This window comes from Hyphomonas sp. CACIAM 19H1, assembly GCF_003325995.1.
In the GTDB taxonomy this organism is placed as follows: Bacteria; Pseudomonadota; Alphaproteobacteria; order Caulobacterales; family Hyphomonadaceae; genus Hyphomonas; species Hyphomonas polymorpha.
Genome location: NZ_CP016437.1, coordinates 3378455 through 3435113, shown reverse-complemented (window position 1 = coordinate 3435113; position 56659 = coordinate 3378455). Strand labels below are relative to the sequence as shown.

Sequence of the window (56659 nt, the reverse complement as noted above, 5' to 3'; positions counted from 1 at the left end):
CGTATGGCGCGAAAACGCCGCCACGATTGTCTCGGCTGACGCTGACGCAACGTTTACAATCGGCAACAAGGCCGCGCGCGAAGCGGCGCGCGCCTCCAGCGCCGGGTCCTCCTGGAGATGGATCGCCTCCATTGCGGCAATCCTGTTTGCCATGGCTGCAGGCCTCGCCCTGATCGCGCGCTACATGCGCAAGCGCATCAACGGAAAATGAGGCTGCTCGCCCCTCTTCTGCATGCGGCCGCTGCCGGCGCGAGCTTCCTGCTCGTGGCTGGGCAGAGCGCTCAGGCCGCGCCCGATACCGGGCGGGAAGGGGTCTTCCCGATCGGTATTCCGGTTGCGGATATTTCTGAGCCCGCTCCGGCGGAAGCGGCGCCGCCGTCAGGTCCGGCGCAGGGGGATGTTCAGTTTGTCTGGACGCTCGGCGCGCAAGGGCGCTGGCAGGAAGCCGCTGCGCGCCTGCGCGCGCTGGAACGGCATCATGCCGGGTGGCAGGCGCCAGCGGATATTCTGGCCTATGTCGCCAATGGCCAGCGCGAATACGCAGTGCGGGAAGCTCTGGCGTCGGAAGACTGGGCGCGGGTTCTGAGCCTTCTGCCAGCCCCGGCAGAAAATAGGTGCGAGCGTCCCTTCGACCTCTGGGCCCGCGCGGATGCGGTGGAAGGTCTCGGGCGTCAAGATAGCCTGCGGGATTTCTATGTCCGGGTTCTGACGACCTGCGACAATCCTGAACTCGTCGCAGCGCTCGTCTCCCGCGCTTCCGGCGCGCTGGATAGCGAGGGCTTGTCCTCCCTCGTCCGGATGCCCGCTCTGGCCGGCAGCGAGCATCCGGAAATCGCGCGCGCTTATGCAGAGCTTGTCAGGGCAGACACCTGGCTGAGATTTCAGGCCGCCCAATCCGCCGGAGATATTGAGGCAGCAGGCGCGCTTGCGGGCGGGACCGGGGATGCGCCGCTTCTGGCGCAGGCCGGGTGGATGTTCCTTGAGCCAGATCCTGCCCGCGCCGCAGCTTTCTTCCGGGATGCCCTGGCGCGGGGCGCGGAAGCCGATGCGCGGCGCGGCCTGATACTCGCCGCGCTGGCGGCGGGAGACCATGCAGGCGCCCGTAGCGCCATCGCTGAAACGCCCAGCGCGGAGGGGTTCGACGGCCTCCTGGCGCGGGTTGACCTTGATGAGGCGCGCAGGCTGCGCCAGCAGGGAAATTGGTTGCGCGCCGCAGAGTTGGCTGGCCAGGCTGCGCGGCTTGATCCTGCGCTGGCGGGCGAGGCTCAGCTGATCGCTGGCGGCGCTCTGCTCGATGCCTCCGCCAAGGCTTACGATCTGGGCGACCTCGAAACGGCAGGCGCGCTTGCCCGGAAAGCCGCTGCCTATCCGCCGGTTCAGCGGGCCGCGCAGATGCGCAGCGCCTGGGTGGACCTCCAGTCAGGTGACGCAGAACTGGCGGCCGCGACGTTCAGCCGGCTCTATCTTGCCGCGCCCGATGATGAGTCTGCTGAAGGGTTTGCCCTTGCGGCCCAGAAGGCCGGTAAGCTGGACTCAGCCGCCGCCATCGCGAGGGCCGCCGGCGGCCCGCTGGGCGCAAAGGTGCAGGCCCAATATGCCTCCGCGGCCTTCTATCAGGGTGACTATCTGACGGCCCGCGCCCTGGCGCCCGATACCTATGAAACGCTCGAGGGCGTTGATCACACGCTCTACCGGCAAACGCTTTCCCTGCGCCAGCAGGATGGCGCGCGCGGCGAAAACAGAATGACGGGCTATGCGTCCACCACCTCCATGGAAGTCGTGCGCGGCGTAAGCCGCTATGAGGCAGGCGTCACGCTCTACAAGATTGATACCGGCGCCGATGCCGGCGCCGGCCGCGAGAATTTTGCGGCCCCCTATCTTGGCTGGAGCCGGGAAGGCGAAACGAGCCTCGCCGCGCGGATTGGCCTTTTGCCCGTAGGGGGCGGCGCTGATCCCACGCTCACCGGAGAAGCCGCCGCAACACGGCGCTTCGGGGCACATATGGGGGAGGCCCGCGTATTTGTCCGCCCAAGGACAGACAGCCTGCTCGCCTTTGCGGGGGGGGACGCCGCCTCTGGCGGGCAATCTGGCCGCGTTGTCGAGGCCGGCGCGCTTGTGCGTGGCAGGTTTGATGCCGGCGGCGGGCGCGCGGTGCAGGCAGATATCTCTGCCGCTCATCTGGAAGGGCGCGCCACCGTCAGCAACTCCATGATATCGGCAGGGCTTTCCGCGTCTCAGTCGATTGTCAAAGACGGGTTTGATTATCTGGTGACAGGCCCGTTCTATCAGTACCAGTCCTATGACCGGAACACGAACTTCTTCAGCGCCGGCCATGGCGGCTATTTCAGCCCGCAGCAGTTCCACCGGGCTGGCTGGTCGGTCAACGCGCGCACACAGCCCCTGAAAGACTGGATGCTCAAACTGGACGGCGCTGTCGCATTCGAATCCGTGCGTGAGGATACCGCCCCGCAATATCCCCTGCTTGCAGACCAGGGCATCCAGATCGGTGGCGGGAAAAGCTCGGGCGTTGCCGGCTCTCTCGATGTTGCCCTGGCGCGCAGGCTGGGCCGGGAAGTCATCGTGTCGGCAAATCTTTCCGCCACCGCCTCCAAGGCGTTTGAAGACCTGCGCGCAGGCATCGGTCTTGTCTGGGTGCCAGGCGGCCGCGCGGCGCTTGTCCCTTCAGACCTCGCAACTGATCCTTTCTCCCCCGGCTCCTGGATTCGCCCATGACCCCTGACATGACCTCACCCCCGGCAGGCCGAAAGCATAACGACCCTGTATTGGCGCGCGCGCTTCAGGGCATCGCTCTTTGCGGCGTCATTCTCGGCCTGATCCTCTATGTCTGGATTGCCGTTCAAAATGAAACCGGTGCCAGCCAGCGCAGGCTGGCAGATGCCGCCGCCGCCGGGCAGGTGGCTGCCGACGCCGAAATGGCGCGGATTGAGGCGGCTGCGGAGAGGACTGCGCCGCTGATTGCAGATGCCATGGGCGCGGATGTCTCCGCAGAGGACCTCCGCAAGGCGCAGGCCCAGGTTACAGACATGCTTTCGTCCACGCCGGTGCTGGCCGTTGCGGTGCTGGACGGCAAAGGCGGCGTGTTATCCGTATTCGGACCTATGCCGACGGATGCTGTGGGGGGCCTTGCGCCCCTGTCTTCCAGCCAGCGCGCCGGGCAGGAACTCCTGGGCCTGGACCTTGTGCCTGTGTCCCGGCTCCGCGCAGGCTTTTATCGTGAAGCCGAGCTTACCGGTGGCGGGCGGCTGCCGATGATTTTTGTGCTGCGTTCGGGCGCTTTCGGCGCGGCGCTGGATGCAGGTGCCTCGGCAGGCAGCGGCGGGCGCGCGGCGCTTTTCAACCTGGATGGAAAGGTCGTGCGCTCCAGTTCCGCGCCCGGCCGCGCCTTTACGCCGGCGGACGCGGCCCTCGCTGGCGCGGCGCTGGGCTGGCAACCCCTGCACAAGGATCAGGTTTCTGCGCCCGGCCGCCTGTCGGGCAGCACGGACGGCGCCTTCCTGGAAGCCCGCAGCGTGGCGGGTGGCCGGCTGCACATCGCATACCTTGGGGATGAGCCCTCGGTGCTGACCATTGTTGCTGCCCGCAAAACAGAATTCCTGGCGCTGTTCGGCGTCTCCATGCTCGCCCTCGTATTGGCGCTTTCCCTCATCCAGAATGAATGGCGCCGCGATGATGCGGAGAATGAGGACGCCTTCCTGGTTTTGGCCCAGGCAAGGGCAAGCTGCGATCTGCTGGATGCGGGGGTCATCGACTGGTCGCTCCGCGATGGCCGCATCGTCTATTCCGAAGGCTGGGCGGAGATGTTTGCCCGCGGCGTGAAGCCGGCCTCCGAAGAAGCGCATGACTGGATATCGCGCATTCACCCGCAGGATCAGGATGCGGCGCGGGAAACCTATCAGTCCATGCTCGATGGCAGGGTAAACGACATTGAACACCGCATCCGCATAAGGCTGCCTTCCGGCTTGTGGGTGCAGGTTCTCGAGCGGGGGCGGGCGGTGAGCGGCCTGGACGGGAAACCCGCGCGGATCGTGCTGGTTCAAACGCCGCAAGCGGCCGATGGCGCGGCCCTGAAAGAGACATTGAACGGGCTGGTCCAGTCAAAAGACTACGCTCTGGCAGGATAAGGGGGCCGGGGGAGCGGCAAGCGCCCCAAAAGATTGCCCAACTCTCTTTGCCTGCTGCAAGGTTACCTGATCGCCGGGCCGGGTTGAACCTTTTAGACTATTTGGAAACCCGGTTGTAGCATTTGGTATGTTTTGGTGGCGTCATGGAAAAGCGTGCAAAATTCCAAAGGCCCGAGATGCCAGACGAATATGTCGACCTTGAGTACGACCTGCACCGCGTCGAGGCGAGCCGTGGTGTCCTTGAAATGGCTGTGCGCCAGCTGCGCGCATTCGCCCTGTGCATTACTGCCAACAGGACGGAGGCGGACGAACTCGTCGAGGACACCCTGATGCTCTTCCTCGCGGAAGACCGGATCCTGCGAGAGTGCGACCGCTGTTTCGCTGAGCTTCTGGAAGTTTTCCGCCGGGTGCACTCCCGCGCCGCGCTGATGCCGGCTTCCCGCCCTGCGCCGGAACACCTGTATGCCGGCTATATGCAGCTTGCCTTGCCCGAGCGCGAGCTGGCCGCCCTCGTGATGGGCGGCGGAATAAGCGTCTCCACCGCAGCGGGCCTGCTGGGTATCTCCCCGGCACAGGCAGAGTGTATCCATGACGCCATCCGGTGTAAGCTCGGCGGCGCGAGTCTGCCGGAATGGCCCTTCATCGCCGGGGCAAGCGAATATTCCGGGAGCGGGACAGACGGTACCGGCTGACGCGCCTGCGCGCGCATAGGGGGAGCGAAGTGGCAGCGGAAGATGCCTTCTTTCGGGACCATCCCGATGCGATGCTGATAGCTGACCCGGCAGATCATCGCATTCTGGCGGTAAATCCTGCAGCGGAAACCGTTTACGGATGGACCGGGCGCGAACTCTGCGAGATGCGGCTCGAAGACCTCGAGGCGCGAGATCCGGAATCGCCCGCGACATCAGGCGATCAGCAAGTTTCAGCGGTCCGCACACACCGGCGCAAGGACCAGACCCTGTTCAGGGCCCGCATCCGGCAACGTGCCTTCCAATATGCCGGCCGCCCCGCCTTGCTCATCGTGCTGGAAGATCTCCAGGCGCTCTTTGCCTTACTGGAGGGGGCTGAGGGATCGCCCCTGGCCGCGCTCAATCGCGCGCAGGAACAGGAAGCCAATCTCAAGGTTGCCCAGCAGCTGCTGAAGATCGGCTTCTGGAAATACGACATATCGAACCGGAAACTCGTCTGGTCTCCCAGTGTTTATGAGATGGCCGGCATCACGCCTGAAGACTTTGACGGTTCGCTGGAAAAATATGTCGAGATACTCTTTTCCGATGACCGGGAGCAGGCCGCGTTATCCGTTCAGACGCTCAATGATCCTGATGTGAAGTTCCACGAGTTCGAGCGCCGCATCACCCGCAAGGACGGCAGCACGATCCATGTGAAGGGGATCGGCGTACGCACACAGACGGTTTCAGGAGATGTGGTTACCGGCGTTGTCCAGGATGTGACCGCCGAGCGGAACCGGCAGTCTGATCTGCGGCTGCTGGGCGCCTCCGTGGAGCGGCTCAATGATATCGTGGTTATCCTGCGCGTTGATCCGTCCGTTCCGGGAACAGATGCGCCGATTGTCTACATCAATGCCGCATTTGAGCGGATCACGGGCTATGCCCGGAGCCAGGTCGTCGGGCGGCCATTATCCTTCATCCTCTCCCGCGCCGAGCCGAAGATTGATCCCCGCGCGCTCGAGACCGCCATGAGCGCGGGCCGCTCGCTGCGGGTTGAGGTGTCCGGCCCTATCCATCCGGGCCGGCAGATTACCTGGGATGTCGAGTTTCTGCCCGTTGCCGATGCCTACGGAAAATACTCGCACTGGGCAGCTGTGGCGCGGGACATCACCGACCGCCGGGCCGCCGAGCGGCGCGCCGCCATCAACGAAGACCGGTTCCAGTTCGTCAGCCGCTCGACGGCCGATGTGGTGTGGGAATGGGATATCACTTCGAGTGCCTTCATATGGAGCGAGGCCTTCGACAAGATCGCGGGCGCGCCCGGCGCGTATCAGGAAACCGGCTTTGGCTCCTGGAGCCGGCGCGTGCATCCTGAAGACTGCGGCCGGGTGGTTACCAGCCTGATGGATGCTGCCGCCTCTCCGGATGCTGAAAGCTGGTCGGAAGAATACAGGTTTATCGGGGATGATGGCGGCGAGCGTGTCATTCTGGACCGGGGCTTCATCGTGCGGGACGAGGTGGGCAATGCGGCCCGCATGGTTGGTACAATGATCGATCTTACGGAGCGCCGTGCCAGCGAGCAGAGGTCGCGCGATTCCGAACGTCTGGAAGCGATCGGCCAGCTGACGGGGGGAGTGGCGCACGATTTCAACAATCTGCTCACGGTAATCCTTGGAAACAGCGATGTTCTCAGGGACAAGCTGGAGGATCCCGCCCAGCGCAGGATGGCGGACCTGATCCACCTGGCGGCAACCCGGGGGGGCCGATCTCACCAAACGGCTTCTGGCCTTTGCGCGCCGCCAGCCTCTGAAGCCCCAGAGAACCTGCCTCAATGAAAGGACCGGGTCGGTCCATGCTTTGCTCCGCGGCGCCCTCGACGCGCGCATCCGGATACGGCATTCCCCGGCGCCCGGTCTCTGGAGTGTTCAGGTGGATCCGGGGCAGTTCGATGTGGCCCTTCTCAATCTCGCCTTCAACGCGCGCGATGCCATGCCATCAGGCGGTACGCTGACGATTGAAACAGAGAACATCAAGGTACGCGGGCGATCGGGATCAACGCGGGAAGGCGTGCCGCCCGGAGACTATGTCTGTGTTACTGTTTCCGATACCGGCGCAGGCATGGAAGAGGAAGCTCAGCGGCGCGCCTTCGAGCCCTTCTTCACGACCAAAGCTGCGGGGAAGGGCAGCGGGCTTGGTCTCAGCATGGTCTACGGTTTTGCCCGCCAGTCGGACGGTCATATCCTGATCAGCTCTTCTCTGGGCGAGGGCACTTCGGTCAAACTGTTCTTCCCAAGGGCTGCGAAAGATGGCGGGGCAACTTTCTTCTCCCCGCAGGATGTCGCCCAGCCGGACTTGTCCAGAACAGGAAATGTGCTGATCGTCGAGGATGACCCCCTGGTGCGCGAGCATTCCGCCCAGAATTTTCATGCGCTTGGCTATACGGTATCTCTGGCGGCATCCGCTGAAGAGGCGCTGGTCATGCTTGAGGCAGATCCCGGCATATTCATGCTGTTCACGGATGTTGTTCTTGGTGCCGGGATGAATGGTCTGGAGCTGGCCCTGGAGGCCCGCCGCCGCCGTCCGGGTCTCAAAGTGCTCTACACATCCGGATATGTTCCAGGAGAGATCGGCTTCAATGGCGCGTTGGTGCCGGACGCCGAGATGTTGCGCAAACCCTATGAGCGCCACGAACTCATCCGGAAGCTTTCAGATGTGCAGAGAGGGGGCGCGCCGGGCGGCTAGAGGGCTCCCGCCGCCAGCCGGTATCCTATCCCGCGGGCGGTCTGCAGGAAGCTGCCAGAGCCCTTTTCCAGCTCATCAAGCTTCTGCCGAAGGCGGCTGATATAGGTCTCCAGAACTTTCTCTCCTTCCCTGTAAGGCCGGCCAAAAGCCTGATGGTAAAGGTCGTTCCGGAGAACGGGCCTGCCGCCGGCAGCGATCAGGGCTTCAATCAGCCTGGCTTCGGCATGGGTAAGCTCCGTGAACTGCAGGCCGTGCCGGAAACCTCGTTCCTTTGGCAGATAGTTCACCTCGCCAATGGCAATGGTATCTGGCAACTCAGCCGCAGGCTGGCCTTTAGCGCGTTTCGTCAGGCGGCTCACGCGCGCGTGCAGCTCCTTCGCGCTGGCTGGTTTGAGAACATAGTCATCAATGCCGCGATTGATCAGGTCGGCCCGAAACTCCGTGTCCCCCCATCCTGACAGCATGAGGATGGGCACATCGCTGATCCTGCGGATTTCGGTCAGGATCTGCGATCCCGAAGCATCCGGCAGCTGAAGATCAAGGATCACACAGTCCACATCGGCAAAGCCCGGCGCATAAAGAAGGGTCTTGAGCGCTTCGAAGGACTCAAACGTGTCAAACTGGTCGGCGGGGTCGGGCCAACTCAGGGTGATGGTTTCCAGCACCATCGGGTCATCATCTATCAGCACTACACGCATTGCCAGCTCCGGCTGCGGCAGGGACAGCTCTCTCCTGCTGTCCATGATCGGGAGAAGAGTTATTCATCTCTGAATTTACAGAACCATAACACGGGTCCACGGAATAAAATGGATCGGGCCGCAGCCGGGGCAAGCGTCGCCTCTCCGCCCCGGAAATATGCACAAGGCGGTTATCCATACTTCGTGCGGCCGGCCCGGTTTTAAGCGCTTTGCGGCGCGCTTTCCCGCCCGGTCCGTTAACATTGAGAACTACCCTGTTGAGATTTTTTTGTGTCCTTGAATGGAACCAGATTGCGGGAAGCGCGTACTGAAAGGGATACCGGAAGGACGCGCTGCGACGCTAGTCCCCCCAAGCCGCATACTGCGCAGTCTTTCCGGTATCCCACGCCGCCCGACCTGGATCCCATCCCAGTCGAGGTCGGCGAGGTCCGGTGCATGGCTGTCATGGGCATGCGTATGCCGGATCATCGTCCGTGCAGAAGCATGGGCGCTGCCTGCGGAACCTGACAATCCCGTCGCCGCGAAACTCCGGGCTGATCCAGAAAGGAATGGCCCGGAGTTTTCCGGCGCATTATTGTATCCATTCAGGCGGCTTGTCCGGGCTCGAAAGGGGCGGATTCGTCATATCCGCTTTTCGAATGGGGGGTGTCCATGAGGCTCGCCAGGGCTTCCCGTCCGCGGCTGACGCGGCTTTTGACCGTCCCTTCGCTGCAGCCGAGAATATGTCCGGCTTCCTCATAGCTGAAGCCCACGGCGAGCACGGCCACGAGAGCCTCGCGCTGCTTGTCGGGCAGGTGCAGCAAAGCCTCCTGCATCACCTGGAAATCGCTGGCCCATTCCTGATTATCCGCCGCGATAAGGAATTTTTCGGCATCTGACGGGTCCAGCGATGAAGACCGCCAGGCCCGGCGCCAGTGCTGCACATAGGCATTCCGGATGATCCGGAACAGCCAGGGTTTCATCGGGGCGCCGGCGATGAACCGGTCGCGGGCCGCCCAGGCTTTCAGGCACGCTTCCTGAACCATGTCATCGGCCAGATCATCATTGCGGCAGAGTTTCCGTGCGAAAACCCGCATATGCGGAACCATCGCCTCCAGCTGGTGGACGAAGCTCTCACCTGCAGGATCTGCAGCATGTTCAGGGAGGAGCATGGCTGTTGTTCCATTTGCGGATTGGCTCTGTGCTGGCAAGGGGCAGGTCAAGACCAGATCCTTTCGCAATAGCGGTGGCGGAACTGCCCGCAGTGAAGCAATGCGAGAAACGCCATCGGTTTTTGGTGCGAAATCTATCTTGTCTTGCGATCAGGGCCGCATTTCGTGCTCTTTGGAGCAACTGAGAAAAGTATTGATCCCAACAGTTAACGAATGATTTCCACGGGCCCCGAGCGCGCCCGAATGGGAAAGCCATTCAAAAACAACGGTCTATGTATTTTGGGCAAAAAAAGGCCGGTGCGGGGTACCGCACCGGCTCAGGGTACAAGATAGATGGCATAGCAAAAGTTGCTACAACTCTACTACGCGCGTTCCCGGAATCGGGTTCCAGATTATTTCATTGATAAAAGTTTAGTCCTTGGCGCGCTCGAGATAGCTGCCATCTTCGGTGTTGACGACCACACGGGTTCCCACGCCCACATGCGGGGGCACCATGATGCGGATGCCATTGTCGAGGATCGCCGGCTTGTACGAGCCCGAGGCCGTCTGGCCTTTGACCACCGGTTCGGTTTCCACGATTTCTGCGGTAATGCGCTGGGGCAGGGTGATCGACACTGCTTCCCCGTTGAACATCTGCAGGCTGACAGCCATGTTTTCCTGCAGATAGGCGGCGCTATCGCCCACCATTCCGCCGGGCACGACGACCTGTTCGTAATTGCTCGAGTTCATGAAGACGTAATTGTCGCCTTCCGGATAGAGATAGGTGTGCTCCACCTCCTCAACGAAAGCCTTTTCCAGCTTGTCCGAGGTCTTGAAAGTATTGACAACTTTGATGCCGTCAGAGATGCGGCGCATCTCGATGGTGGTCGTCGGCGTGCCTTTGCCGGGGCGGAAGGACTCCGCTTTGAGGACAACATAAAGTTGGCCGTCGGTATACTCGATGATGTTGCCTCTGCGGATATCCGCTGCGATTTCAACGGCCATGGGGTGTTCCTGAGTTGCGAGAGCGAAAGGGCCGCTATATACCGCCTCCGCGCCATTTGGCCAGCCGAATGCTGTCGCTTTTCATTTCGGCCCGGCAGTTTACGGCAGACTTTTGACCCCAGGAACAGGCCTTATGGAAGCTTCTGCGTGGTGGAGTCCTGAGCAGCATGCCCGCCGCCGCCGCCATCTTCTGGCCCGCGGGCGGATCAAGTCTGCCCTGCGAAGCTGGTTTGAGGCGCAGGACTTTCTGGAGACAGAATGCGGCGCGCTGGTCGCTTCCCCCGGAAATGAGGCCCATCTGCACGCCTTCCAGACGCAATACGTGACAGAAGGCGGACAAATCCGGACACTTTACCTCCACACCTCGCCAGAATTTGCGATGAAGAAGCTGCTGGCGGCGGGTGAGACGCGCCTCTTCGATTTCGCCCGCGCCTACCGCAACCGGGAAGAGGGCGTCCGGCATGCGCCCGAATTCACGATGCTGGAATGGTACCGGGCAGGGGCGGTTCTGGCCGATGTCATGAACGACTGCGCCGTCATCGCCAGAGCGGCCGCCGAGGCGGCGGGTACGTCTCAGCTCGTCTGGAAGGGAAAGACCTGCGACCCCTTCGCCGAGCCCGAATGGCTGACCCTTGCCGAGGCGTTTGATCACTATGCGGGGATCGACCTTACCCTTCATCTGGAAGACGCCGCTGCGTTCCGGCGCGCTGCGCTCTATGCCGGCATCGGTGTGCCGGAAGGGGCGACCTGGACAGATGTGTTCTCGGCCATCCTCGTTACCAAGATCGAGCCGCATCTGGGCATGGGGCGGCTGACCTTCCTTCACCGCTACCCGCTCAGCGAGGCGGCCCTGTCGCGGCCAGCGCCGGATGATCCGCGCTTTGCCGAACGGTTTGAGCTCTATGCCTGCGGCGTCGAACTCGCCAATGGCTATCGCGAGCTCACTGATGCCGGCCAGCTGGTCATCCGCCAGCAGGCCGAAATGGATCTCAAGGAAGCGGTGTATGGCGAGCGCTATCCTCTGGACCCGGATTTTATCGCAGCCGTTGCCGCCATGCCGGAGGCAAGCGGCGTTGCCCTCGGGTTTGACCGGCTGGTGATGCTGGCAAGCGGGGCGGGCGCCATCCAGGATGTGCTCTGGACGCCGCCCGCTCTGGAACAGGCGCCCCGCCCATGAAACCGGTCACCCTCCGCAGCCCGGATGACCTTCTCTCGGCGGGTCTCATTGCGGCCGATGAGGTGGAGGTCCTTTCCCGCGTGGCGGCGCAATATGTGATTGCCCTGCCGGCGCCGCTGGCTGCGCTGATCGGCCGGAATGATCCGGACGATCCGGTCCGCCGGCAATATGTTCCGTCCGGGGAAGAACTGAACGCCCTGCCGGGCGAAACCGAAGACCCCATCGGCGACGCGGCCCACAGCCCGGTGCCGGGGATCGTGCATCGCTATCCTGACCGGGCGCTGCTGAAGATCACCTCGACCTGTCCGGTCTATTGCCGGTTCTGTTTCCGGCGTGAGCGTGTGGGGCCGGAAAAGGGTGCCCCGCTGGGCAAGGCCGAACTTGACGCAGCCCTGGCCTATATTGCCGGGCGGCCGGAAATATTTGAGGTCATCCTCACCGGGGGTGACCCCATGGTTCTGTCAGCGGCGCGCGCGGGCGAGATCACGCGCCGCCTCGAAGCGATTGAGCATGTCAGGCTTATCCGCTGGCACACCCGCGTGCCTGTAACCACGCCGGAGCGGATCACACCGGAGTTCGTCGAGGCGATCCGGGGGCGGAGCAAGGCCATCTTCGTGGCCGTTCACGCCAATCATGCGCGGGAATTTACCCCCGAGGCGGTCGCTGCCATCCGCCGCCTTGCGCAGGCGGGCATTTCACTTGTGTCCCAGTCCGTGCTGCTGCGCGGAGTGAATGACAGTTTCGAGGCGCTGGCAGACCTGATGCGCGCTTTCCTCAGTGCAGGGATCAAGCCCTACTATCTGCATCAGCTGGATGCTGCGCCCGGCACATCGCATTTCCGGGTGCCGGTGGAAGAAGGGCAGGCGCTGGTGCGCCGCCTGCGCGATGAGCTCACAGGGCTCGCCACCCCTCATTATGTGGCCGATATTCCCGGCGGCGTCTCCAAGGCCGTCATGAACCTGCCGGACATCGAGCGCCGCGGTGATGAGTTTCGCCTTCGCGGCAGGGATGAGGCTTTCCACCCCCTGCCGGGTGCGCAGAGGGACTAGTCTTCAGCCTTCTGCCGGCCCCCCGCCAGCAGAAGAAGCGCCACAAAGCCAATCGATGTTGCCTGGCTGGAGAAGAGTTCCAGCAGCGCCGCAAACAGCCAGCTTGGCAGGGAAGCGCGCTGCTCCGCCTGCAGCAGGATATTGCCGGAGCCCTGGCCGAGGAGTTCGGCATTGGCCGCCTCGATCCGCGCGGTAAGCTCGTCCCGGCGCTTGGCGAGGCCCAGTTCATTCTGCGCGTCCCGGTAGGGCTTCTGATCGGTGCGCCCCACGCGCTCGACTTCCGAAATATAGGCTTCCAGCCCTTCAACCGACCGGGTTTCCGGCGGAATGCCCTCCAGCTGGCGGCGCCAGTCGGCAATCTGGGATTCCAGAACCGCGCGGTTGGAACTGGCCGTCTCCACCGCTGCTGCCGAGGCTTCGGCATTGCCGCGGATGTAGATCTCGGTGCCCAGAATGGAGGCGCCGGCGCCAACGGCGGCAAAGATCATCGCGCGGGCAGCTTCCTTGAAGCGGCGATTGGCCCCGTGCCAGTAGACGAAGGTGAAGCCGCCAAAGGAGATGATCGCGGCGATCACCCCCGCCCAACCCCAGATGCGCCCCTGCATCGGGTCGGCCACGGTCGAGGAGAAGGCCTGATAATTGGCAAAGCCCGACAGGCCGGCCGCGGCGAGCCCTGCCAGCAGGAAGATCAGGGCGAGGGCGCCAATGATGACCCGCTCACTGCGCCCCCGGCGCTTCTCGGCCTGCTGCGCCTTCAGCGCGGCAAGGCGTTCCGCCCGCTCCGCCTGGACCTCTTCGGGCGCCGGCAGCTTCTGCTCGGGTTTGAGCTGCAGCACCTTGGCTTCAGTCTTCAGAACCGGATTGGCCGCGCGAGTGACTTCGGTAAACTCCGCATCAATCGGGCCTGCAGGAGAGGCAGGCGCAGGGCGTTCCGGAAGCGTTTCCCCCCGGAGCGCGGGCAGAAGATGGCTCGCCCGGATGGCTTCAAGCTGTTTTACCAGGTCGCGCAGAGGGCCGCTCTCTCCGGTGCCGGCGCAGCGATAGGTGTGGCGCTGCCAGTTCAGGATGAGGTTATTGTCGCCCGAGGCTACACATTCCTCATGCAGGGGGCAGGGCAGGCGCGCTTCAGACGTGTCCTGGCTGACCTCGTCTTCCAGGCCCAGCAATTCGGCCACCCGCTGCAATTCCTTCAGATGGCGCTCATCAGCCATGTCAGCCCCTTATCCCGTCCCGTCCACGCATAGCGGATCGGCCCCCGCGCCGTCACCTGCCTTGCGGCGCCGCGATCACACTCGCGTAAGGAACGCAGTTGAGACGCAATTACAACTTTAACCGCAGCCCGAGACGTCTTAATCCTGTCTTAAGGCAGCCAAAGCGAGATTGCCGTACCTATATGGGGGACTGCCGCGCCAGATCTGGCCGGCCTGAAGAGGACTGAACTGAAATGACCCCGCGTTCCGCCGCGATCCCAAAAAACTGGAAAACCTTCGATATCCCGAGCTTCTTCTCGGCCTTTGGCTACCCCGTCCTGGGGGTGGCTCTGTTCACCACCATGGTTCTGCTGGGCATCTTTGTCAGCGAGCTGACCTTCCATTGGTGGTATCTGCCGGTGGCCGGCGCCGTGATCGCCTTTTCGGTATTCTGGTGCAATCTCGGCATCGGGCCGATGCACCGCATCCTGCAGCACCGCGCCGGGGAAATGAAATGGCCCGCCCAGGTGCTGACCATGCTCAACATCATCATCGCCATGCAGGGCAATCTGCGCGACTGGGTGAACTACCACTCCCAGCACCACCGCTTTGCCGATGGCCCGGGCGACCCGCACAACCCCTTCGAGTCCAAACGATGGGCCTGGGTTGGCTGGATCCTCTTCCGCGACCGGAAAGACACCGCCCGCCCGATGGCGGCCTGGCTGAAACAGCATCCCGTCATCGTGTGGATGGACCGGTTCTATAACGAGATCAGCATTGTCATCCACTTCGTCATTCCCGCCGTGATCTATCTGATCGTCTGGGCCGCAGGGGGCTCCCTGGTGCTCACCGCGCTGCTGCATGCCAGTGTCGTGATCGGCCGCGCGATCCAGTTCCACGCCACCGTCTATGGCATCAACGTACTCGGCCATCTCAAGACGCCGGTATGGGCAGACCATATGATGGCGCTGCTGACCGGCGGGGAAGCGTTCCACGATCACCACCATGACGAGCCGCAAAGCGCGCTGCATCGTCCGCGCAAGGGCATCTGGAACCGGATCGTCGACTATAATGGCACGGTCCTCCTCTTCCTTGAGAAAATCGGCTGGGTGAAGGATCTGAAGATCGCGCCGCGATTTGCGTGATCCGTTCCCGGAACGCCTCAGTCTGAACGCCTGTTCAGTTTCACAAGGGCCGCCCCTCAAAAGGTGGCCCTTTTCCTTTTCTATTCCTGAATCGTGACACAGACGTGCCGCATTCGGGGCGCAGCTTTCTCCCCACACGCAACTGGGAAGGGACGCCCGCATGAAACTCATTCATTCCATCCTCGCCATCGCCGCCGGCGCAGCTCTGGCCGCCACCGCTTCTGCCAAGGTCGTGCCTCTCAAGCCGTCCAAGCCGGAGACGGTCCAATCCTATGTCCTGCTGGACCGTACAGGGTCGATGTCCAACATCTGGGACGAAGCGCTCTCATCGGTAAATGCCTATGCCGAGAGCTTCGCGGCAGATGCTCCGGGGGCAGAGATTGCCGGGGCGGATATCAAGACGGCCGTGACCGTCGCCGTCTTCGACTATCAGGACGGCATGCAGTTCGATGTGCTGCGCGACAAGGTAGACCCCTCTGCCTGGAAGAGTGTCACCAATGACGAGGCCAGCCCGCGCGGCATGACCCCGCTGTTTGATGCCATCGGCAAGATCATCACCCGCGCCGAAGCGGATAATCCGGAAAAGGCGGTCATCGTCATCATGACTGACGGCCTGGAAAACTCCTCGCGGGAATTCACCCGCGAAGGCGCCAAGGCCGCGCTGGACCGGGCGCAGGCACGCGGCTGGGAGGTCGTGTTCCTCGGCGCCGAATTCGCCAGCTTCGGCGATGCGCAGTCAGTCGGCATGTCCTCGTCCAAGACGATGGCGGTTGGCCAGGGCCGCATGAACGAGTCGATGGACGCCCTCGCCCAGAAGGCGCGCGCCTATGGCAAGGGCGCTGCCCCGGCGGTGGAGTTCAGCGCCGAAGACCGCGCCGCTGCCGATGAAGAAGGCGTGAAACAGCGCACCGGAAACTAGGGACCAGCTTCTGCGGGTTTCGTCCGGCTTCCCCCGGCATTGCAAATTGGCAGAGAGGCGGCCCGCTCCATCCCCTTGGAGCGGGCTTGGCCGTGCCCGGTCCGCCCGGTTCCCCGGCGTCACACTTGCCAGGGGCCCATCCGCCCGCTTCAGGAAAGAGGTGGTTCAATTGCAGGGCAGGGCGATGAAGTATTACGAAGATCTGGTTGTCGGCACGGTGACGCGCGGCGTGCGCACCTACACGGTCACCCGCGAAGAGGTGATCGAGTTTGCCGGCAAATATGATCCCCAGCCTTTCCATCTTGATGACGAGGCTGCCGCCAACACCCATTTCGGGCGTCTGTCGGCGTCGGGCTGGCATACCGGCGCCATGGTCATGCGGATCATGGTCGAAACCGGCCGCACCGGTGAGCCGACCGCCTCGCTCGGCTCGCCCGGCATTGACGAGCTGCGCTGGGTGAAGCCCGTCTATCCCGGCGACGAACTCAGCGTGGAGATGGAACTCATCTCCAAGCGCCGCATGAAAAGCCGGCCGGATATGGGCCTCTCCAAGGCGCGCCAGACCGTCTACAATCAGAAGGGCGAAGTGGTGATGACAATGGTGTCCAATGGGCTCATCAAGGTGCGCCATCCGGAAATCGAGACGGAGTAGCGGGCCGCCCGCTTTACAAGCTCTGCGGCACGCTATATCCGTCCGCCCGCAATGCTGAACAAGACCGCCATTATTATTACCCCAAAGACGATCCGCCTCGGCGGGACGTTGCGGGTGTGTGCGATCTGACAGCAGCCACCTTGAACAACGTCCCCGCAAAGGCGCGGGACGGCCATCTCAAGGAAACCGGCTCTCCCGCTCCAAAGTCCCTTACTGGAGAAGAGCCATGCAGAAATTCTCACGATCCAATCCTCCCCGCGTCGGCGTCGTCGGCGCCACCGGCCTTGTCGGCAGCCTGATGCGCGAGCTTCTGGCCGAGCGGGATTTCCCGCTCGCCTCGCTGCGCCTGTTTGCGTCCGCCCGCTCGGCCGGAAAGCCGGTTGCCTTCCGGGGCAGCGAGGTGATCGTGGAAGATGTGGCAACGGCCGATCTCTCCGGGCTCGACATCGTCTTCTTCTCCGCAGGCGGAGAAACCTCCCGCCAGTATGCCCCGCGCTTTGCCGCCGCCGGCGCCGTGGTGATCGACAATTCCTCCGCCTGGCGCAAAGATCCCGAAGTGCCCCTCGTGGTGGCCGAGGTGAACGCAGCCGCCCTTGCCAGCCTTCCCAAGGGCATCATCGCCAACCCCAACTGCACCACCATGGCGGCCATGCCGGTGCTCAAACCCCTGCATGATGCCTGGGGCCTGAAACGCCTCTTCGCCAGCACCTATCAGGCCGCCTCCGGGGCAGGGGTGGCCGGCATCGAGGAGCTTGCCGGGCAGGTCTCCGCTGCCGCGGCGGGCGATTTCGAGGCCCTCGCCCATGATGGCACGGCGGTGGCGTTTCCTGCGCCGAAGAAGTGGCTGGTGCCGCTCGCCTTCAATGTGGTGCCGCTGAACTATGTGCTCGGCGAAGACGGGTATACGGATGAAGAGGCCAAGCTGCGGGATGAAAGCCGCAAGATCCTCGGCATTCCGGATCTGCGGGTATCAGGCACCTGCGTGCGCGTGCCGGTGCTGACCGGCCACTGCCTCGCTATCCATGCCGAGTTCGAGCGCCCCGTCTCCGCCGCCGAGGCCAACGCCCTCCTGGCAAAGGCGCCGGGCGTGGAGCTTGACGAAGTGCCCAACCCGCTCGCCGTTGCGGGCCGCGACGCCGTCAGCGTCGGCCGCGTGCGCAAGGACAGCGCGCTGGAAAACGGTCTCGCCCTCTTTGTGGTCGGCGACAATCTCCGCAAGGGCGCCGCCCTCAACGCCATCCAGATTGCCGAGGCGATGCTGGGTTAGGCTATCCCCCAAAGAAAAACGCCGGACCTGAAAGGTCCGGCGTTTCTCCAGTCAGTGTAATCCGTATCCGGATCAGAGCGCTTCGATGATCGTGACGTTGGCGACGCCGCCGCCTTCACACATCGTCTGCAGGCCCCATTTCTTGCCGCGCGCGCGCAGGCCGTGCACCAGCGTTGCCATCAGCTTGGTGCCCGAAGCGCCCAGCGGGTGGCCAAGCGAGATAGCGCCGCCATTGACGTTCAGCTTCGACGGATCGCCCCCGGTATGCTGCAGCCAGGCAATCGGCACCGGCGCGAAGGCTTCGTTGACTTCATAAAGGTCGATATCGCCGATCTTCATGCCGGCCCGCTGCAGGGCGCGGTCGGTGGCGAAGAGGGGCTCTTCCAGCATGATCACGGGGTCGCCAGCGGTGACGGTAACATTGTGAATGCGGGCCAGCGGGGTGAGGTTATGCGTCTTCAGCGCCGCTTCCGACGCGATCATGACAGCCGACGAACCATCGCAGATCTGGCTGGCATTGGCCGCAGACATGACGCCGTCTTCCATCAGGATCTTGAGGCTCGCCATCGCTTCCATGCTGGCGTCGTAGCGGATGCCCTCATCCTTGTCGTGCATCACTTCGGCGCCCTCGCCATTGCGGCCCTTGATGACCACGAGTTCCTTGGCGAACGCCCCGGCCTTGGTGGCAGCCGCCGCGCGGCGATGGCTTTCCACCGAGAACGCGTCGAGCTGTTCCTTGGTGAAGCCGTATTTCTTGGCGATCATTTCAGCGCCGGTGAACTGGTTGAAGTGCTTGATGCCGAACTTCTCCTTCACCGATTGCGGCGTCGGGTCGGTCGGAATGTCGAACACCTTGCCGGCGCGGGCGTTGATGCCCATCGGGCAGCGCGACATGCTTTCCACGCCGGCCGCGATCACCAGATCCTGGGTGCCGGACATGATGGCCTGCGCCGCAAACTGGATCGACTGCTGCGAGGAGCCGCACTGGCGGTCAATGGTGACGGCCGGAACGGAGTTGGGAAGGTTGGAGGCGAGCACCGCCGTGCGGCCGATCTGGCCAGCCTGCTCACCGGCCTGCGAGACGCAGCCCATGATAACGTCTTCAATCGCTTTCGGGTCAACGCCGGTCTCGGCCACAATGGCGTTGAGAACCTGCGCGCCGAGGTCGCCGGGGTGCCATTCGGCAAGGGCGCCGTTCTTCCGGCCGCCGGCTGTGCGTTTCGCTGCTACGATATAGGCTGTCGCCATGGTGTTTTCCTCCTGACTGGATAGCGCGAGTTTAATGGCCATTCAGGCCCGCGCCAGCGCTCACGCCGGGGCAGGGGGCAGCCGGAAAACGCAGTTTTCAGTCATCAAAGCCGAGGAAAGTGGCCGCTTCATCCACCGATTTGCGCAGGGAGACGACCGCGTTGGCCGGAAAACTCTCATCCGGCCAGCCCATCGCCACGCAGGTCTGGATCACCTGATCGTCCGGAATGCCCGCTTCAGCCCGCACCACCGGGCTCTGCATGATGCCTTGGGAATTGATTACGCAGCCCAGCCCCCGGTTCCAGGCGGCATTGACGAGGCAGTTGACCACCCCGCCACAGTCAAAGGGCGGAATATCCCCGCCATGCAGCGCCTTGTCATAGGTCACGACGATGGAGACAGGCGCATCGAACTGGCGGAACCCCCGCAGCACCCAATCCATACGGGCGTCCTTGTCTTCCCGCGCAATGCCCATGGCAGTGAACAGCTGCTTGGCGATCTCCACCTGCCGGTCGCGGTGAACGCCCTGATAGGCCGGGCCCATCCGGAACTCGCGGCTATCGGGCACGCCGGCCACATTGCGCTCCACATTGCCCTTCCGGATACGGTCGAGCACGTCGCCAGTGACCACGTAGAAATTCCAGGGCTGGGAGTTCAGCGAGGTCGGCGCCCGCATCGCCAGTTCCAGGATTTCGCGGATCAGCGCCTTGGGCACAGGCTTCTTCTGGAAACCCCGGATGCTCCTCCGGCTGCGGACAACCTCTTCAAACTCCACGGCCTACTCCTCCTAGTATCTGTTTGACCCTGTTTTAGCGCGGATAAGGAGACTGGCATCCCCTGCCGCAAGGGCAAAGAAAAAGCCCGCGCCGGAAGCGCGGGCTTTTCCTGGTCAATCGGCGGATCGCTTAGCGCGGAGCCATCCGGATGGCGCCGTCGAGGCGGACATCTTCACCGTTGAAGTAGTTGTTGCGGACCATTTCGGTGGCCAGCGACGCATACTCTTCCGGGTTGCCGAGGCGCGGCGGGAACGGCACCTGGGCGCCGAGGGCCTGTTTCACCGGCTCCGGCGCAGCGGCCAGCAGCGGGGTGTTGAAGATACCCGGCAGGATGGTGTTGACGCGGATGTTTTCGCGCGACAGGTCGCGGGCGATCGGCAGGGTCATGCCGACAACGCCGCCTTTGGAAGCCGAATAAGCGGCCTGACCGATCTGGCCGTCTTCTGCTGCAACAGATGCAGTGTTGACGATGGCGCCGCGGTCGCCGCAGGGCAGCGGGTCCAGGCTCATCATGCCGGCCGCCGATTTGGCGATGCAGCGGAAGGTGCCGACAAGGTTGATCTGGATGATCAGGTTGAACTTATCGAGCGGGAAATGGTCGATATTGCCGGTATTCTTGTCGCGGCTGGCGGTCTTGATGGCGTTGCCGGTGCCGGCGCAGTTGATCAGGATACGCTCCTGGCCGATGGCGGCGCGGGCTTTGGCAAAGCCGGCATCGACGGAGGCTTCGTCGGTGACGTTGACATTGCAGAAGACGCCGCCAAGCTCTTTGGCCAGTGCTTCGCCTTTTTCAGCGTTGAGGTCGAACAGAGCGACCTTCACGCCGTAGCTGGCGAGTTTGCGGGCGGTTGCGGCGCCGAGGCCGGAAGCGCCACCGGTGATGACGGCGGAGATGTTAGAATTGAGTTCCATGGGCCACTGCCCTCCCTGTTTTCGAAAACTGCGGACTTCAATTATAATGCCCCTAGGAGAGCGCAATGTCTGACGCAGCGGAAATCATAAACACGGTCAAAGGGCAGGGAGACATCTACCTGCCCAAGACAATTCAGCGCAATGAGCGCCTGGCGCGCGGCCTGGTGCCCAAGCTGGCCCGGCTGGCGGGAAAGCTGCCTTTTGCCGACGATCTGGCGGCAGCCTATTATGCCGCCCGGGATCCGCTGACGCCGGTGAAGGCCAAGGCTGTTCTGTTCGGCGCGGCGGCCTATTTCGTCATGCCGGCCGATCTGGTGCCGGATGTGGTCGTCGGCCTCGGCTTTACCGATGACGCCACGGTCCTGGCCACCGCGCTCAGCGTTGTGGGCATGCACGTCAAGGAACGCCACCGGGCCCTGGCCCGCAAGCTCCTGGCTCTGCCCGAGCCGGTCAAGGACCCCGGCTGACAGCCATGACGGCGGGGGCGGGGATATTCATTACATCACTGGTTCTGGGCGCCGCCTATTGGGCGGTCTGGTGCTATCGGAACAAAGGCCGGGCCGGCCTGCTGGTGAAAACCGGCTCGGTGGCCTTGCTGGCAGTCTGGGCCTTCCTGATGGGCGGCCCGGTGCTGCTGGTCGCGGCGCTGGCGCTCAGCGCGGTGGGAGACGCCTTCCTGGCCGGCAAGGCGGAACGCTGGCTGCTGCCGGGCATGGCGGCCTTTTTCCTGGCCCATGCTGCCTATGTGCCCCTCTTCTGGCAGTTGGGGGAGGGCGGCTGGACCTGGCCGGTAAAGGCCGGGCAGGCGGCGCTGGTGGTCGGCGGGGTCCTCTTCGCGCGCTGGCTGTTGCCTTCGGTAGAGCCGAAGATGCGCGTGCCGGTACTCCTCTACACGGCCGTGATCCTGATGATGGGGGCCGCTGCCCTCGCGCTGCCGGGCGCCTACTGGCTCGCCACGCTGGGCGCGCTGATGTTCATCGCTTCAGATGTTATCCTGTCCTTTCTCCTCTTCCGCCACCCGAAGGACGGGCCGGCCAACATCCCCGCCTCGCTTGCCGTCTGGGGGCTTTATTTCGGCGGCCAGGTGCTGATTGCGCTGGGGGTGACGGGCAATCTCGCGGCCTGATGAAGCTGGCCCGCGCCAGAGGGTTAAGCAGTCCCTCTCCCATCCTTCACAAAAATGCCACTGGCAGCGCTCCCGGAAATATGCGACAGACGCGGCGGGCCAGGCGCCCCCAACGGCGCCCAGCCTATCTGTGAGGATAGGAGTAAAACAGATGACTGTGACCACCGCCAAGCCGGTTGTACGCCCCGCTTGCCCGCATTTTTCGTCGGGCCCCACCGCAAAATATCCCGGTTTCTCGCTGCAGAACCTCGTCACCGCCGCCCTCGGCCGGTCGCACCGTTCTGGCGACGCCAAGAAAAAGCTGAAAGCTGCGATCGACCGCACCAAGCTGATCCTCGGCATTCCGGATGACTACCGCGTCGCCATCGTTCCGGCCTCCGATACGGGCGCCGTCGAGATGTGCATGTGGTCCATGCTCGGCGCCAAGCCGGTGGACGTGTTCGCCTGGGAAGCCTTCGGGCAGGACTGGGTGACCGACGCCGTCAAGCAGCTGAAGCTTGCCAATTGCAACACCCATGTCGCCGAATTCGGTCAGTTGCCGGACTTTGCCAAGGCCCGCGACGACGCTGACATCATCTTCACCTGGAACGGCACCACGTCTGGTGTGCGCGTGAAGGATGTCGACTGGATCAAGCCGAACCCGGACCGTGTCGTGATCTGCGACGCCACCTCGGCCGCCTTCAGCCAGGACATCGCCTGGGAAAAGCTCGATGTGGTCACTTATAGCTGGCAGAAATGCCTTGGCGGGGAAGCGGCCCATGGCATGCTGATCCTCTCGCCCAACGCTGTGCGCCGCCTCGAAAGCTACACGCCGGACCGCGCCCTGCCGAAACTCTTCCGCATGACCAAAGGCGGCAAGATAGACGAGGAACTCTTCCAGGGCGCCACGATCAACACCCCCTCCATGCTCTGCGTCGAAGACTATCTTCAGGCGCTGGACTGGGTGGAGCGTCTTGGCGGCTGGAAGAAGCTGAAAGCCCGCTCGGACGAAAGCCTCGCCATCCTCACCGAATGGGAAAAGAAATCCGATTGGGTCGAGTTCCTCTGCAAGGATGCTTCGGTGCGCTCCAATACCGGCGTCACCTTCCGCATCAAGGACCCGCGCGTTGCGGGTCTGGATGAGGCCGGCCAGCGCGATTTCGTCAAGAAGATGATGAAACGTCTTGAGACGGAGAATGCCTGCTTTGATGCTGCCGGCTATGCCAAGGCCCCTCCGGGCCTCCGCATCTGGGTTGGCGGCTCGGTGGAGCCGTCGGACGTGAAGAAGCTTCTCCCCTGGCTCGACTGGGCCTTCCAGGAAGAAGCCTCGAAACTCTGATATCTTGCGTTCCGGGGCGGCTGTCAGGCGCCCCGGCATGACAGGACTGCAGCCGATGATCCGTCTTCGCCCCGCAACCCCTCACGACCTGTCGCTGATCCTGAAGTGGGATGAGCAGCCACATGTGCGGGACGTAAGCGGGGATGATGAGTGGAACGATTGGGATTGGGGAAACCAGCTTGGGCGCGATGTGCCCTGGCGTGAGTTTCTGATTGCCGAGTTCGATGACCGCCCCATCGGCTTTGTCCAGACCATCGACTGCCGCGAAGAGGAAAGCCACTATTGGGGCACAGATTGTCCCGAACATTCCCAGGCTATCGACATATGGATCGGGGAGGCAGACGAATTGGGGAAGGGCTACGGCACGCAGATGATGCGTCTTGCCTTCGAGCGCTGCTTTGCCAATCCACTCTGTCAGCACATCCTGATCGATCCGATGGCAGATAATTTTTCCGCCCACCGCTTCTACGAATCTCTGGGGTTCGAACTTCTCGGGCCGCGCCGTTTCGGCCCCGATAATTGTCTTGTTTACCAACTCACCCGCGCCCGCTGGCGCTCTGGAGCTCAAAATGCCTAAAGTCCTTATCGGAGATACGCTCTCCCCCGCCGCCGTCGAAATCTTCAAGGCGCGCGGCATCGAGACCGACATCAAGGTTGGTCTGTCCAAGGAAGATCTGATCAAGATCATTCCGGAATATGATGGCCTTGCCGTGCGTTCGGCCTGCAAGCCGGACGCCGATGTGATCGCAGCGGCCACACGGCTCAAAGTCATCGGCCGCGCCGGTATCGGTGTCGACAATATCGACATCAAGGCCGCCACCGCCAAGGGCGTCGTGGTGATGAACACGCCCTTCGGCAACGCCATCACCACCGCCGAACACGCCATCGCCATGATGTTCGCCGCCGCCCGCCAGATCCCGGCCGCCAACGCGGATACCCAGGCCGGCAAATGGCCGAAATCGGGCTATATGGGCGTTGAAGTCTCCTTCAAGACGCTCGGCCTGATTGGCGCGGGGAATATCGGCAGCCGCGTTGCGGAGCGCGCAATTGGCCTGAAAATGAAGGTCGTCGCCTATGATCCCTTCCTCACCGCAGAGCGCGCCATCGAACTCGGCGTGGAGAAGGTGGAACTGGACGAGCTGCTGAAGCGCGCCGATGTGATCACGCTGCACGTTCCGCTTACGGATCAGACCCGCAACATCCTGTCGCGCGAAAGCCTGCTGAAAACCAAGAAAGGCCTCATCCTCGTCAACTGTGCCCGCGGCGGCCTGGTGGACGAAGAAGCCGTGGCCGAGCTGCTGGAATCGGGCCATCTGGCCGGCGCTGCCTTTGACGTGTTCGCCGTCGAGCCGGCCAAGGAAAACATCCTCTTCGGCAAGAAGAATTTCGTCGCCACGCCCCATCTTGGGGCCTCCACCAATGAAGCGCAGGAAAACGTCGCCCTCCAGGTGGCCGAGCAGATGGCGGACTATATCCTCACCGGCGCCGTCACCAACGCCCTCAACATGCCTTCGGTGACCGCCGAGGAAGCCCCGCGCCTCAAGCCCTTCGCGGCGCTGGCGGAAAAACTCGGCAGCTTTGCCGGCCAGATCTCTGATTATGGCTATGAAGAAGTCGTCATCGAATATGAGGGCGAGGTTTCCGAGCTGAACCGCAAGCCGATCACGGCGGCGCTGCTGGCGGGCCTCCTGCGCGCCTCGCGCGGCGACGTGAACATGGTCTCCGCCCCGGCAATCCTGGCTGAGAGCGGCGTCAAGCTCACCGAAACCAAGACCGAGACTAGCCCTGTATATGACAGCCTGATCCGCATCAAGGTGAAGACCAAGGCCACCAAGAACTCGCCCGAAGGCGGCTGGCGCACGCTTGCCGGCGCGCTGATCGCCGGCAAGCCGCGCATTGTCGAGGTGAAAGGCATGGCGCTGGAGGGCGATTTCTCGCCCGTCACGCTTTACGTCAACAATATCGACAAGCCGGGCTTCATCGGCGCCCTCGGCCTCATGCTGGGCGAAGCGAAGGTCAACATCGCCACCTTCCACCTTGGCCGCCAGGAAGCAGGCGGGGAGGCGATTGCCCTCCTCGGCATCGATTCCACGCCCCCGGCTGAGATCATGGAAAAGCTGAACAGTCTGCCGCAAGTGCGGTATGCCAAAGTCCTCTCTTTCTGAGGGCAGGGCAGTGGCCGGGCGTGATTGTCCGGCCACACTTGACGCCGGCAGGGAATGGGCGCGATGGCTTATGGCGAAACTGTCATGAAAGGCATCCTGATGCGCCGCATTTCCCTGCTCACCGCCGCCCTGGCGGCCCTGCCAATGGTCGCCACTGCCCAGATCGTTGATGAGGTCCGCGCTGGCGTGACGGCGCACAATGTCTGCATCGCCAATTGCGACAATGCCAACAAGGAAGACGGCCCCAACATCAATGGCGAGATCGTCTTCAACTCGCCGGAGTTCCTGCGCCTGATCTGGAGCCCGCGCCCCTATGTCATGGGCAGCGTGAACACGGCCGGGGATACAAGCTTTGGCGGCGCTGGCCTCCACTGGAACTGGGATTTTGCGCAAGGCTGGTCGCTGGAGCCGGGTGTGGGCTATGTCGTCCATGATGGCGAGCTGACCTTCCCCTATCCGCAGGGCGATCCGCGCAACGATCCGATCTCGGAATCGACCGTCTTCTTCGGCTCGCGGGATCTTTTCCGCACGAGCCTCTCCCTCAACAAGGATCTGGCCGGCCCCTGGGGCGTGCAGCTGATGTATGAACATCTCAGCCACGGCCAGATCCTGGGTAGTGGCCGCAATCAGGGCCTTGATAATATTGGTGTCCGCGTCCGCTACGCCTTCGGCGAATAGGTATGCCGCAAGGGGTGGCAAAAGGCCCCTTGCAATTGCCTGCCGAATGCTGCCCTTGTCGCCGCGGCTGAACAACGGAGCAGGTTCATGGCAGGAGTAGTGGTCGTCGGGGCTCAATGGGGCGACGAAGGCAAAGGCAAGATCGTCGACTGGCTGTCGAGCCGCGCCGATGTCGTGGTCCGCTTTCAGGGCGGGCACAATGCCGGCCACACGCTCGTCATCGACGGCAAGACTTTCAAGCTGGCGCTGCTGCCCTCCGGCCTCGTGCGGGGCGGCAAGCTGTCGGTCATCGGCAATGGCGTGGTGGTCGATCCCTGGCACATGCTGACCGAAATCGACGGCATCCGCGCGCAAGGCATTGAAGTCTCTCCGGAAAGCCTGGTGCTGGCCGATAACGCCTCCCTCATCCTGCCCTGGCACAAGGACATCGACGCGGCCCGCGAAGGCGCCCTCGGCGCCGCCCAGATCGGCACCACCAAGCGCGGCATCGGCCCGGCCTATGAAGACCGGGTTGGCCGCCGCGCCATCCGCGTGGCAGACCTCGCAGACCCCGCTGCGCTCGACATGAAGATCGAGCGCCTGCTGGCCCACCACCGCCCGCTGCGCGCAGGGCTCGACCTGCCTGAGCCCGATGGCGCCGCCCTCAAAGCCGCGCTTCTGGAGATTGCCCCGCAGGTGCTCGCCTATGCCCAGCCTGTCTGGAAACTGCTGGACGAGAAAGTCCGCCGCGGCAGCCGCATCCTGTTTGAGGGCGCCCAGGGCGTGATGCTGGACGTTGACCATGGCACCTACCCCTTCGTGACCTCTTCCAATGTCGTGGCAGGCAATGCCTCGGCCGGTTCGGGCGTCGGGCCGGGGGCGGTTTCCTATGTGCTGGGCCTCGCCAAGGCCTACACCACGCGCGTCGGCGCCGGCCCGTTCCCCACCGAACAGGACAATGACATCGGCAAGCGCCTCGGCACGATTGGCCATGAATTCGGCACCAATACCGGCCGCGCGCGCCGCTGCGGCTGGTTCGACTCGGTGATGGTGCGCCAGGCCTGCGCCACTTCGGGCGTCAACGGCCTTGCCCTGACGAAGCTGGATGTCCTTGACGGATTTGAGGAAATCAAGGTTTGCGTGGCCTATAAGCTGAACGGCAGGACGATCGACTACTACCCCGCCGGCCTCACCGATCAGGCCGCTGTGGAGCCGGTCTACGAGACCCTCAAAGGCTGGAGCGGCTCGACCCGCGGCGCCCGCAGCTGGACCGATCTGCCCCCCGAGGCGGTGGTCTATGTGCGCCGCCTGGAAGAACTCGTCGGCAAGCCCTGCGCGCTCGTCTCCACCTCTCCGGAACGCGAAGACGTGATCCTGATGCGCGACCCGTTCGAGGCGTAAGATCGGGGGATAAGGCGCCGCCTGTCCCGTAGACAAGCGGCCCAGAAAACGCCAACGCCGCTCCAACGGTGAGCCCGGAAACTCCAGGAAAACTTCAACGCCGTTGGAGTTTTCTTGTTTCCGGAAAGGATGCCCGCCTATTGCGGAAAGTGCTCGACGTGCACCTCGCCCGTGCGCCCGAAATAGACCACCCGCCGCCCCGGGAAGGAGACGAGGTAACCCGCGCAGCCTGCGGCGGTGACCTGCCGGTTGAAGGCGGCGTAGGTGTAATCGGCCGCGCCAGACTGCGCCCAGGCGATGGCGGCAGAGATGCCGGCAGCCTCGAAGGCTTCCGCCACCGGGCCCTCCTCGCCGGGGCAGGGCAGGGAAAGCGTTTCGCCCCCGGGCAGGTAGTGCGTGCGGGTCCCGGCGCGGTAATCGACAAGATAGGCTTCAAAGCCTGCCTCCATCAGCATACCGACGGCCTGGGGAAAGCTCAGCGTATCGTCATGCGCTCCGGCCAGACATATTTGGGCAATCGCAATCTTCTGCGCGTTCATGGCGCGTGTCCTTTCTCTGTCGCGGGGGCTGGGGTCAGTTGGCGGGAATTTCCTTAATGCCCCGGCTGGCAACGATCCGCTTCAGCAGGCGCTCAAGCTGCGCGCGCTCTGAAGGCTTGAGGCTGGCGAAGAAGGCCCCGTCATTGGCATCAGCCAGCGCGGCAAGCCGGGGCACCAGCTTGCGCGCCCGCGGGGTGAGCGAGAGAAGCTGGGCGCGGCCATCTTCAGGGTCTGCCCTTCGCGCGGCGAGGCCCTTGTCGATCAGCCGGTCGGCCAGCTTCGTGATGGCGCCCCTTGTCATGCCGAGGGCTTCTGCCACGCGGCTCGGCGGGGCGGGCTCTGCTCCATAGAGCGTGCGCAGGAAAACCCATTCGGCCACCGTCACGCCTTCCCCCTCCAGCGCGCGGGCAAAGCTCTGCGAGACAGCGTTTGACACCATGCGCAGCCAGAAGCCGAGATGAGCATCCAGCGCGGGAACAGGGGCGGTTTCTGACATGACATCCTCTTGGTTGACTAGGAAGCTAAATCCTAGAAGTTTCCTAGTCAACCAAAATGGGCGAAGCGGCAGGCGGTGGGGGGGGTAGAGGGGAGGGGCGGGCAGAAGAAGGGATGGAAAAGGGGTGGCGGGCGCAACCAGGGCTGGTGGGCCCTGTCAGGGCGCGGCAACGGCCTGCATGGCAAGCGCGCGGATAGGGGCCTCGGGGGGGCTCTTGGGAGGTGTGGAGACGTCTGTAGGCAGAAAGCCGCCAAGGCTGCCGCCCGGCCTCTCACCGCTTCAGATCAGAGGCGGGCGAGGATTTCGGCGGCGGCTTCGGCCGGTGAGGTCTGGTCGGTGTCGATGATGATATCGGCGGCCGGCATCGCGGCCATCGACACCACGAAGGCCTCTTTCATCTCGGCCAGGATGTCCGGCGAGCGCAGCTTGCCAAACTCCGCGCGGCTGGAATTGGCGATCCGCTGCATTTGCTCCTCCGGGCTAACGGTCAGGGCAATGAAGATCATCTCGCCGCCGGATTTTTCCACCAGGGTTTTCACCGCTTGCGGAAAGCCCGGATCGACCGTGGGTTCGGGCGCGAAGGTGAAGATCAGCGAGCGGTCTTCGGCCACCGCTGCACTGAACACATCCATCCAGAATTTCTCCCGCAGGCGGATGAAGCTTTCAGAGCCAAACGGGAAAACCGAGGCCACCGCATCGACCACGAGATGATTGTGGAAGAGGGGCAGGCCCGTCTGCCGTGCCAGATGCCTTGCCACGGTCAGCTTGCCGGCAGCAGCCTCGCCATAGATGAAGATCAGGCGCATGGCGGTCTCCGTTCAGCGATAGGCCGCAATCGAGCGGACAACCTTGCCCTCGGGGCCGAAGACAAAGGTTTCGGCCACCAGCTCTTCGCGATGGTTCGTGTAAAGAATGGTCAGCGCGTCCGAGCCGATGAGAATATCATCCAGCTCGAAAAAGAGTTGTGGGGCAAGGCCCAGCGCCTTCGTCCAATAGTCCCGCAGCGCGCTCTTGCCGAAAACGCTGCTGGCCTGGTTGCCCAGCACCTTTGCGATGCGGGGCGAATGGAACACGATATCCTCGCCATAATGGCTGAGGATACGCTCGATATCGCGGTCATTCCAGGCCGCCAGCCAGTCGCCGGCAAAGCCTTCGGCAAAGGGCCGGGAGAGCATTGCCTTCAGGCCTGGCCGCTGAGGGCGAGGACATCTTCCACCGTGCGCAGGCCGGGCTTGGGCGCGGTGACGAGCACGGCCATGTTGCCGGGCATATGCTTGTTATCGAGCATCTTTTCGTGCGCCAGCGGAATATCCGCCCAGGTGAACACTTCCGACATGCCGGGGTCGATACGCCGGTTGATCACAAGCTGGTTGGCCTCGGAGGCCTGTTTCAGGTTGGCAAAATGGCTACCCTGCACGCGCTTCTGCCGCATCCAGAGGAAGCGGGCATCCATGGTGAGGTTGAAGCCGGACGTACCCGCACAAATGACGACCATGCCGCCGCGTTTCACCACGAAGACAGAGACCGGGAAGGTGGCTTCGCCCGGATGTTCAAAGACGATGTCGACATCCTTCTTGCCGGTGATGTCCCAGATGGCTTTGCCGAACTTGCGGCTCTCTTTCATATAGTCGTTGAATTCCGGCCCGTTGACCTTCGGCAGCTGGCCCCAGCAGTTGAAGTCGTTCCGGTTGATCACGCCCTTGGCGCCGAGGCTCAGCACATAGTCGCGCTTGTCGTCGGAGGAGACCACGCCAATGGCATTGGCCCCGGTCACTGCGCAGAGCTGCACGGCGAAGCTGCCGAGGCCGCCCGAAGCGCCCCAGACGAGGACGTTATCGGCCGGCTTCACGATATGCGGCCGGTGGCCAAACAGCATCCGGTAGGCGGTGGCGAGCGTCAGGGTGTAGCAGGCGCTCTCTTCCCAGGTGAGGTGTTTGGGGCGGGGCATGCACTGGCGCGCCTGCACGCGGCAGAACTGGGCAAAGGCGCCGTCGGGCGTCTCATAGCCCCAGATACGCTGGCTGGGCGAGAACATCGGGTCGCCGCCATTGCACTCCTCATCGTCGCCATCATCCTGGTTGCAGTGGATGACGACCTCATCGCCCGGCTTCACGCGGGTCACGCGCTTGCCAACCGCCCAGACGATGCCGGCAGCGTCAGAGCCCGCCACATGGAAGGGTTGTTTGTGTACGTCGAAGGGCGAAATCGGTTCGCCGAGCGCGGCCCAGATGCCGTTATAATTGACGCCGGCAGCCATCACGAGGACGAGCACTTCATCAGAATCGATTTCCGGCACCGGCACCTGCTCGACCTGCATCGCGGTCATCGGGCGGCCATGGCGCTCCCGCCGGATCGCCCAGGCATGCATCAGTTTGGGCACATGAAACTCGGGCGGAATCTCGCCGAGTTCGTAAATGTCTTTTTTAACCCGGCCTGCCGTTTCTGTGGTCATGGACCTTCCTCCGTCTCTGGTGCATTGGGGGCGGGCTCGCTCTAAGCGGCGTCTTCACAGCCCCGTCTGGCGCGGGCACACTGGCAAGTGTTGTGAGGCTTCGCAAGATCAATGTTGCGCTGCACAATAGATGTTCTGTTCCCTTGAGGCATTTAAGTCATGACGATTTGTCCGCTGGTCCACCTGAATGGCACGCTGATGCCGCTGTCAGAGGCTCATATTTCGCCGCTGGACCGGGGGTTTCTGTTTGCCCATGCCGCCTATGAGGTTACCGCCGTCTATGGCGGGCGGTTCGTCGATCTGGAGGGGCATGTCGCCCGGCTGGAGCGGACGCTGGCGGGCATTGCCATTCCCGATCCGCATACGCCCGAGGGCTGGGCCAACCTTCACCGGGAGCTGATAGCCCATAATGATCTCGTCGAGGGGCTGGTCTATCTGCAGGTCACCGGCGGGGCCTATGACGCGCGGGACTTTGCCGGGCCGGAGCGGTTCGCGCCGACCGTCTTTGCCTATGCCGACACCAAAGCGCTGATCGGGGCGCAGGCGCGCGATGGCATCGGCGCGGTGTTCATCGAGGATGGCCGCTGGAAACGGCGCGACATGAAGACAACCCAGCTTCTCTCCCAGGCGCTCGCCTACCGGTCGGCCCGGGCGATGGGGGCTGACACCGCCCTGATGGTGGAAGACGGCTTTGTCACCGAAGCGGCCTCGGCAAATGCCTGGATCGTCACGAAAGACGGCGAGATCATCACTCGCGACCTTACCCCCTCGATCCTCTCCGGCATCACGCGCGCGGGCGTGATGCGGCTGCGCGAAGCAGGCGGATTTACCATCACCGAGCGCGCCTTCACACCGGAGGAGGCGGTTAACGCCGCCGAGATTTTCACAAGCTCGGCCGGGGCGATGGTGGCGCCGGTGGTGACGCTGGAAGGCGCCCCCGTCGGCGATGGCCGCCCCGGCCCGGTCACCCGCCGGGTGCAGCGGCTTTACTATGAAGCCATGGGCGCAGACGTGGCCGCAGCGGCGCCGTTTGTGTTCGATCGGGACTAACAGGCCGCCGGGGCGGCGGGCGACCAGAGAGGCGGTTCGATGACTGACATGACGAAAGTAAGCGATGCCTTTCAGGTTTTCATGAAGGAGGCGCCAGGCCATCAGCAGGCCTGGCTTGAGGCGGTGCAGAAGCTGGGGGCCGCCTCAGCGCTCGACGCCAAGACCGAAGAGCTTGTCTATATCGGCATCCTGGCGGCGGCGCGGCTCGAGAGCGGGCTGGCTTTTCATGTCGCCCATGCGCGCTCGCTGGGCGCGACGCGGGACGAGATCATCAGCGCGGTGCTGGCGGGCCTGCCGGCTGTCGGCAATTGCGTGATCCAGGCCCTGCCGGTGGCGCTGCGGGCCTATGACCAGGCAGATTGACTGTCAGCGCCGCTCCGGCGGGTCATCTGCGTCGATAATCTCGCCTTCGATGATGTCTCCCCCCGCCTCCGGGGCGGCGGGGCCGCGGGCGTCTGCGAAGGCGGCGGTGAGCTGGGTGCGCACATCGCCAAGCTCGCGCTGCGCGATCCGGGCGCTCATCTCGTTGGCGGCGAGCGCCACGGCGGCGGGCAGGGCGATCAGGCCCGCATCGATCAGTTCAAGCTGGCGGGCAAGCGAGGTATCCCGGAAGAGGGCGAGCAGGCCCACCGTGATTACAAAGATCGCGATCAGCAGGCCCAGCCGGAAGCCAAACCCCGTCAGCAGCGTGGCGCCGGAAATGGCCGTCTGCGCGCCGGCGGCGGCAGCAAGGCGGCGGCGTTCATAAAGGCTCACCGCCAGCATGGCGGCGGTGAGCAGGGCGAGCGCCAGCGGGCTGCGCTGAAAGATCGCCATCAGCGCGGCGCCGGCCGGAAAGGCCATGAGCGAGGCCAGGCGCAGGCCAAGGGCGGTCTGGAGGGGGCTGCGGGGCTGGGTCACGGGGTATCTGGCGGGCTCTTGCGGACTGGTGCAGGGTAGGTGGTCGTGCAGGCCGGAGCCTGCAAGTGCGGCAGAGGGGCCGCTTGCCACCGGCAGGCGGCTCGGCCATGTTGCGCCGCAACATAGGGGAGGCAAGAAGACCATGACAAAAGCCGCCGGAAATTACCAGCACACACCCGACGAACCCTGGATCTTCCGCACCTATGCGGGGCATTCGACCGCAAAGAAATCCAACGAGCTTTACCGCCTGAACCTCTCCAAGGGGCAGACCGGCCTCTCCATCGCCTTCGACCTGCCGACCCAGACGGCCTATGACGCCGACCATATCCTCAGCAAGGGCGAAGTCGGCAAGGTGGGCGTGCCGGTCAAGCATCTGGGCGACATGCGCGAGCTCTTTGCCGAGCTGCCGCTGGAGACGATGAACACCTCGATGACGATCAACGCCCCGGCCGCCTGGATGCTGGCCCTCTATGTGGCGCTGGCCGATGAGCGCGGCGACAGCCGCAAGAAACTGCGCGGCACCACCCAGAACGATATCGTCAAGGAATACCTCTCGCGCGGCACCTATGTATTCCCGCCCGAGCCCTCGCTGCGCCTGATCTCGGACATGGTGAGCTGGTGCTATACGGAAGTTCCGAAATGGAACCCCATGAATGTCTGCTCCTACCACCTGCAGGAAGCCGGCGCCACGCCGGAACAGGAGCTGGCCTACGCCCTGGCCACCGCCATCGCCGTGCTCGATACCGTGAAAGCGGGCGGACAAGTTCCAGAATCAGACTTTGAAACGGTCTTTGGCCGCATCTCCTTCTTCGTCAATGCGGGCGTGCGTTTCGTAACGGAACTCTGCAAGATGCGCGCCTTCGTCGATCTCTGGGAAGAGATCGGGCGCGAGCGGTATGGCGTCACCGATCCCAAGGCGCTCCTCTTCCGCTATGGCGTGCAGGTGAACTCGCTGGGGCTGACCGAGCCGCAGCCGGAAAACAATGTCTACCGTATCCTGATGGAAGCCCTCGCCGTGACACTGTCCAAGCGCGCCCGCTGCCGCGCGCTGCAGTTGCCCGCCTGGAATGAGGCGATGGGCCTGCCGCGCCCCTGGGACCAGCAATGGTCGCTCCGCCTGCAGCAGATCCTCGCCTATGAGACCGACCTTCTGGAATTTGAAGACATCTTCGACGGCAGCCATGTGATCACGGCGAAGACCGAAGAACTGAAGGAAAAGGCGCGCGCCACGCTGGCCAAGATCGACGAGATCGGCGGGGCAACCGCGGCCATCGGCTTCATGAAGGAAAGCCTGGTCGGCGCCCATATCGACCGTATACGGGCAATCGAATCGGGCGCCCTCACCGTGGTCGGCGTCAACCGGTTCACCGAGACAGAGCCAAGCCCCCTGGGCGGCGGCGACGGCGCCATCCAGACGGTTGATCCCGCCGAAGAAGCGATGCAGGTGCGCGACCTCAAAGCCTGGCGCGCCGCGCGCGACAACGCCGCCGCCGAAGCGGCCCTGGCCGAGCTGCGCGCCGCCGCCACCGAAAACCGCAACATCATGGAACCCTCCATCGCCTGCGCCAAGGCCGGCGTCACGACGGGGGAGTGGGGCACGGTGCTGCGCGATGTGTTCGGCGAGTTCCGCGCGCCCACCGGCGTCGCCCTCGTGGTGGCCAGCAGCGGCGAGGAAGATGTTGAAAAGGTGAAAGCCGACGTGGCTCGCGTGTCCCAAGCCTTGGGCCGTACACTGACCTATGTGCTCGGAAAGCCCGGCCTTGATGGCCATTCCAACGGCGCCGAGCAGATTGCCGCGCGCGGGCGCGAAGTGGGCATGGAGGTGATCTATGAAGGCATCCGCTTCACGCCTGCCGAAATCGCCGCTCAGGCGAAAGAGGCCAAGGCCCATGTCGTCGGCCTCTCCATCCTCTCGGGCAGCCATCTCGATCTCGTGCGCGAAACGGTGGCCGAGCTGCGCAAGCTGGAACTCGGCCATGTGCCCGTCGTCGTCGGCGGCATCATTCCGCCCGAAGATGGCCGCGCCCTGCGCCAGATGGGCGTGGCAGCGGTTTACACGCCAAAGGACTTCCGCATCACGGAAATCATGGGCGACGTCACCCGCCTTGTTGAAAAAGCGTGGCTTGTGAAAGGATAAGTCCAGGAGTCTGTAGGTGGGCTTGCCGCCGCGCGGAAAACCAGCCTAACGGGAGCGAAGTCAGATGACGGAGCTTCGTCCATGCCTTCTGCTGCCCCGTTCCAGCTTGGCTGGGAAGAATGGATCGCGTTGCGGGAGCTGGGCCTTCCCGCGATCAAGGCCAAGATAGACACTGGCGCCAAGACGTCTGCCCTGCATGCCAGCGTGATCGAGCCGTTCGGCCCCGCCCATGCCCCGCAGGTGCGCTTCCTGATCCAGCCAGACCCAGGCGACCCCGCGCTGGAGATCACCTGCTCGGCCCCCGTGGTCGACCGGCGCGAGGTGACCAGTTCCAATGGCGAGCGCGAGCTGCGTTATGTCATCGAAACCCATGCCGAGCTTGGCGGGCTCACCTGGCCGATCCAGCTGACGCTGTCGAACCGCGAGACGATGGCCTACCGCATGCTGCTGGGGCGCGGGGCGATCCAGCCAAGCTGGATCATTGATCCGAATGCGTCCTTTCTTCAGCCCCCGCTCGGCTATCAGATCTATCAGGGCCTGCCGCGCCGCAAGCCGGTCAAACGCCCCTTGCGGATTGCGCTGCTGACGCGCGAGCCGAAGAATTATTCCTCCCGCCGCCTGATCGAGGCGGCCGAAAAGCGCGGCCATGTGATCGAGGTGATCGATACGGCGCGCTGCTATATGCGCATCGGCGCGATTGATGCCGAGGTGCATTATGATGGCGAGGCGCTGCCCCGCTATGACGCCGTGATCCCGCGCATCGGCGCCACGATCACCGATTACGGCATGGCGGTGCTGCGCCAGTTTTCCAATACCGGCGCCTTCTGCCTCAACACGGCCGGCGCCATCGGCCGCTCGCGTGACAAGCTGCTGGCCCATCAGATGCTGGCGCGGGCGAAGATCGCCATGCCGATCACGGCGTTCGCCCACAGCCCGAAGGATACCGCCGGCCTCGTGGCGCTCGCGGGCGGGGCGCCGATCGTGCTGAAGCTGCTTTCTTCCACACAGGGGAAGGGCGTGCTGCTGGCCGAGACGCGCAAATCTGCCGAACGCCTTGTCGACGCCTTCCGGGGGCTCGACGCGAATTTCCTGGTGCAGGAATTCGTCGAGGAAGCCGGCGGGGCTGATGTGCGCGCCTTCGTGGTCGGCGGCAAGGTGGTGGGCGCCATGCGCCGCCAGGCGGAGAAGGGGGAGTTCCGCTCAAACCTCCACCGCGGCGGCACGGCCAGCGAAGCCCGTCTCAGCCCGCAGGAGCGGGATGTGGCGCGCGAGGCGGCCAAGGTGCTGCGGCTGGAAGTGGCGGGGGTGGACCTGCTGCAGACCAAGGACGGGCCAAAGGTGCTGGAGGTGAACTCTTCCCCCGGCCTCAAGGGCATCGAGAAGGCAACCGGCAAGGACATTGCCGCCCGCATCATCGAGCATCTGGAAACGGTCGTCCGCCCGCTCTCCCGCCACCGGGAGCCGCTCTAGGCGCCCGCGCTCAGTAGCGGCTGAACAGCCGGCCTTTTTCCGTCACCAGGATCACGAGCAGAGACGCCACGCCGAGGATCACGAAGCCGAAGGACAGCGGCACGGTCGTGCCGTCAAATTGCGCGCCGATGATCATGCCGATGATGCTGGAGATCATCGTGGTGGCAAAGCCATAGGCGGCAGACGCCGTGCCCGCGATCTTGCCGAGCGGTTCCATGGCCAGGGCCGAGAAGTTTGACCCCATCATGCCGAAACAGGCAAAGCCGATGGCAAACAGCGGGAAGAACACGGCCAGGTTTTCGCCCCAGGTGAGGGTCGCAATGGTCAGCAGCAGCGTCGAGATGATGAAGGTGAACAGGGCAATATGGCTGATGCGGCGCATGCCGACCTTCTCTACCAGGCGTGAGTTGGCAAAGTTCGACAGGGCCAGCGCCGCCGCGATCCCGGCAAACCAGTAGGCGAAGGTGTCGCCCTGATCGAACACTTCCCGGAACACCTGTTCGGAGGAGGCAATGAAGGCAAACAGCGAGCCGAAGACGAGCCCCGAGGCCAGCATGTAGCCAAAGCTCACCCGTGTGCGGATAACCTGCATATAGGCAGCCATCACGCTGCCGATCTCCAGGGACTGGCGCGCCGCCTTCGGCAGGCTTTCCGGCAGGCGAAACCATGTCCAGGCGAACATCAGCCCGCCCCAGACGGCCAGCACGATGAAGATGCCTTCCCACGGCGCCACATAGAGGATCATCTGGCCAATCGCCGGCGCGATGATCGGCACGATCATGAACACGGTCATCACCAGCGACATGAAACTCGCCATGGCCCGCCCGGCGAACAGGTCGCGCACCACCGCCGAGGCCACCGTGCGCGCGCCCGATGAAAACACCCCTTGCAGGAACCGCGCGGCCAGAAGCGCCCAGAAACTGTGAGCCACGACACAGAGGAACGCCATCAGCATATAGCCGGCAAGCGCCACGAACAGCGGCGCGCGCCGCCCGAACCGGTCGGTGATCGGGCCCCAGATCAGCTGCGGCGCGCCGAAACCCAGCACATAGGCGAAGATGATCAGCTGCTGCCGGTTCTGGTCGCCGCCTTCTTCCGTCAGGCCGGTGGCGCGCGCAATCTCCCCCAGGGCGGGCAGCATGATGTCGATGGCGATGGCATTGAGGGCCATCAGGCCCGCAACAATCGCCACAAACTCAACTTTGCGCATGCCTGTCGGTGGGGGCATGTGAAGGCCTTCGGCCTTGCCCGCTTCACTTCCGTCCATTGGTCCGGTCTTTCCAAAATCCGGCGCGTCTCAGACTTTCCAGCCAAGGCCGCCCGTCAACAACCCGGCCTTTTGGACCCATCTTTCCCGCTTGGCCAGAGTTGGGCGGCATAAATTCGTGCTGGCGGATAATTTCCTTGCGAAATCTACACTTCGGGCGGTTCTGGGTGGAGTGGAGGCTATAGCCGGAATACCGATCTGACCCGCAACCATTATCTGTTCGCGGACTTTATCTGCACCATCGTCTCCATCGGCGGCAGCGTCTTCAGAATTGAGGGCGCCCCGTAAGGCGCCCTCTCATCATTCCGGCAAGGGGGCTTCAGGCCCGCGCCCTTACGGCGCGGTGCGCTGGATCTGACCGGCCAGGTTGAAGATCACCTGATCGGCATCGAAGAAGGCCACATCATCGGGCTTGGCGCCTTTGCCCATCACGATCTCGGCGCTGGCGATATAGCTTGTCTGTTCCCGATAGCTCATCGGGCCGTCCCAGAAGGGATCATAGAAGCTGTACCGGCTGTAGCGCACGCTGCGATAGGGATCGTAGAAATACCCTGCGCGCGGGCCGAAATAGCGGTAGTTCAGATAGAAGTGATCATAATAGGGCGAATAGCCTGCGCCCGAGGGGATCACGCGCGTATTGGCGTCGGTGTCCCGGCGCACCACGCGGAAATGGTCATATCCGTTCTGTTTGGTCAGCTCGGCGGCCCGGAACAGCAGATAGGTCTCCACCGTCTTCCGGTCGGTCAGCGAGTTCCCCGAGAACTCCACCTGGAAGCGGTTGTCCTCGATCTTCATTTCCGAATAGCCGCGATCAGAGACGGTCGCAGGCTGATAGGGGGTTGCCGTGGCGCAGGCCGCCGTAAAGGCGAGCGCGGCGACAGCTGCGGCAAGGCTAAGGCGTTTCATGGCACGGCCTCCAAGAGTTTCTTTTCCACTATATAGTGTGACTCCACGAAGATGAACGCCAGCCAACACGCAAGTTCACAACAACGTGACGCAGGCGCCCGGCGATCACGATGCCGTGGGCAGTCAAAAAGAAACGGCATCCGGGGGGCTGCCGTTCCATCAAACTTGCGAAAAACCGCAGAGATCAGGCGGTTTTGTAGCCGATCACGGCTTTGACTTCGAGGAACTCCTCAAAGCCATGCTCGCCCCATTCGCGGCCGTTGCCGGACTGGCCATAGCCGCCAAACGGCGCGGTGAAGTCAGGGCGCGCGCCATTGACGAGGATCTGGCCAGCGCGGATGCGGTTGGCGATCTCGTTGGCTTCCTTTTCCGGGCCCTGAACATAGCCGGCGAGACCGTAAACGGTGTCGTTGGCCATTTCGACCGCGTCGTCGACGGTGTCATAAGGAATCATGACGAGCACCGGCCCGAAGATTTCCTCGCGCGCGATGGTCATGTCATTGGTGACGTTGGCAAACACGGTCGGCCGGGCGAAATAGCCCTTGTTGAAGCCTTCGGGGCGGCCAGGACCACCGGCAACGAGGGTTGCGCCCTCTTCGATGCCTTTCTGGATCAGGTCCTGAACCTTCTGATACTGGTTGCCGTTGGAGATCGGGCCAATGGCGCCGGGAGGGGCGTCGGCCGGATTGGCAACCTTCACGGCTTCGGCGGTGGCCTTGGCAATTGCGATGGCCTGGTCCTGCTGATCCTTCTGCACGAACATCCGCGAAGGGGCGTTACAGCTCTGGCCCGAATTGGTCATCATGTTCATGATGCCGCTGGAAACGGCTTTCTGCAGATCGGCCGTAGGCAGAACAATATTCGGGCTCTTGCCGCCAAGTTCCTGGGCCACGCGCTTGACGGTCGGGGCAGCGGCCTGGGCCACCAGCACGCCGGCGCGCGTCGAACCGGTGAAGGACACCATGTCCACGTCGGGGTGGGACGACATCGCCGAGCCAACGCCCGGGCCGTCGCCGTTCACAAGGTTGAACACGCCCTTGGGCACGCCGGCCTCATGCAGCACTTCGGCAAAGATCATCGCGTCGAGCGGGGCAATTTCCGAAGGCTTCAGCACCATGGTGCAGCCCGCCGCGATTGCCGGGGCAACTTTACAGGCGATCTGGTTCAGCGGCCAGTTCCAGGGCGTGATAAACGCGCACACGCCAATCGGCTCCTTGCGCAGCAGGGTGGAGCCTTTCAGCTCTTCCCATTTGTATTCGCGCAGGAGGGCGGCGGTGGTGGCGAAATGGCCGAGGCCCGACGGCACCTGGGCGGCGTTGGCCAGCCACATCGGCGCGCCCATCTCCTCGGAGATCGCCTTGGCCAGGTCGGGCATCCGCTTCTGCAGGCCGGCGGTGATCTTGTCGAGCAGGTCGGCGCGGTATTCCACGCTGGTCTGCGAGAAGCTCGGGAAGGCGCGCTTGGCGGCGGCAACAGCCTTGTCCACATCCGCGGCAGAGCCGATGGAGATGACAGCGAAGTTCTCTTCCGTGGCGGGGTTTTCGACTTCCAGGGTGCGCGGCGTTACCGGATCAACCCATTCGCCATCGATATAGAATTTGAGATATTGTTGCATCAGTAGGGCCTCCCTTGGGCGCAGCTTATTGAGCCATCCCCTTGACTATAGGAGAGGTGTGCCCGTTTCGCCACTCCTGACGCGGGGGGAGGGCTGCGCCGCTTACTTCTTCGTCTTCACCCAGCCGCGTCCGGCCATGCAATTGATGTAGTTCACCTGGATGCCATAGCTGATCTGCTGGCAGGCGGCGCGGGCGGATTCGTAGGGCATGGCCCCCTCCCGGGCGGTCCAGCCATCATTCGGGGCGCTGGCGCAGGCGGAAAGCACGGCAGCGGCGGCAAGGGCGAGCGCGATCTGTCTCATTTCTTTTTCATGTTCCCGAAAATGCCGCGCAGGATGTAGCGGGTAACTTCGCGGCTGATTGTGGTGGCGGCGGTGTTGGTGGCGCGCTCGGTGGGCGTCATCCGGCGCGAGCGGCTGGCTGTGGTGGCGCGCCCCTTGGCCGGGGCCTTGGCAGCGGTCTTGGCCTTGGCGGTCGCTTCCTTTTCCTTCTCTGCCGCCAGCCTGGCCTTCTCGGCAACCTTGGCGGCTTCGGCTTCCTTCTTGGTCAGGATTTCATAGGCAGACTCCCGGTCCACCATCTTGTCATACCGGCCAAAGAGCGGGCTTGCCTTGTTGATCTCGGCGCGCTCGGCATCGGTCACCGGGCCAAGGCGCGAGGCAGGCGGGCGGATCAGCGTGCGCTGCACGACAGATGGCGTGCCCTTGGCGTCGAGGGTTGAAACCAGCGCTTCGCCCACGCCGAGCTCGGTGATCACGGTCTCGGTCTTGAAGGCAGGGTTGGGCCGGAAGGAGGCCGCGGCAGACTTCACCGCTTTCTGCTCCATCGGCGTATAAGCGCGCAGCGCGTGCTGCACCCGGTTGCCAAGCTGGGCCAGCACGCTTTCGGGCACATCGCGCGGGTTCTGCGTCACGAAATACACCCCCACCCCTTTCGAGCGGATAAGGCGCACCACCTGCTCGATCTTCTGCAGCAGGGCAGGCGGAGTGTCCGTGAACAGAAGATGGGCCTCGTCGAAGAAGAAGACGAGGCGCGGTTTTTCCGGGTCGCCAATCTCGGGCAGCTGCTCGAACAGTTCCGACAGCAGCCACAGCAGGAAGGTGGAATAGAGTTTCGGGCTGTTAATCAGCTTGGTCGCGTCCAGAATGTTCACATAGCCGCGCCCGTCACGGGTCGTGCGCATGAAGTCTGCCAGCTCCAGTGCCGGCTCGCCGAAAAAGCTCTCCGCCCCGGCGCGCTCCAGCACCAGCAATTCGCGCTGCACGGCGGCCAGCGAAGCGGGCGCCACATTGCCATATTTGCGGCTCACCTCCTCGCGGATGCCAGGCTCGCCCAGATGCGCCAGCAGCTTGCGCAGGTCCTTCAGGTCCAGAATGCGGAAATCGGGGTCATCCACGCAGCGGTCGTCCGCATACTGAAAGGCAATGTTGAGAATGCCTTCCTGCACGGCGGTCAGCCCCATCAGGCGCGAGAGCAGCACCGGGCCCATCTCGGCAATCGTGGCGCGGATAGGGTGGCCCTTCTCGCCGAACACGTCCCAGAAGATCACCGGCGCGGGATGATAGCTTAGCGGGCCCATGCCGATGGCTTCCGCCCGGCTGGTGAAGGCGGCATGCGCCTTGTGGGTTTCCGTGCCGGCAAAGGCGATGCCCGAAAGGTCGCCTTTCACATCGGCGGCAAACACCGGAACGCCGGCATCGGCAAAGGCCTGCGCCATCACCTGCAGGGTCACGGTCTTGCCGGTGCCGGTGGCGCCGGCAACCAGGCCATGCCGGTTGGCCACTTTCAGGATCAGCGACTGGGCGTCGTCCGGCGTGCCGGCGCCATCGGCGTCTGCGCCCCCCAGGAAGATTGTCTCGCTCATGCCGCCGCCCCTTGCTGATATGGTCTCAAATCAAGGCGATGAGGCTAGCTGTTCCGGAGATTTCAGCAAGCGCCGCCGCGCAGGTTTCTCCCGCTTGACGGGGAAGGGGCGCCGCACCACCCTGACGGCGCACATCCAATCGGAGCAGTAAATGGGCAGCGCCACCAAGACCGGCATCTGGATCATCGCCACGGGGGTGATCATCGCGCTGCTGTATCTGGGCCGGGATATCCTGGCCACCTTCGCCATGGCCGTCTTCCTCTTCCTGATCATCGAGGGCTTCGGCACCGTCATCAACAATGCCTCGCGCACCATCCATATTGGCCTGGCGCGTATCCTGGCGGTGTTGCTGGTGGTGGGCGGCTTTGTCGGCTTCATCGCGCTGATGGCCAATGGCGTGGCCGAGTTTGGCCGCGACGGCGCAGACTATGAAGAGAAGATCAACGGCCTGATTGCCGATATCTATTCCGTTGCCCATCTGCAGGACGCCCCGACGCTCACCCATCTGGTGTTCGACCAGGGCGGCCAGCGCTTCTTCGCCACCATCGCCAATTCCGTCAGCGGTCTGTCCGGCGATATCGTGCTGATCCTGATCTATGTCGCCTTCCTGTTCACCGCCCAGTCGATGTGGACCCAGAAGCTCGACAACATCTTCCCTGAGCCGCAGCGCCGCGAAGCGGTCCGCCGGATCGGCAATGACGCCCGCCTCGCCATCGAGAAATACCTCTGGACGCAGACGGTCATCTCCGCGCTGATCACTCTGCTCACCTATATCTCGCTATTGGCACTGGGCGTGCAGAATGCCTTGTTCCTCTCGGCGCTGATCTTCGTGCTGAACTATATCCCGACCGTGGGCTCTATTGTCGCAGCGATGGTGCCGCCGCTGTTTGCCCTGGTCCAGCCTGGGGTACCCGGATGGGTACCCGATGTGGCGCTGCAGGAATCCTACATCTATGCCGCCATCGTCTTTGCGGTGGTCAGCTTCTGGCAGTTCTCGATCGGCAATTTCGTGCAGCCGCGAATGATGGGTGATTCGCTTAACCTCTCGGCCCTCGTGGTTCTGCTGGCGCTGGCCATATGGGGCGTCATCTGGGGCATTCCCGGCATGTTTCTGTCCGCCCCGCTGACTGTGCTGATGATGATTCTCTTTGCCCAGTCCCCGCACACAAGATGGATCGCCATCCTGCTGTCGGCAGATGGCAAACCCAAGGGCGGCGCGCTGAAAGAAGGGGAAGCAATCTGACTGACGGGCGGGCTAGCCAACCCGCCATTGAAATGTTACATGCGGACCGGGTTTAGGCTGTATGGCAATTGATTCCGGTTTGCCGCACTACTGAAAATTAACGTTTGTGGCGTCGGATTGTAGTTGATTTGCCGCCGTCACAAACAACATAAAACAAGATCAGGCTTCCGCGTGCGTCCCCCCACCCAGCCTGCGGAATTTGCCTGTAGGGCCCGCCGGACATGTCCCCGTCTGGCGGGCCCGCTTGTTTTCGGGCCCGTCTCCCCAGCTTCCTGAATCTGCACAACCGTTTCATTCGGAACATGTTTCTTGATGCCTTCCCTTAGGGCGGGTAGACCCGGTGTTTGACCGGTTTTCGAGCAAGAGTCGTTTCCATGCCCCGTTCCACCACCGCCCACGGACCTGCCAGCCAGGTTCTCGATCAGATTCTACAGGAAGCTGCCCGGGAGGATGTCTCCGGCCTGAGTGAGGCAGACATCCAGGCGATGGCCAAGCGCCTGTGGGAATGGGCCGAGGATGTTCCGGCAGGCGCGCGCGCGGTTCACGTTTCCGTGAAAGCCGAAGGCGCCAGCGGGCCCCTGCCGCGCAGCCTGCTACAGGTCACCGGGCCGGACATGCCGTTCCTTGTTGATTCGCTGCTCGGGGAATGCGCCGCCCAGGGCCATGAGGTGAAAACCCTGTTCCACCCTGTCGTCACCATGGCCGATGGGCGGATGGTCTCGATCATCCAGGTTCACACCGCGCTGCTCACCTCGAAAGAGGCAAAGCTGCTGGAAGAGGGGGTGCGCGCCACCCTCGCCGATGTCGAACGCGCCGTGTCCGACCACGCCGCCATGCGCGCCCGGATGCGGGCCGAGATGAAACGCATCTCCGGCCTGCCGCATATTCAGTCTGCGGAGCGGGATGAGGCGGTCGCCTTCCTCGAATGGCTCTCGCGGGAACATTTCGTCTTCCTCGGCGCGCGCGAGTATGACTTCGAAACCGACGCGAAAGGCCGGGTCGTGCCAGCCGAGCCGCTGATGGTCGAAGGCTCCAATCTCGGCATCCTGCGCGACGAAAACCTCAACGTCCTCAGCCGCGACAGCGAGCCCCTCGTGCTGACGCGCGAGATCGGGGAGTTCCTGCAATCGCCCGTGCCGCTGATCATCGCCAAATCGACCCTGCCGAGCCGGGTCCACCGCCGCGTGCCGTGCGACTATATCGGCGTGAAGAAGTATGACGAGGAAGGCCGCGTCAACGGCGAGGTTCGCTTCCTCGGCCTCTTCACGGCCGAGGCCTATGACGAGACGGCTCGCTCCATTCCCTTCGTGCGCCGCCGCGTGCAGAAGATCATGACCGCGTCGGGCGCTGCCCCTGGCGGCCACACCGAAAAGGCCCTCGCCAACCTGATCGAGACCTGGCCGCGTGACGAGCTCTTCCAGACCCGCTCGACCATCCTGGGCCCGATGATCATGGGCGCGCTGCATCTCATCGGCCGCCCGCGCACCCGCGTCTTCCTGCGCCGCGACGAGTTTGACCGGTTCGTCACCGCGCTCGTCTTTGTGCCGCGCGAATCCTATGACACCGCCCTGCGCCAGCGCATCGGCGCGCTGCTGACCGAGGCCTACAAGGGCGACCTGAAAAGCTTCCAGCCCTATTTCGATTCCGGCCCGCTCGCCCGCGTGCATTTCGAGATTGCGCTGCGCCCGGATCATCCCGAGCCCGACCCGGAAGACATCGAGCGCCGCATCATCGAGCTGGCGCGCACCTGGGACCAGGGCTTCCGTGACCTGCTGATGAGTTCGGGCCTGACCGGCGCAGACCGGGAAGGGGCGCGCAGCTTCATCGGCGCCTTCAACGCCGCCTACCGCGAAGCCTTCCCCCCGGAAGAAGCCCTGTCGGATGTCACCTGCATGGCCGCCCTCAGCGCCGGCAAGCCCATCGTGGCGCGGGCCTACCGGCTGGAAACGGATGATCCTTCCAAGGTGCGCGTGAAAATCTACACCCGCACCGGCTCCATCCCGCTGTCCCGCTGCGTGCCCGTGTTCGAGAATCTCGGCCTCTTTGTGGATTTCGAGACCGGTTATCCCGTCCGCCCTCTGACGAAGCCTGTCGAGGATGCTCCCGATGTCTACTGGATCCACTCCCTGTCGATGCAGACCGCCGATGGCTCGGCCCTCGCGCTGGAAAACATCGCCCATGCCTTCGAGCAGGCCTTCCTGGCCGTCTGGGGCGGCAGCGCCGAAAATGATGGCTTCAACAAGCTGGTGCTGGTGGCCGGGGCAAGCTGGCGTCAGGCCGCGCTGATCCGCGCGCTCGCCTCCTATCGCCGCCAGAGCGGCCTTGACCAGCCTCAGGAAGTCCAGGAAGCCGCGCTCGCCCGCTACCCGGCCGTCACCCGCCTGCTGCTTGATCTTTTCGCCGCCCGCTTTGATCCGGAGGCGCACAAGTCCCTGGACGCGCGCAAGAAGGCCCAGGCCGCGTTGGTGGCCAGGTTTGAAGACGCGATGAAGGATGTCGTCAGCCTGGCAGACGATATCGTCCTGCGCCGGCTGTTCCACCTCGTCGAAGCCATTCAGCGCACGAACTTCTACCAGGAAGACGAGACTGGCGGCGTCCGCCCCTTCATCAGCTTCAAGGTGGCCAGCCGCGAACTGGCAGACCTGCCCGAGCCCAAACCCTTCCGCGAAATCTTCATGCACAGCCCGAAAGTGGAGGGCGTTCACCTGCGTTTCGGCCCGGTGGCGCGCGGCGGCCTGCGCTGGTCAGACCGCCCGTCGGACTACCGCACCGAAGTGCTCGGCCTCGTCAAGGCCCAGCAGGTCAAGAACGCCGTCATCGTGCCGGTCGGCTCGAAAGGCGGCTTCTATCCCAAACAGCTCGCCGACCGGTCAGACCGCGACGCCTGGTTTGAAAGCGGCCGCGACGCCTACAAGCAGTTCATCACCGCGCTGCTGGGCGTCACCGACAATATCATCGAAGGCAAGGTCGTGCATCCTCCGCGTACGGTCATCTGGGATGGGGAAGACCCCTATCTCGTGGTCGCCGCCGACAAGGGCACCGCTACCTTCTCCGACACCGCCAACGCCATCAGCCTTGAAAAGGGCCACTGGCTGGGCGACGCCTTCGCCTCGGGCGGCTCGGCCGGGTATGACCACAAGAAAATGGGCATCACCGCGCGCGGCGCCTGGGAAGCGGTCAAGCGCCACTTCCGCGAAATGGGCCGCGACATCCAGACCGAGCCCTTCACCGTCATCGGCGTCGGCGACATGTCGGGCGATGTGTTCGGCAATGGCATGCTGCTGTCGCCGGAAATCCGCCTCGTGGCCGCCTTCAACCATATGCACATCTTCCTCGACCCCAATCCGGGCGACGCGAAGAAGAACCTTGCCGAGCGCGAGCGGATGTTCGCCCTGCCGCGCTCAAGCTGGGCAGACTACAACACCAAGCTCATCTCCAAGGGTGGTGGCATCTTCGAGCGGTCGGCCAAGTCGATCACGCTGACGCCGGAGATCAAGTCGCTCGCCGGTATCAGCAAGGATGTCGTCACGCCGGACGAGCTGATCAACGCGCTGCTCAAGGCAGAGGCAGATCTCCTCTGGTTCGGCGGCATCGGCACCTATGTGAAGGCTGCCCATGAAAGCCATGCCGATGTCGGCGACCGCGCCAATGACGGCGTGCGCGTCAATGGCCGGGATCTGAAGGCCAAGGTCATCGGGGAAGGGGCCAATCTCGGCATGACCCAGGCCGCCCGGATCGAGTTCGCCCTTGCCGGCGGGCGCCTGAATACCGACGCCATCGACAACTCCGCCGGTGTGGATTCGTCCGACCACGAAGTGAATATCAAGATCCTCGCGGCGGAGGCTATCCGCCTCGGCGCCCTGAAGGAGGCAGACCGCAACCCGATGCTGGCGCAGATGACCGATGATGTCGCCCGCCTCGTGCTCACGCATAACTATGACCAGACCAACACGCTGACCCTGGCAGAGGCCACCGCCTCCGAAGACCATGAAGCGCTCGAGCGGGTGATGGTCTATCTGGAAGAGCGCGGCGTGCTCAACCGTCCGCTCGAAGGGCTCCCCTCCACCCAGGAGATGCAGGCCCGCGCCGCCGAAGGCCGCCCGCTCACCCGGCCGGAGCTCGCCGTTCTGCTCGCCTGGTCGAAGATCGTCCTCTTCGATGATATCGTCGCGTCCGATCTGCCGGATGATCCGTGGTTTGCCGAAGTGCTCAAGGGCTACTTCCCCAGCCCGATCGATGGCTTCGGCGAGGCCCTTGCCAATCACCGCCTGCGCCGCGAGATCATCGCCACGGTCATCGCCAACCGCAGCCTGGATCTGGGCGGCCCCGTCGCCATCCAGCGCCTGCGGGAACTCACCGGGGCGGCGCCCGCCGCCGTCATCCGCGGCGTCGAGGCGGCCCGCGCCGTGCTGGATATCGCCGGCTTCCGCAAGGAAGTCTTTGCGCTGGACAACAAGGTCGCCGCTGATCTGCAGACGGAACTCCAGATCGAGGCCGTGCAGGCCGTCAGCGAGGCCGCCGCCTGGTTCATCCGTGTGCTGCCGGACAAGTCCACCGGGGATGCCGTCAGCCTCACCTATGCCCCGCTGAACGAGCTCAAAGCCGCCCTCAGCAGCATCCAGACGGCCTATCCCGCCGCGCGGATCGAGCGGTCGGCCCGCGCCTTCATGAAGCGCGGCGCCCCCGAAGCGCTCGCCCGCTGGGCCTCGGCGATGAACTATTTTGCCCAGGGCCTCGTCGTCACCGACATCGCCGCCCATTCCGGCCGCAAGGTCGCCGAGGCCGGCGCCACCTTCTATCAGGTGGGCGATGCCCTGCGGCTCGACCGCCTGCGCACCTCCGCGCGCGAGGGCCTCGCCCATGCGCCCTATTGGGACCGTGTCGCCGGCCGCCGCCTCATCTCCGAACTCGTGCGCCTGCAGGCCAGCGTGTCGGAAGAGGCGCTCTCGGCAGGCGGCGTGGAGGCCTGGCTCGAAACGCGCAGCGAAGGGCGCAAACAGCTCCTGGCCACCCTCGGCGCGCTCGGCAAGGATCGGGAATGGTCCTTCGCCAAATTTGCGCTCTCAACTGACGCTGTGCGCCAGTTCATGGGTCGTTAGGGAAAAAATCCGGAAGAAAGGGCGCCGGCTCCATACAACGTTTACGCATGTTATCCACAGTCTGGAGCATGCTTCGATTGTATCACTGGCCCCTTGACCCCGCCGGACGCATGGTGCGGCTCGTGCTCGCTGAAAAAGGCGAACCCTTCGAAGCTGTGCCCTCCCGCCCCTGGGCGCCGGAGCTCGACATTGCCTCGATCGCGCCCGGCGCCGTCGCTCCGGCGGTGGTGTCCACCCATGGCAGCAGCCCCCGTTTCGCGGCCTGCGGAACCCGCGCCATCTGCGAGCATTTCGAGGAAGCCCGCCCGGTGCCCGCGCTGCTGCCCGATGATCTCTCCGAACGCGCCGAGGCGCGCCGCCTCTGGGCCTGGGTGGAGGCTGGCATGGAGGAGGTGACCGACAATCTCCTCTCCGAGCGCGTCACCCAATGGACCCATCGCGGCCGCCAGCCTGATTCCGACAGGCTGCGCCGCGGCGCCCATGCCCTGCGCGGCCGGCTGACCTATCTCAACGCCCTCACCGAAACGCGCGGCAATCTCGCCGGCCGCCACCTGTCCCTGGCGGATCTCGCCGCCGCCGCCCATCTTTCCGCCTACGACTATTTCGGCGATGTGCAGTGGGAGGCCGTGCCAGACCTCAAAGCCTGGTATATGCGGATCAAGTCCCGGCCGAGCTTCCGGCCCCTGCTTGCTGACCGTCTCGAGGCCGCCCGTCCCGTATCCTATTATGCAGAGCTCGATTTCTGACCCCGAAGCCCGGCTGAAAGAACGGGCCCTCGCCCTCGGCTTCGATGCGGCGGGCATCGCGCGCGCCGATGAGGCCTGGCCGGCGGGCGAGCGCCTGAAAACCTTTGTGGAGCTTGGCCGCCATGGCGACATGGCCTGGATGGAAACCACGCTGGAGCGCCGCAGCGCCCCCACCGCCATGTGGCCAGAGGCCCGCTCCGCCCTCGTCGTCGCCCTGAATTACGGCCCCGATCACAACCCCCTCGATACCCTCTCCGAGACCGCCACCGGAAACATCTCCGTCTACGCACGGGGGAGGGACTATCACGACGTCATCAAGTCCCGCCTCAAACAGCTCGCCGGCGAGGTTGCCCAGATCACTGGCGCAGACGTGAAGGTCTTCGTCGACACCGCCCCGCTGATGGAAAAACCGCTGGCTCAGCGCGCCGGCCTCGGCTGGCAGGGCCGCCACACCAATCTTGTCAGCCGCCAGCTCGGCTCCTGGTTCTTCCTCGGCACCGTGCTGACCAGCGCAGACCTCACCCCCGACGCCCCGGAGGCTGACCATTGCGGCTCCTGCCGCGCCTGCCTCGATATCTGCCCCACCGCCGCGTTCCCCGCGCCCTACCAGCTCGATGCCCGCCGCTGCATTTCCTATCTCACCATCGAATATGGCGGCCCCATCCCGGCGGCGTTTCGCCCCGCCATGGGTAACCGCATCTATGGCTGCGATGATTGCCTGGCGGCCTGTCCCTGGAACAAATTTGCCAGCAGCGCGTCTGAAGCAGCACTCTATGCACGCGCAGAACTGAAAGGACCGGGCCTGGACGAGCTTGCCGCCCTTGACGACGCAGCCTTCCGCGAAGTCTTCTCCGGCTCCCCGGTGAAGCGCTCGGGGCGTGACCGGTTCGTGCGCAATGTCGCCGTCGCCATCGGCAATTCCGAAGAGCCCCGCCTGACGGCCAGCCTGCTGGCGCTGCTGCAGGACGACGCCCCCATCGTGCGCGGGGCGGCGATCTGGGCGCTTGCCCGCCTTGATCCTGCCCGCTTTGCAGAGGAAAAGGCGCGCCGCCGCCCCTCGGAGCATGATAGGACGGTGATCGCAGAATGGGATGAGACACCGGCATGAGCGACAGCCTGACCCCGCCGCCTTCCTTCACGCCGGCGCCCGCCCCGGAGGCCCCCGCGCCAAAGCGCAAGGCCCCCCTCTGGCGGCGCATCCTGGTCGGCATTGTGCTGGCCGGTATCGCTGTCTTCCTGCTGTTCCATCTCTATGCGCTCCTCCTGCGTTTCGCGCCCACGCCCGGCACAATCCTGATGTCCCAGCGCGGCCTGGACGGGCAGGATGTCCGCTATGACTGGGTGCCCCTCGACAGGATTTCCCCGCGCCTTGTCCATGCCGTCATTGCCGCCGAAGACGCTAAATTCTGCACCCATGGCGGCATTGACTGGGAAGCCGTCGAGGCGGCCCGCGAATGGAACGCCAAAAACCCGGACCGCAACCGCCGTGGCGGCTCCACCATCAGCCAGCAGACTGCCAAGAACGTCTTCTTCTGGAATGGCGGCGGCATGCCCCGCAAGGCGGGTGAAGCCTGGATGACCTATGTGATCGAGACTGTCTGGGGCAAGCGGCGCATCATGGAAGTCTATCTCAATGTCGCCGAATGGGGCGATGGCCTCTTCGGCGCCGAGGCTGCGGCCCAGGCCCGCTTCGGCAAATCCGCCGCTGACCTCTCAGAGCGCGAAGCCGCGCTGCTCGCCGCTGTTCTTCCGTCTCCGAACAAATGGAAAGCCGTCAATCCGGGGCCTTATGTCCAGCGCCGCGCCGGCTCCATCCAGGGCCGCATGCGCGTCGTGGCCAATGAAGGCTATGCAGCCTGCGTCTTCGGCGGCGAGGCGCCCCGGCCGCCAGCGGGCGAGCGTCCCAAAGGCGAAACCCCCAAACCCCCGCCGGTGCTGGAAGAGCTGCCCGAAGCCCCCGAAACCGGGGACGAGGCCCTCGGCGAACCTACCGAAGAGCTCGGCACGGATGTGCCCCGCAACGCCAATGACGAGCTGAACGACCTTCTCAACGCTGCCGACGAATCCCTGCGCGCGCCCCCGCCGCCGGCAGAAGAAGGCGAGCCGGTCCCCGAACCAGAACCCGCGCCCGAACCTCAGCCCGAAGCGGCCCCCGCCGAAGAGGCCCCCTCCGGCCCTGCCGAACTGCGCCCCCCGGAATAACCTCCGTATAGGGCGCAACCCGCGCAGGGCGGCATCCCGCCGTGTCCCCGGCCAGTGCCTGACCTGCCCGGATTTGTCCCGTTCTGTCCCCGGATTGTCCGCAGAAATCCCGCCAATCTGGGCAAAATTACCCCGCCTGCAGGGCGCAAAACGCCGCAAAACAGGCCGGGTCATCCCCGCCTATCCCCCGTCCGTTTCCGTGATGGCTATGAAGGCGCGCCCGGAAATCCGGCTGGTGACGGCGTGCCTTGGCAAGCGCGGCCGGGCAGGGCCGGTCGCGGCGATGTATGCGCAGGGCCGCGTCAGCGATGCCGTGCATTTCGATACGCTGGAAGATCAGATGTGCCGGTTTGTTACTGCCGAAGAGGCCGGCTCGCCAGACCGGGTAGACGCCCTGGTCTGGGCCCTCTGGCCCCTGATAGGCGAAGGCCTAGGCCCCCGGTTGCGCGTAGTGTGAGGGGGGAAGGGGGTGGTTGTTGACTTTTCCCGCGCTGCGCGCCAATGGATGCCATGTCAAAACACGCGAAACCAGAAACAGTTATCGAAGCGCTCGAGGCGCTTTATGCCGAGGCGGTTGACGCCCTTTCCACCGCCCTCAACACCTTCCTGCATGACGGCACGCCGCCCAATCCGCGCCTGCGCGATGAAGGCGCCTTCTGCTATCCGCAGCTGCGCATCGTCTATGATCCCGAAGGGCCCCCGCCGCCGATTTCCCGCGCCTTCGGAAAATTCTCCGAAGCGGGCATCTATATCACCACCATCACGCGGCCCGAATTCTTCCGCGATTATCTGATGGAAGTGCTCACCCCGCTGATGCGGGATTATGACGTGGACGTGTATGTCGAGCGCTCGGCGTCTGAAATTCCGTATGCCTATGTTTGGGATCCGTCCCAGGCGGCTGGCCTGGAAGAGATTGCCCCGGCAGAGCTCGTGCGCTGGTTCCCTTCGCCGAAGCTGACGCTGATCGGCGATGAGGTGGCCGATGGCGAGCCCTTCGAGGCAGGCGAGGAGCGCCCGCTGGCCCTCTTCGATGCCCAGCGGGTGGATTTCTCGCTGAAGCGCCTGCAGCACTATACCGGCACGCCGGTGGAGCATTTCCAGCATTATGTGCTGTTCACGAACTATCACCGCTATGTGGACGCCTTCTGCGACTGGGCGCTGACACAGCTGAACGGCGAAACACGCTATACCTCTCTTTCCGTGCCCGGAGGGCTGGAGATTTCCCGTCCGGATGAGCATAGCCGGGCGGCGATTGATGCTTCGCCCTGGCGGCGCTTCCAGATGCCGGCCTATCATTTGCGCGCGGCAAATGGCGCGGGCATCACGCTGGTGAATATTGGCGTCGGCCCCTCCAACGCCAAGACGATCACCGATCACCTTGCTGTCCTGCGCCCGCAGGTCTGGCTGATGGTGGGCCATTGCGGCGGCCTGCGCCATTCCCAGTCCATCGGGGATTATGTGCTGGCCCATGCCTATCTGCGCGAAGATCATGTGCTCGATACGGTGCTGCCGCCGGAAATCCCCGTTCCTCCGATTGCGGAGGTTCAGGTGGCTCTGCAGGAAGCTGCCGCCAGGGTCACCGGCGAGAAGGGCGAAGCTCTGAAGAAACGCCTGCGCACCGGCACCGTGGTCACCACGGATGACCGGAACTGGGAGCTGCGCTTTACTGCCTCGGCCCGCCGCTTCAACAAGAGCCGGGCCGTGGCCATCGATATGGAAAGCGCCACGATTGCTGCCAATGGCTTCCGCCTGCGCGTGCCCTACGGAACGCTGCTATGCGTGTCCGACAAGCCGCTGCATGGCGAGATCAAGCTGCCCGGCGCGGCCAACCGCTTCTATGAGCGCGCCATCGGCGAACACATCCGTATCGGGATCGAAACACTCGAACGCCTCAGCGAAGACGGCGGCGCCGCCCTCCACAGCCGCAAACTGCGCGCGTTCGATGAGCCGCCGTTCCGGTGATGGCAGGCAGCATCGCCTGGGACGTCCTCAAGGCGGCGGCGCTGGCTGCGCAGGGGCGGGCTTATGTGCCGTATTCGGAGTATCGCGTTGGAGCGGCGCTGCTGACTTCCGCGGGCGAAATCGTGACCGGGTGCAATGTGGAAAACGCCACCTATGGCGCCACCTGCTGCGCCGAGCGGACGGCGGTGTTCAGCGCGGTGGCGGCCGGCCACCGGGCCTTCCGGGCCATTGCCGTGGCCACCCATGGGGCCGACGCGGGCACGCCCTGCGGCATCTGCCGCCAGGTGCTGGCGGAATTCTCCGCCGATGGCACCCTGGAGATCCTCTGCTTCACCCCAGAAGGCGCAGAGGCCCGCTACACCCTGGCCGAGCTTTTGCCCCATGCGTTTGCGCTGAAATAGGCGCGGCTGTGGAAGCGGACCGTTCAGAAGGCTGGGACGCGGTTGCCGGAGACTTCATGGCGGCGCGATCCGGCATCGGGGCGCAGCTGGTGCGGGACTGGGCGCGTGCGAGCCTTCCCGCCGGCGCGCAGATCCTGGATGTGGGCTGCGGATCAGGTGTTCCGATAGCGGAAGGGTTGATCGCTGACGGGTTCGGCGTCTGGGGCGTGGACGCCTCGCCGCGTCTGCTGGCGGCGTTTCGCGCGCGGTTTCCGCAGGCCCCGGCGGCCTGCGAAGCAGCCCAGGACGGCGCCCTGTTTGAACGCAGGTTTGACGGCGTAATTGCGGTGGGCCTGCTTTTCCTGCTGACGGCAGAGGATCAGCGGCGGGTGATCGCGCGCCTCGCAACGGCGCTGGCGCCGGGCGGGCGGCTACTGTTCAGCGCGCCTCTGGAGGCATGCGAATGGGATGATTCGCTGACGGGGCGGCGGTCTCTGTCCCTGGGGCACGGGGCGTATGCGGCCTTGCTGCAGGAGGAGGGTCTGTGTCTGGGAGGAACCTGCTGTGATGAGGGCGGAAACACTTATTTCGAGGCGGTGAAGGCGGGCGGCCTTGCCCCGGGGTGAGCGGCTGTGGACACAGGATTGTCACTGGACGGGCGGGCGGGTGCGGGCTACCCCCGTGGGCATGACTGATACAACGACAAAACCCCGCCTCCTGAAGTTTGAAACCATCCGCAATTTCCGTGATTTCGGCGGCTATGACAGCCGCCATGGCGGGCGGGTGAAGATGGGGCGGCTCTACCGCTCCGGCCACCATGCCGAAGCCTCGCAGGACGAGCTGCAGAAGATGACGGCGCTGGGCATCCATGTGCAGGCCGATCTGCGGCGCCCGGATGAACGGGAGAAATTCAAGACGCGCTTCACCGCGCCGGTGACCATCACGCATGATGGCGGGCGCGAGACAGATGCGCCGCATATCCGCTTTCTTTCCCGCATGGAGGTGAGCGCGGACGATGCCGATCAGTGGATGGTGGAATATTACGAAGCTGCGCCATTCAAGGAGCATCATACCTCGATGTTCTCCGACTGGTTCGGCCATCTGGCGGCGCTCGACGGGGATGCAGCGGGGCTGGTGAACTGCGCGGCCGGCAAGGACCGCACGGGCATTCTCTGCGCGCTGACGCATCATATCCTGGGCGTGAGCGAGGCCGACATCCGCGAGGATTATGACCTGACCAACACGGCCGTGGACGTGGCGTCGCGCCTGCCGGAAGCGGCCGCGTATTTCAACGATATGCTGGGCAAGGACTATCCGGCCGAAGTGTTCCGCCCGTTCATGGGCGTGCATCTGCGCTATCTGGAAAAGGCCTTCGCAACGATCAATGAGCGGGCCGGATCCATCGATGGCTATCTTGTCGACACGCTGAAGGTGGACGAGAAGATGCAGGATGCCATCCGTGAGCGGCTGATCGAAAAATAGGGCAAACGCCGCCCGGAGCTTGTCCGCTCAGATGAACCCCGCTGGCGCGGCGTTCATCGAGCGGGACGACAGGAGAGGGGCAGGGCCCCTCTCAAATCAGATCGGCCAAATCAAATCGGTTCGTAAGGGAACACGCTGGAGGTCGCGCCGAGATCGGTGAAATCCGGGCTCATTGCCGGGAAGGCCTGGCTGATGAGGCTTTCCGGGTTCCAGCCTTCCATCCGCGCCAGCGATTTCACCGGGCGGGGCTGGTCGAACAGGATCACTTCATTGCCGCGCACGCCGAAGATCTGGCCGGAAACGTTTGCCGACTGATCCGAGCAGAGGGCCACGGCGAGCTGGGCCACCTGATCGGCGCGCATGCCGTTCTTCATGCGCTCCACGCGCTGGGCGCTCGCTTCATCCTTCACCGGGATCGAGGCGATCATCCGTGTCCAGGCAAAGGGCGCGATGACGTTGGAGCGGATTTTCTTGGCTGCCCCTTCCATGGCCAGGATGCGCGAGAGGCCGACAATGCCGAGCTTAGCCGCGGCATAGTTGGCCTGGCCGATATTGCCGATCAGGCCGGACGTGGAGGTGAAGAAGACGTAGGAGCCGCGCTCATTCTCGCGGAAATACTCCACCGCCGCCCGGCCCACATTGTAGGAGCCGTGCAGGTGCACATCGATCACGGCCTTCCAGTCGGCTTCGCTCATCTTGTGGAACATGCCGTCGCGCAGGATGCCCGCCGGATTGACGATGGAATCGAGGCGGCCAAAGGTGTCCAGCGCCTGCGTCACCATGCCGGCCACGGCGGTGTAATCGGTCACGCTTTCGGAGTTGGAGACCGCTTCGCCGCCCGCCGCGCGGATTTCCGCTGCGACAGCCTCGGCCGGGCCGGCATCGCCTTCATCCCCGCCTTTCAGGCCGCCGCCGAGATCGTTGACGATGACCTTGGCGCCTTCGCGCGCGGCCAGAAGCGCCGTTTCCTTGCCGATGCCGTTGCCGCCGCCGGTTACCAGAACCACCTTGCCGTCGAGAACACCCATAACTTCCTCCTGTCTGTTTCGCGCCGGACACTACCGGCCATCAGCGCCGGGGCAAGAGGCGGCGGAAAAATCAAGGTTTGAAATACTGCGCTCAAGCGGCTAGCAAGCCGGGCATGACACGTACCTTTCAGGCAGTAATCTGGGATTTCGGCGGGGTGTTCACCTCCTCGCCCTTCGAGGCATTCAACCGGTATGAGGCCGAAAAGGGCCTGCCGGCGGACTTCATCCGCTCGATCAATGCGGTCAATCCGCTGGAAAACGCCTGGGCCAAGCTCGAGCGCAGCCTGGTGGGCGCTGAGGAGTTCGACGGCCTCTTCCGCGAAGAGGCCCTGGCCATGGGCCATGATGTGCCCGGCCGGGACATCCTGGGGCTGCTCTCGGGCCATCTGCGCCCGCGCGTCGTCAATGCGCTGAAGGTCTGCAAGGGCCATGG

General features: G+C 64.0%; 53 protein-coding genes (2 of these 53 cut by a window edge). 34 read left to right on the top strand and 19 right to left on the bottom strand.

Annotated features, from left to right (window positions below; translation table 11 throughout):
* The 6 genes from BBF93_RS15965 to BBF93_RS15940 all read left to right on the top strand — a co-directional run.
* A protein-coding gene (locus BBF93_RS15965) for a cellulose biosynthesis cyclic di-GMP-binding regulatory protein BcsB (RefSeq protein WP_114106570.1) crosses the window boundary here: on the top strand, positions 1-211 show its 3' portion. The gene continues 1964 nt to the left of window position 1, outside the view; the window shows 211 of its 2175 coding nt (coding positions 1965-2175); the start codon falls outside the window, past its left edge; its stop codon occupies positions 209-211.
* Positions 208-2733: a cellulose synthase subunit BcsC-related outer membrane protein gene (locus BBF93_RS15960; RefSeq protein ID WP_162786602.1), complete on the top strand. Its 2526-nt coding sequence runs from the start codon at positions 208-210 to the stop codon at positions 2731-2733. Before BBF93_RS15965 ends, BBF93_RS15960 begins: the two co-directional genes overlap by 4 nt.
* Positions 2730-4142, top strand: coding sequence for a PAS domain-containing protein (locus BBF93_RS15955; RefSeq protein WP_114106568.1), 1413 nt, complete (start codon positions 2730-2732; stop codon positions 4140-4142). The genes BBF93_RS15960 and BBF93_RS15955 overlap by 4 nt, the downstream gene beginning before the upstream one ends.
* Positions 4143-4318: 176 nt before the next feature.
* A complete protein-coding gene (locus BBF93_RS15950; protein WP_035595035.1) occupies positions 4319-4834 on the top strand; it encodes a hypothetical protein in 516 nt (171 codons plus the stop codon).
* A gap of 29 nt (positions 4835-4863) precedes the next feature.
* Positions 4864-6645 carry a PAS domain S-box protein gene (locus BBF93_RS15945; protein WP_162786601.1) on the top strand — a complete coding sequence of 594 codons (1782 nt, stop codon included), beginning with the start codon at positions 4864-4866 and terminating at the stop codon, positions 6643-6645.
* Positions 6646-6739: 94 nt separating this feature from the next.
* Positions 6740-7552: an ATP-binding protein gene (locus tag BBF93_RS15940; protein WP_162786600.1), complete on the top strand. Its 813-nt coding sequence runs from the start codon at positions 6740-6742 to the stop codon at positions 7550-7552.
* On the opposite strand, the gene BBF93_RS15935 is transcribed toward BBF93_RS15940, so the two are convergent.
* The 3 genes from BBF93_RS15935 to efp all read right to left on the bottom strand — a co-directional run bounded on the left by BBF93_RS15935 (position 7549) and on the right by efp (position 10385).
* Complete coding sequence (locus BBF93_RS15935; RefSeq protein ID WP_162786599.1) at positions 7549-8250, bottom strand: response regulator transcription factor; 702 nt, start codon at positions 8248-8250, stop codon at positions 7549-7551. The two genes, BBF93_RS15940 and BBF93_RS15935, sit on opposite strands and share 4 nt — an antisense overlap.
* Positions 8251-8834: 584 nt before the next feature.
* Positions 8835-9401 (bottom strand): RNA polymerase sigma factor, encoded by a 567-nt coding sequence (locus tag BBF93_RS15930; protein WP_114106564.1) that lies wholly within the window; start codon positions 9399-9401, stop codon positions 8835-8837.
* A gap of 411 nt (positions 9402-9812) precedes the next feature.
* Positions 9813-10385, bottom strand: a complete 573-nt coding sequence (gene efp, locus BBF93_RS15925; protein ID WP_035595032.1) for an elongation factor P — start codon at positions 10383-10385, stop codon at positions 9813-9815.
* A gap of 133 nt (positions 10386-10518) precedes the next feature.
* On the opposite strand from efp, the gene epmA reads away from it, so the two are divergent.
* A complete protein-coding gene (gene epmA / locus BBF93_RS15920) occupies positions 10519-11562 on the top strand; it encodes an EF-P lysine aminoacylase EpmA (RefSeq protein WP_114106563.1) in 1044 nt (347 codons plus the stop codon).
* Entirely contained in the window at positions 11559-12611 is a 1053-nt protein-coding gene (locus BBF93_RS15915; RefSeq protein WP_114106562.1) for a lysine-2,3-aminomutase-like protein, read from the top strand. The genes epmA and BBF93_RS15915 overlap by 4 nt, the downstream gene beginning before the upstream one ends.
* On the opposite strand, the gene BBF93_RS19590 is transcribed toward BBF93_RS15915, so the two are convergent.
* On the bottom strand, positions 12608-13822 hold the full coding sequence (locus BBF93_RS19590; protein WP_162786598.1) for a hypothetical protein: 1215 nt from the start codon (positions 13820-13822) through the stop codon (positions 12608-12610). The two genes, BBF93_RS15915 and BBF93_RS19590, sit on opposite strands and share 4 nt — an antisense overlap.
* Positions 13823-14055: 233 nt before the next feature.
* On the opposite strand from BBF93_RS19590, the gene BBF93_RS15905 reads away from it, so the two are divergent.
* The 4 genes from BBF93_RS15905 (at position 14056) to BBF93_RS15890 (ending at position 17784) form a co-directional block, all read left to right on the top strand.
* The gene (locus tag BBF93_RS15905) at positions 14056-14946 is read left to right on the top strand and encodes a stearoyl-CoA 9-desaturase (protein WP_035595019.1); all 891 of its coding nucleotides are present in this window, start codon (positions 14056-14058) and stop codon (positions 14944-14946) included.
* Between the two features lie 160 nt (positions 14947-15106).
* Positions 15107-15865 (top strand): vWA domain-containing protein, encoded by a 759-nt coding sequence (locus tag BBF93_RS15900; RefSeq protein WP_035595016.1) that lies wholly within the window; start codon positions 15107-15109, stop codon positions 15863-15865.
* Positions 15866-16049: 184 nt separating this feature from the next.
* A complete protein-coding gene (locus BBF93_RS15895) occupies positions 16050-16517 on the top strand; it encodes a MaoC family dehydratase (RefSeq protein ID WP_035595013.1) in 468 nt (155 codons plus the stop codon).
* Positions 16518-16743: 226 nt separating this feature from the next.
* Positions 16744-17784, top strand: coding sequence for an aspartate-semialdehyde dehydrogenase (locus tag BBF93_RS15890; protein ID WP_114106561.1), 1041 nt, complete (start codon positions 16744-16746; stop codon positions 17782-17784).
* 72 nt (positions 17785-17856) lie between these two features.
* Here BBF93_RS15890 and BBF93_RS15885 read toward each other — a convergent pair whose 3' ends face one another.
* The 3 genes from BBF93_RS15885 to BBF93_RS15875 all read right to left on the bottom strand — a co-directional run bounded on the left by BBF93_RS15885 (position 17857) and on the right by BBF93_RS15875 (position 20720).
* Complete coding sequence (locus BBF93_RS15885) at positions 17857-19032, bottom strand: acetyl-CoA C-acetyltransferase (protein WP_035595008.1); 1176 nt, start codon at positions 19030-19032, stop codon at positions 17857-17859.
* A gap of 97 nt (positions 19033-19129) precedes the next feature.
* On the bottom strand, positions 19130-19807 hold the full coding sequence (locus tag BBF93_RS15880) for a nitroreductase (protein WP_035595005.1): 678 nt from the start codon (positions 19805-19807) through the stop codon (positions 19130-19132).
* Between the two features lie 130 nt (positions 19808-19937).
* Positions 19938-20720, bottom strand: coding sequence for an SDR family NAD(P)-dependent oxidoreductase (locus BBF93_RS15875; RefSeq protein ID WP_035595002.1), 783 nt, complete (start codon positions 20718-20720; stop codon positions 19938-19940).
* A 65-nt stretch (positions 20721-20785) separates the two neighbouring features.
* On the opposite strand from BBF93_RS15875, the gene BBF93_RS15870 reads away from it, so the two are divergent.
* The 7 genes from BBF93_RS15870 to BBF93_RS15840 all read left to right on the top strand — a co-directional run bounded on the left by BBF93_RS15870 (position 20786) and on the right by BBF93_RS15840 (position 27387).
* Positions 20786-21187, top strand: coding sequence for a YkvA family protein (locus tag BBF93_RS15870; RefSeq protein ID WP_051612263.1), 402 nt, complete (start codon positions 20786-20788; stop codon positions 21185-21187).
* A gap of 5 nt (positions 21188-21192) precedes the next feature.
* The gene (locus BBF93_RS15865) at positions 21193-21846 is read left to right on the top strand and encodes a lysoplasmalogenase (protein WP_051612262.1); all 654 of its coding nucleotides are present in this window, start codon (positions 21193-21195) and stop codon (positions 21844-21846) included.
* Positions 21847-22003: 157 nt separating this feature from the next.
* Entirely contained in the window at positions 22004-23164 is a 1161-nt protein-coding gene (locus BBF93_RS15860; RefSeq protein ID WP_162786653.1) for a phosphoserine transaminase, read from the top strand.
* A gap of 37 nt (positions 23165-23201) precedes the next feature.
* Positions 23202-23741 carry a GNAT family N-acetyltransferase gene (locus BBF93_RS15855; protein WP_233349172.1) on the top strand — a complete coding sequence of 180 codons (540 nt, stop codon included), beginning with the start codon at positions 23202-23204 and terminating at the stop codon, positions 23739-23741.
* Entirely contained in the window at positions 23734-25329 is a 1596-nt protein-coding gene (gene serA, locus BBF93_RS15850; RefSeq protein ID WP_114106559.1) for a phosphoglycerate dehydrogenase, read from the top strand. Before BBF93_RS15855 ends, serA begins: the two co-directional genes overlap by 8 nt.
* 63 nt (positions 25330-25392) lie before the next feature.
* A complete protein-coding gene (locus BBF93_RS15845; RefSeq protein WP_233349171.1) occupies positions 25393-26007 on the top strand; it encodes an acyloxyacyl hydrolase in 615 nt (204 codons plus the stop codon).
* An 87-nt stretch (positions 26008-26094) separates the two neighbouring features.
* Positions 26095-27387, top strand: coding sequence for an adenylosuccinate synthase (locus BBF93_RS15840; protein WP_114106558.1), 1293 nt, complete (start codon positions 26095-26097; stop codon positions 27385-27387).
* A 137-nt stretch (positions 27388-27524) separates the two neighbouring features.
* Here BBF93_RS15840 and BBF93_RS15835 read toward each other — a convergent pair whose 3' ends face one another.
* The 5 genes from BBF93_RS15835 to ccrA form a co-directional block, all read right to left on the bottom strand.
* Positions 27525-27926, bottom strand: coding sequence for a DUF1398 domain-containing protein (locus BBF93_RS15835; RefSeq protein WP_114106557.1), 402 nt, complete (start codon positions 27924-27926; stop codon positions 27525-27527).
* A 34-nt stretch (positions 27927-27960) separates the two neighbouring features.
* Positions 27961-28422 (bottom strand): MarR family winged helix-turn-helix transcriptional regulator, encoded by a 462-nt coding sequence (locus BBF93_RS15830; protein WP_199288419.1) that lies wholly within the window; start codon positions 28420-28422, stop codon positions 27961-27963.
* 284 nt (positions 28423-28706) lie between these two features.
* The gene (locus BBF93_RS15825; protein ID WP_114106556.1) at positions 28707-29228 is read right to left on the bottom strand and encodes an AAA family ATPase; all 522 of its coding nucleotides are present in this window, start codon (positions 29226-29228) and stop codon (positions 28707-28709) included.
* Positions 29229-29240: 12 nt separating this feature from the next.
* Positions 29241-29597 (bottom strand): nuclear transport factor 2 family protein, encoded by a 357-nt coding sequence (locus BBF93_RS15820; protein WP_233349170.1) that lies wholly within the window; start codon positions 29595-29597, stop codon positions 29241-29243.
* A 5-nt stretch (positions 29598-29602) separates the two neighbouring features.
* Positions 29603-30874, bottom strand: coding sequence for a crotonyl-CoA carboxylase/reductase (gene ccrA, locus BBF93_RS15815; RefSeq protein WP_035594982.1), 1272 nt, complete (start codon positions 30872-30874; stop codon positions 29603-29605).
* A gap of 159 nt (positions 30875-31033) precedes the next feature.
* Here ccrA and BBF93_RS15810 point away from each other — a divergent pair, with 159 nt between their 5' ends.
* Entirely contained in the window at positions 31034-31924 is an 891-nt protein-coding gene (locus tag BBF93_RS15810) for an aminotransferase class IV (protein ID WP_114106554.1), read from the top strand.
* Positions 31925-31963: 39 nt separating this feature from the next.
* On the top strand, positions 31964-32287 hold the full coding sequence (locus BBF93_RS15805) for a carboxymuconolactone decarboxylase family protein (RefSeq protein ID WP_114106553.1): 324 nt from the start codon (positions 31964-31966) through the stop codon (positions 32285-32287).
* A gap of 3 nt (positions 32288-32290) precedes the next feature.
* Here the strand turns inward: BBF93_RS15805 and BBF93_RS15800 are convergent, their stop codons facing one another.
* Positions 32291-32824 carry a hypothetical protein gene (locus tag BBF93_RS15800; RefSeq protein ID WP_114106552.1) on the bottom strand — a complete coding sequence of 178 codons (534 nt, stop codon included), beginning with the start codon at positions 32822-32824 and terminating at the stop codon, positions 32291-32293.
* Between the two features lie 142 nt (positions 32825-32966).
* Here BBF93_RS15800 and BBF93_RS15795 point away from each other — a divergent pair, with 142 nt between their 5' ends.
* A complete protein-coding gene (locus tag BBF93_RS15795) occupies positions 32967-34961 on the top strand; it encodes a protein meaA (RefSeq protein WP_114106551.1) in 1995 nt (664 codons plus the stop codon).
* An 81-nt stretch (positions 34962-35042) separates the two neighbouring features.
* Positions 35043-36431, top strand: a complete 1389-nt coding sequence (rimK, locus tag BBF93_RS15790; RefSeq protein ID WP_035594969.1) for a 30S ribosomal protein S6--L-glutamate ligase — start codon at positions 35043-35045, stop codon at positions 36429-36431.
* A 10-nt stretch (positions 36432-36441) separates the two neighbouring features.
* On the opposite strand, the gene BBF93_RS15785 is transcribed toward rimK, so the two are convergent.
* The 5 genes from BBF93_RS15785 to BBF93_RS15765 all read right to left on the bottom strand — a co-directional run bounded on the left by BBF93_RS15785 (position 36442) and on the right by BBF93_RS15765 (position 42084).
* Positions 36442-37659: a multidrug effflux MFS transporter gene (locus tag BBF93_RS15785; protein ID WP_233349169.1), complete on the bottom strand. Its 1218-nt coding sequence runs from the start codon at positions 37657-37659 to the stop codon at positions 36442-36444.
* Between the two features lie 372 nt (positions 37660-38031).
* Positions 38032-38604 (bottom strand): hypothetical protein, encoded by a 573-nt coding sequence (locus BBF93_RS15780; protein ID WP_035594961.1) that lies wholly within the window; start codon positions 38602-38604, stop codon positions 38032-38034.
* 184 nt (positions 38605-38788) lie between these two features.
* Positions 38789-40219 carry an aldehyde dehydrogenase family protein gene (locus BBF93_RS15775; protein WP_035594958.1) on the bottom strand — a complete coding sequence of 477 codons (1431 nt, stop codon included), beginning with the start codon at positions 40217-40219 and terminating at the stop codon, positions 38789-38791.
* Positions 40220-40321: 102 nt separating this feature from the next.
* Positions 40322-40522, bottom strand: a complete 201-nt coding sequence (locus tag BBF93_RS15770) for a hypothetical protein (protein WP_035594956.1) — start codon at positions 40520-40522, stop codon at positions 40322-40324.
* Positions 40519-42084: a helicase HerA-like domain-containing protein gene (locus BBF93_RS15765; protein WP_114106550.1), complete on the bottom strand. Its 1566-nt coding sequence runs from the start codon at positions 42082-42084 to the stop codon at positions 40519-40521. The genes BBF93_RS15770 and BBF93_RS15765 overlap by 4 nt, the downstream gene beginning before the upstream one ends.
* 151 nt (positions 42085-42235) lie before the next feature.
* On the opposite strand from BBF93_RS15765, the gene BBF93_RS15760 reads away from it, so the two are divergent.
* The 10 genes from BBF93_RS15760 to BBF93_RS15715 all read left to right on the top strand — a co-directional run bounded on the left by BBF93_RS15760 (position 42236) and on the right by BBF93_RS15715 (position 55198).
* A complete protein-coding gene (locus tag BBF93_RS15760; RefSeq protein WP_035594950.1) occupies positions 42236-43327 on the top strand; it encodes an AI-2E family transporter in 1092 nt (363 codons plus the stop codon).
* A 374-nt stretch (positions 43328-43701) separates the two neighbouring features.
* On the top strand, positions 43702-48426 hold the full coding sequence (locus BBF93_RS15755; RefSeq protein WP_114106549.1) for an NAD-glutamate dehydrogenase: 4725 nt from the start codon (positions 43702-43704) through the stop codon (positions 48424-48426).
* Positions 48427-48494: 68 nt separating this feature from the next.
* Positions 48495-49172 (top strand): glutathione S-transferase family protein, encoded by a 678-nt coding sequence (locus tag BBF93_RS15750; protein WP_114106548.1) that lies wholly within the window; start codon positions 48495-48497, stop codon positions 49170-49172.
* On the top strand, positions 49153-50280 hold the full coding sequence (gene queG / locus BBF93_RS15745; protein WP_114106547.1) for a tRNA epoxyqueuosine(34) reductase QueG: 1128 nt from the start codon (positions 49153-49155) through the stop codon (positions 50278-50280). Before BBF93_RS15750 ends, queG begins: the two co-directional genes overlap by 20 nt.
* Positions 50277-51374 (top strand): monofunctional biosynthetic peptidoglycan transglycosylase, encoded by a 1098-nt coding sequence (mtgA, locus tag BBF93_RS15740; RefSeq protein ID WP_233349168.1) that lies wholly within the window; start codon positions 50277-50279, stop codon positions 51372-51374. The genes queG and mtgA overlap by 4 nt, the downstream gene beginning before the upstream one ends.
* 202 nt (positions 51375-51576) lie before the next feature.
* Positions 51577-51831 (top strand): hypothetical protein, encoded by a 255-nt coding sequence (locus BBF93_RS15735; protein WP_114106546.1) that lies wholly within the window; start codon positions 51577-51579, stop codon positions 51829-51831.
* Positions 51832-51875: 44 nt separating this feature from the next.
* The gene (locus tag BBF93_RS15730) at positions 51876-53336 is read left to right on the top strand and encodes an AMP nucleosidase (RefSeq protein ID WP_084324139.1); all 1461 of its coding nucleotides are present in this window, start codon (positions 51876-51878) and stop codon (positions 53334-53336) included.
* Entirely contained in the window at positions 53336-53737 is a 402-nt protein-coding gene (cdd, locus tag BBF93_RS15725; RefSeq protein WP_035594939.1) for a cytidine deaminase, read from the top strand. Before BBF93_RS15730 ends, cdd begins: the two co-directional genes overlap by 1 nt.
* Before the next feature lie 56 nt (positions 53738-53793).
* Positions 53794-54342 (top strand): bifunctional 2-polyprenyl-6-hydroxyphenol methylase/3-demethylubiquinol 3-O-methyltransferase UbiG, encoded by a 549-nt coding sequence (locus BBF93_RS15720; protein WP_051612316.1) that lies wholly within the window; start codon positions 53794-53796, stop codon positions 54340-54342.
* A gap of 61 nt (positions 54343-54403) precedes the next feature.
* Positions 54404-55198 (top strand): tyrosine-protein phosphatase, encoded by a 795-nt coding sequence (locus BBF93_RS15715; RefSeq protein ID WP_035594934.1) that lies wholly within the window; start codon positions 54404-54406, stop codon positions 55196-55198.
* A 110-nt stretch (positions 55199-55308) separates the two neighbouring features.
* On the opposite strand, the gene BBF93_RS15710 is transcribed toward BBF93_RS15715, so the two are convergent.
* Positions 55309-56226: an SDR family NAD(P)-dependent oxidoreductase gene (locus tag BBF93_RS15710; protein WP_035594931.1), complete on the bottom strand. Its 918-nt coding sequence runs from the start codon at positions 56224-56226 to the stop codon at positions 55309-55311.
* Between the two features lie 113 nt (positions 56227-56339).
* Here BBF93_RS15710 and BBF93_RS15705 point away from each other — a divergent pair, with 113 nt between their 5' ends.
* On the top strand, positions 56340-56659 hold the 5' portion of the coding sequence (locus BBF93_RS15705; RefSeq protein ID WP_114106545.1) for an HAD-IA family hydrolase. 331 nt of this gene lie beyond the right edge of the window; only the first 320 of its 651 coding nucleotides appear in the window; the start codon lies at positions 56340-56342; the stop codon falls past the right edge of the window.

Coding starts and splice junctions, on each gene's coding strand:
- BBF93_RS15840 (WP_114106558.1), top strand. CDS start 26,095: ATGGCAGGAGTAGTGGTCGTCGGGGCTCAATGGGGCGACGAAGGCAAA.
- BBF93_RS15765 (WP_114106550.1), bottom strand. CDS start 42,084: ATGAGCGAGACAATCTTCCTGGGGGGCGCAGACGCCGATGGCGCCGGC.
- BBF93_RS15805 (WP_114106553.1), top strand. CDS start 31,964: ATGACTGACATGACGAAAGTAAGCGATGCCTTTCAGGTTTTCATGAAG.
- efp (WP_035595032.1), bottom strand. CDS start 10,385: ATGGCCGTTGAAATCGCAGCGGATATCCGCAGAGGCAACATCATCGAG.
- BBF93_RS15715 (WP_035594934.1), top strand. CDS start 54,404: ATGACTGATACAACGACAAAACCCCGCCTCCTGAAGTTTGAAACCATC.
- BBF93_RS15865 (WP_051612262.1), top strand. CDS start 21,193: ATGACGGCGGGGGCGGGGATATTCATTACATCACTGGTTCTGGGCGCC.
- BBF93_RS15720 (WP_051612316.1), top strand. CDS start 53,794: ATGGCGGCGCGATCCGGCATCGGGGCGCAGCTGGTGCGGGACTGGGCG.
- BBF93_RS15895 (WP_035595013.1), top strand. CDS start 16,050: ATGAAGTATTACGAAGATCTGGTTGTCGGCACGGTGACGCGCGGCGTG.
- rimK (WP_035594969.1), top strand. CDS start 35,043: ATGCCTTCTGCTGCCCCGTTCCAGCTTGGCTGGGAAGAATGGATCGCG.
- BBF93_RS15915 (WP_114106562.1), top strand. CDS start 11,559: ATGAAACCGGTCACCCTCCGCAGCCCGGATGACCTTCTCTCGGCGGGT.
- BBF93_RS15735 (WP_114106546.1), top strand. CDS start 51,577: ATGGCTATGAAGGCGCGCCCGGAAATCCGGCTGGTGACGGCGTGCCTT.
- BBF93_RS15935 (WP_162786599.1), bottom strand. CDS start 8,250: ATGCGTGTAGTGCTGATAGATGATGACCCGATGGTGCTGGAAACCATC.
- queG (WP_114106547.1), top strand. CDS start 49,153: ATGCAGAGCTCGATTTCTGACCCCGAAGCCCGGCTGAAAGAACGGGCC.
- BBF93_RS15835 (WP_114106557.1), bottom strand. CDS start 27,926: ATGAACGCGCAGAAGATTGCGATTGCCCAAATATGTCTGGCCGGAGCG.
- BBF93_RS15795 (WP_114106551.1), top strand. CDS start 32,967: ATGACAAAAGCCGCCGGAAATTACCAGCACACACCCGACGAACCCTGG.
- serA (WP_114106559.1), top strand. CDS start 23,734: ATGCCTAAAGTCCTTATCGGAGATACGCTCTCCCCCGCCGCCGTCGAA.
- BBF93_RS15930 (WP_114106564.1), bottom strand. CDS start 9,401: ATGCTCCTCCCTGAACATGCTGCAGATCCTGCAGGTGAGAGCTTCGTC.
- ccrA (WP_035594982.1), bottom strand. CDS start 30,874: ATGACCACAGAAACGGCAGGCCGGGTTAAAAAAGACATTTACGAACTC.
- BBF93_RS15810 (WP_114106554.1), top strand. CDS start 31,034: ATGACGATTTGTCCGCTGGTCCACCTGAATGGCACGCTGATGCCGCTG.
- BBF93_RS15770 (WP_035594956.1), bottom strand. CDS start 40,522: ATGAGACAGATCGCGCTCGCCCTTGCCGCCGCTGCCGTGCTTTCCGCC.
- BBF93_RS15845 (WP_233349171.1), top strand. CDS start 25,393: ATGGCTTATGGCGAAACTGTCATGAAAGGCATCCTGATGCGCCGCATT.
- BBF93_RS15830 (WP_199288419.1), bottom strand. CDS start 28,422: ATGTCAGAAACCGCCCCTGTTCCCGCGCTGGATGCTCATCTCGGCTTC.
- BBF93_RS15875 (WP_035595002.1), bottom strand. CDS start 20,720: ATGGAACTCAATTCTAACATCTCCGCCGTCATCACCGGTGGCGCTTCC.
- BBF93_RS15905 (WP_035595019.1), top strand. CDS start 14,056: ATGACCCCGCGTTCCGCCGCGATCCCAAAAAACTGGAAAACCTTCGAT.
- BBF93_RS15820 (WP_233349170.1), bottom strand. CDS start 29,597: ATGCTCTCCCGGCCCTTTGCCGAAGGCTTTGCCGGCGACTGGCTGGCG.
- epmA (WP_114106563.1), top strand. CDS start 10,519: ATGGAAGCTTCTGCGTGGTGGAGTCCTGAGCAGCATGCCCGCCGCCGC.
- mtgA (WP_233349168.1), top strand. CDS start 50,277: ATGAGCGACAGCCTGACCCCGCCGCCTTCCTTCACGCCGGCGCCCGCC.
- BBF93_RS15890 (WP_114106561.1), top strand. CDS start 16,744: ATGCAGAAATTCTCACGATCCAATCCTCCCCGCGTCGGCGTCGTCGGC.
- BBF93_RS15710 (WP_035594931.1), bottom strand. CDS start 56,226: ATGGGTGTTCTCGACGGCAAGGTGGTTCTGGTAACCGGCGGCGGCAAC.
- BBF93_RS15785 (WP_233349169.1), bottom strand. CDS start 37,659: ATGCCCCCACCGACAGGCATGCGCAAAGTTGAGTTTGTGGCGATTGTT.
- BBF93_RS15755 (WP_114106549.1), top strand. CDS start 43,702: ATGCCCCGTTCCACCACCGCCCACGGACCTGCCAGCCAGGTTCTCGAT.
- BBF93_RS15960 (WP_162786602.1), top strand. CDS start 208: ATGAGGCTGCTCGCCCCTCTTCTGCATGCGGCCGCTGCCGGCGCGAGC.
- BBF93_RS15950 (WP_035595035.1), top strand. CDS start 4,319: ATGCCAGACGAATATGTCGACCTTGAGTACGACCTGCACCGCGTCGAG.
- BBF93_RS15750 (WP_114106548.1), top strand. CDS start 48,495: ATGCTTCGATTGTATCACTGGCCCCTTGACCCCGCCGGACGCATGGTG.
- BBF93_RS15775 (WP_035594958.1), bottom strand. CDS start 40,219: ATGCAACAATATCTCAAATTCTATATCGATGGCGAATGGGTTGATCCG.
- BBF93_RS15730 (WP_084324139.1), top strand. CDS start 51,876: ATGGATGCCATGTCAAAACACGCGAAACCAGAAACAGTTATCGAAGCG.
- BBF93_RS15780 (WP_035594961.1), bottom strand. CDS start 38,604: ATGAAACGCCTTAGCCTTGCCGCAGCTGTCGCCGCGCTCGCCTTTACG.
- BBF93_RS15825 (WP_114106556.1), bottom strand. CDS start 29,228: ATGCGCCTGATCTTCATCTATGGCGAGGCTGCTGCCGGCAAGCTGACC.
- BBF93_RS19590 (WP_162786598.1), bottom strand. CDS start 13,822: ATGGCTGATGAGCGCCATCTGAAGGAATTGCAGCGGGTGGCCGAATTG.
- BBF93_RS15900 (WP_035595016.1), top strand. CDS start 15,107: ATGAAACTCATTCATTCCATCCTCGCCATCGCCGCCGGCGCAGCTCTG.
- BBF93_RS15855 (WP_233349172.1), top strand. CDS start 23,202: ATGACAGGACTGCAGCCGATGATCCGTCTTCGCCCCGCAACCCCTCAC.
- BBF93_RS15870 (WP_051612263.1), top strand. CDS start 20,786: ATGTCTGACGCAGCGGAAATCATAAACACGGTCAAAGGGCAGGGAGAC.
- BBF93_RS15885 (WP_035595008.1), bottom strand. CDS start 19,032: ATGGCGACAGCCTATATCGTAGCAGCGAAACGCACAGCCGGCGGCCGG.
- cdd (WP_035594939.1), top strand. CDS start 53,336: ATGGCAGGCAGCATCGCCTGGGACGTCCTCAAGGCGGCGGCGCTGGCT.
- BBF93_RS15955 (WP_114106568.1), top strand. CDS start 2,730: ATGACCCCTGACATGACCTCACCCCCGGCAGGCCGAAAGCATAACGAC.
- BBF93_RS15760 (WP_035594950.1), top strand. CDS start 42,236: ATGGGCAGCGCCACCAAGACCGGCATCTGGATCATCGCCACGGGGGTG.